General features: G+C 63.4%; 51 protein-coding genes and 2 pseudogenes (1 of these 53 running past the window's edge). 24 read left to right on the top strand and 29 right to left on the bottom strand.

Annotated elements, in window-relative coordinates:
• Positions 1-575: the 3' portion of a hypothetical protein gene (locus SJI00_RS08275; protein WP_322461242.1), read on the top strand. The gene continues 469 nt to the left of window position 1, outside the view; the window shows 575 of its 1,044 coding nt (coding positions 470-1,044); its start codon lies off the left edge, out of view; the stop codon is at positions 573-575.
• A 261-nt stretch (positions 576-836) separates the two neighbouring features.
• Here the strand turns inward: SJI00_RS08275 and bla are convergent, their stop codons facing one another.
• Positions 837-1,709, bottom strand: a complete 873-nt coding sequence (gene bla / locus SJI00_RS08270; RefSeq protein ID WP_322461241.1) for a class A beta-lactamase — start codon at positions 1,707-1,709, stop codon at positions 837-839.
• Between the two features lie 388 nt (positions 1,710-2,097).
• Positions 2,098-2,283, bottom strand: coding sequence for a DUF1289 domain-containing protein (locus SJI00_RS08265; RefSeq protein WP_322461240.1), 186 nt, complete (start codon positions 2,281-2,283; stop codon positions 2,098-2,100).
• 219 nt (positions 2,284-2,502) lie between these two features.
• Here SJI00_RS08265 and SJI00_RS08260 point away from each other — a divergent pair, with 219 nt between their 5' ends.
• Positions 2,503-3,381, top strand: coding sequence for a LysR family transcriptional regulator (locus SJI00_RS08260; protein ID WP_322461239.1), 879 nt, complete (start codon positions 2,503-2,505; stop codon positions 3,379-3,381).
• 142 nt (positions 3,382-3,523) lie between these two features.
• Complete coding sequence (locus SJI00_RS08255) at positions 3,524-4,450, top strand: AEC family transporter (RefSeq protein WP_322461238.1); 927 nt, start codon at positions 3,524-3,526, stop codon at positions 4,448-4,450.
• Between the two features lie 21 nt (positions 4,451-4,471).
• Here SJI00_RS08255 and SJI00_RS08250 read toward each other — a convergent pair whose 3' ends face one another.
• A complete protein-coding gene (locus tag SJI00_RS08250) occupies positions 4,472-4,726 on the bottom strand; it encodes a DUF3077 domain-containing protein (RefSeq protein ID WP_322461237.1) in 255 nt (84 codons plus the stop codon).
• Between the two features lie 1,115 nt (positions 4,727-5,841).
• Between SJI00_RS08250 and SJI00_RS08245 the strand changes: the two genes are divergently transcribed.
• The 3 genes from SJI00_RS08245 to SJI00_RS08235 all read left to right on the top strand — a co-directional run bounded on the left by SJI00_RS08245 (position 5,842) and on the right by SJI00_RS08235 (position 11,334).
• Positions 5,842-9,144, top strand: coding sequence for a toxin VasX (locus SJI00_RS08245; RefSeq protein WP_322461236.1), 3,303 nt, complete (start codon positions 5,842-5,844; stop codon positions 9,142-9,144).
• Positions 9,141-10,082, top strand: a complete 942-nt coding sequence (locus SJI00_RS08240; protein ID WP_322461235.1) for a hypothetical protein — start codon at positions 9,141-9,143, stop codon at positions 10,080-10,082. The genes SJI00_RS08245 and SJI00_RS08240 overlap by 4 nt, the downstream gene beginning before the upstream one ends.
• 310 nt (positions 10,083-10,392) lie before the next feature.
• Positions 10,393-11,334, top strand: coding sequence for a hypothetical protein (locus tag SJI00_RS08235; RefSeq protein ID WP_322461234.1), 942 nt, complete (start codon positions 10,393-10,395; stop codon positions 11,332-11,334).
• 411 nt (positions 11,335-11,745) lie between these two features.
• Here the strand turns inward: SJI00_RS08235 and SJI00_RS08230 are convergent.
• The 3 genes and pseudogenes from SJI00_RS08230 to SJI00_RS08220 form a co-directional block, all read right to left on the bottom strand.
• Positions 11,746-12,594, bottom strand: a pseudogene (locus tag SJI00_RS08230) (IS5 family transposase).
• A 111-nt stretch (positions 12,595-12,705) separates the two neighbouring features.
• On the bottom strand, positions 12,706-13,584 hold the full coding sequence (locus tag SJI00_RS08225; RefSeq protein WP_322461233.1) for a DMT family transporter: 879 nt from the start codon (positions 13,582-13,584) through the stop codon (positions 12,706-12,708).
• Between the two features lie 157 nt (positions 13,585-13,741).
• Positions 13,742-14,161 (bottom strand): hypothetical protein, encoded by a 420-nt coding sequence (locus tag SJI00_RS08220; protein WP_322461232.1) that lies wholly within the window; start codon positions 14,159-14,161, stop codon positions 13,742-13,744.
• A gap of 82 nt (positions 14,162-14,243) precedes the next feature.
• On the opposite strand from SJI00_RS08220, the gene SJI00_RS08215 reads away from it, so the two are divergent.
• Positions 14,244-14,660 (top strand): MerR family transcriptional regulator, encoded by a 417-nt coding sequence (locus tag SJI00_RS08215; protein WP_322461231.1) that lies wholly within the window; start codon positions 14,244-14,246, stop codon positions 14,658-14,660.
• Here the strand turns inward: SJI00_RS08215 and SJI00_RS08210 are convergent.
• Complete coding sequence (locus SJI00_RS08210) at positions 14,636-15,823, bottom strand: MFS transporter (RefSeq protein WP_322461230.1); 1,188 nt, start codon at positions 15,821-15,823, stop codon at positions 14,636-14,638. The genes SJI00_RS08215 and SJI00_RS08210 overlap by 25 nt on opposite strands.
• A gap of 96 nt (positions 15,824-15,919) precedes the next feature.
• Between SJI00_RS08210 and SJI00_RS08205 the strand changes: the two genes are divergently transcribed.
• Complete coding sequence (locus tag SJI00_RS08205) at positions 15,920-16,846, top strand: LysR family transcriptional regulator (protein ID WP_322461229.1); 927 nt, start codon at positions 15,920-15,922, stop codon at positions 16,844-16,846.
• Positions 16,847-16,931: 85 nt separating this feature from the next.
• On the opposite strand, the gene SJI00_RS08200 is transcribed toward SJI00_RS08205, so the two are convergent.
• Positions 16,932-17,855: a LysR substrate-binding domain-containing protein gene (locus tag SJI00_RS08200; RefSeq protein WP_322461228.1), complete on the bottom strand. Its 924-nt coding sequence runs from the start codon at positions 17,853-17,855 to the stop codon at positions 16,932-16,934.
• Between the two features lie 229 nt (positions 17,856-18,084).
• Between SJI00_RS08200 and SJI00_RS08195 the strand changes: the two genes are divergently transcribed.
• The 6 genes from SJI00_RS08195 to SJI00_RS08170 are packed head-to-tail and all read left to right on the top strand — an operon-like array spanning position 18,085 to position 23,327.
• Positions 18,085-18,930 carry a transporter substrate-binding domain-containing protein gene (locus SJI00_RS08195; protein WP_322461227.1) on the top strand — a complete coding sequence of 282 codons (846 nt, stop codon included), beginning with the start codon at positions 18,085-18,087 and terminating at the stop codon, positions 18,928-18,930.
• Between the two features lie 12 nt (positions 18,931-18,942).
• The gene (locus SJI00_RS08190; RefSeq protein WP_322461226.1) at positions 18,943-19,605 is read left to right on the top strand and encodes an amino acid ABC transporter permease; all 663 of its coding nucleotides are present in this window, start codon (positions 18,943-18,945) and stop codon (positions 19,603-19,605) included.
• Positions 19,606-19,612: 7 nt separating this feature from the next.
• Positions 19,613-20,332 carry an amino acid ABC transporter permease gene (locus SJI00_RS08185; protein WP_322461225.1) on the top strand — a complete coding sequence of 240 codons (720 nt, stop codon included), beginning with the start codon at positions 19,613-19,615 and terminating at the stop codon, positions 20,330-20,332.
• Positions 20,302-21,804 (top strand): argininosuccinate lyase, encoded by a 1,503-nt coding sequence (gene argH / locus SJI00_RS08180; RefSeq protein ID WP_322461224.1) that lies wholly within the window; start codon positions 20,302-20,304, stop codon positions 21,802-21,804. Before SJI00_RS08185 ends, argH begins: the two co-directional genes overlap by 31 nt.
• Positions 21,801-22,541 (top strand): amino acid ABC transporter ATP-binding protein, encoded by a 741-nt coding sequence (locus tag SJI00_RS08175; RefSeq protein WP_322461223.1) that lies wholly within the window; start codon positions 21,801-21,803, stop codon positions 22,539-22,541. Before argH ends, SJI00_RS08175 begins: the two co-directional genes overlap by 4 nt.
• A gap of 21 nt (positions 22,542-22,562) precedes the next feature.
• The gene (locus SJI00_RS08170) at positions 22,563-23,327 is read left to right on the top strand and encodes an amino acid ABC transporter ATP-binding protein (protein WP_322461222.1); all 765 of its coding nucleotides are present in this window, start codon (positions 22,563-22,565) and stop codon (positions 23,325-23,327) included.
• 94 nt (positions 23,328-23,421) lie between these two features.
• Here SJI00_RS08170 and SJI00_RS08165 read toward each other — a convergent pair whose 3' ends face one another.
• The gene (locus SJI00_RS08165; RefSeq protein ID WP_322461221.1) at positions 23,422-24,186 is read right to left on the bottom strand and encodes a hypothetical protein; all 765 of its coding nucleotides are present in this window, start codon (positions 24,184-24,186) and stop codon (positions 23,422-23,424) included.
• A gap of 152 nt (positions 24,187-24,338) precedes the next feature.
• Between SJI00_RS08165 and SJI00_RS08160 the strand changes: the two genes are divergently transcribed.
• Positions 24,339-25,109 (top strand): SDR family NAD(P)-dependent oxidoreductase, encoded by a 771-nt coding sequence (locus tag SJI00_RS08160; protein WP_322461220.1) that lies wholly within the window; start codon positions 24,339-24,341, stop codon positions 25,107-25,109.
• A gap of 98 nt (positions 25,110-25,207) precedes the next feature.
• Here SJI00_RS08160 and SJI00_RS22550 read toward each other — a convergent pair whose 3' ends face one another.
• The 8 genes and pseudogenes from SJI00_RS22550 to SJI00_RS08125 form a co-directional block, all read right to left on the bottom strand.
• A complete protein-coding gene (locus tag SJI00_RS22550; protein ID WP_416221015.1) occupies positions 25,208-26,071 on the bottom strand; it encodes a methyl-accepting chemotaxis protein in 864 nt (287 codons plus the stop codon).
• Positions 26,063-26,833: pseudogene (locus SJI00_RS22545) on the bottom strand (MCP four helix bundle domain-containing protein); the annotation flags it as partial. The pseudogene SJI00_RS22545 and the gene SJI00_RS22550, both read right to left, overlap by 9 nt.
• Before the next feature lie 323 nt (positions 26,834-27,156).
• Entirely contained in the window at positions 27,157-27,918 is a 762-nt protein-coding gene (locus SJI00_RS08150) for an amino acid ABC transporter ATP-binding protein (protein ID WP_322461218.1), read from the bottom strand.
• Positions 27,915-28,817, bottom strand: a complete 903-nt coding sequence (locus SJI00_RS08145; protein ID WP_322461217.1) for an amino acid ABC transporter permease — start codon at positions 28,815-28,817, stop codon at positions 27,915-27,917. Before SJI00_RS08145 ends, SJI00_RS08150 begins: the two co-directional genes overlap by 4 nt.
• Positions 28,814-29,716, bottom strand: coding sequence for an ABC transporter substrate-binding protein (locus tag SJI00_RS08140; protein ID WP_322461216.1), 903 nt, complete (start codon positions 29,714-29,716; stop codon positions 28,814-28,816). Before SJI00_RS08140 ends, SJI00_RS08145 begins: the two co-directional genes overlap by 4 nt.
• Positions 29,717-29,719: 3 nt before the next feature.
• Positions 29,720-31,069 carry an LLM class flavin-dependent oxidoreductase gene (locus SJI00_RS08135; protein ID WP_322461215.1) on the bottom strand — a complete coding sequence of 450 codons (1,350 nt, stop codon included), beginning with the start codon at positions 31,067-31,069 and terminating at the stop codon, positions 29,720-29,722.
• Positions 31,070-31,078: 9 nt separating this feature from the next.
• Complete coding sequence (locus SJI00_RS08130; RefSeq protein ID WP_322461214.1) at positions 31,079-32,389, bottom strand: MmgE/PrpD family protein; 1,311 nt, start codon at positions 32,387-32,389, stop codon at positions 31,079-31,081.
• A 181-nt stretch (positions 32,390-32,570) separates the two neighbouring features.
• The gene (locus tag SJI00_RS08125; protein WP_322461213.1) at positions 32,571-33,212 is read right to left on the bottom strand and encodes a LysE family translocator; all 642 of its coding nucleotides are present in this window, start codon (positions 33,210-33,212) and stop codon (positions 32,571-32,573) included.
• A gap of 129 nt (positions 33,213-33,341) precedes the next feature.
• On the opposite strand from SJI00_RS08125, the gene SJI00_RS08120 reads away from it, so the two are divergent.
• The 4 genes from SJI00_RS08120 to SJI00_RS08105 all read left to right on the top strand — a co-directional run bounded on the left by SJI00_RS08120 (position 33,342) and on the right by SJI00_RS08105 (position 37,843).
• Entirely contained in the window at positions 33,342-33,884 is a 543-nt protein-coding gene (locus SJI00_RS08120) for a sigma-70 family RNA polymerase sigma factor (RefSeq protein WP_322461212.1), read from the top strand.
• A gap of 4 nt (positions 33,885-33,888) precedes the next feature.
• Positions 33,889-34,848: a FecR domain-containing protein gene (locus SJI00_RS08115; RefSeq protein WP_322461211.1), complete on the top strand. Its 960-nt coding sequence runs from the start codon at positions 33,889-33,891 to the stop codon at positions 34,846-34,848.
• Between the two features lie 100 nt (positions 34,849-34,948).
• Positions 34,949-37,384 carry a TonB-dependent siderophore receptor gene (locus tag SJI00_RS08110; RefSeq protein ID WP_322461210.1) on the top strand — a complete coding sequence of 812 codons (2,436 nt, stop codon included), beginning with the start codon at positions 34,949-34,951 and terminating at the stop codon, positions 37,382-37,384.
• A 93-nt stretch (positions 37,385-37,477) separates the two neighbouring features.
• Positions 37,478-37,843 (top strand): hypothetical protein, encoded by a 366-nt coding sequence (locus SJI00_RS08105; protein WP_322461209.1) that lies wholly within the window; start codon positions 37,478-37,480, stop codon positions 37,841-37,843.
• Here SJI00_RS08105 and SJI00_RS08100 read toward each other — a convergent pair.
• On the bottom strand, positions 37,829-39,082 hold the full coding sequence (locus SJI00_RS08100; protein ID WP_322461208.1) for an arsenic transporter: 1,254 nt from the start codon (positions 39,080-39,082) through the stop codon (positions 37,829-37,831). The genes SJI00_RS08105 and SJI00_RS08100 overlap by 15 nt on opposite strands.
• Positions 39,083-39,537: 455 nt before the next feature.
• Here SJI00_RS08100 and SJI00_RS08095 point away from each other — a divergent pair, with 455 nt between their 5' ends.
• From SJI00_RS08095 to SJI00_RS08085, 3 genes are all read left to right on the top strand, one after another.
• Positions 39,538-40,071: a DUF3455 domain-containing protein gene (locus SJI00_RS08095; protein WP_322461207.1), complete on the top strand. Its 534-nt coding sequence runs from the start codon at positions 39,538-39,540 to the stop codon at positions 40,069-40,071.
• Between the two features lie 433 nt (positions 40,072-40,504).
• Positions 40,505-41,053 (top strand): sigma-70 family RNA polymerase sigma factor, encoded by a 549-nt coding sequence (locus SJI00_RS08090; protein WP_322461206.1) that lies wholly within the window; start codon positions 40,505-40,507, stop codon positions 41,051-41,053.
• On the top strand, positions 41,050-41,754 hold the full coding sequence (locus SJI00_RS08085; protein ID WP_322461205.1) for an anti-sigma factor: 705 nt from the start codon (positions 41,050-41,052) through the stop codon (positions 41,752-41,754). The genes SJI00_RS08090 and SJI00_RS08085 overlap by 4 nt, the downstream gene beginning before the upstream one ends.
• Before the next feature lie 261 nt (positions 41,755-42,015).
• Here SJI00_RS08085 and SJI00_RS08080 read toward each other — a convergent pair whose 3' ends face one another.
• From SJI00_RS08080 to SJI00_RS08055, 6 genes are all read right to left on the bottom strand, one after another.
• The gene (locus SJI00_RS08080; protein ID WP_322461204.1) at positions 42,016-44,541 is read right to left on the bottom strand and encodes a TonB-dependent siderophore receptor; all 2,526 of its coding nucleotides are present in this window, start codon (positions 44,539-44,541) and stop codon (positions 42,016-42,018) included.
• 100 nt (positions 44,542-44,641) lie between these two features.
• The gene (locus tag SJI00_RS08075; RefSeq protein WP_322461203.1) at positions 44,642-45,583 is read right to left on the bottom strand and encodes a FecR domain-containing protein; all 942 of its coding nucleotides are present in this window, start codon (positions 45,581-45,583) and stop codon (positions 44,642-44,644) included.
• A complete protein-coding gene (locus tag SJI00_RS08070; protein WP_322461202.1) occupies positions 45,580-46,107 on the bottom strand; it encodes a sigma-70 family RNA polymerase sigma factor in 528 nt (175 codons plus the stop codon). The genes SJI00_RS08075 and SJI00_RS08070 overlap by 4 nt, the downstream gene beginning before the upstream one ends.
• A gap of 361 nt (positions 46,108-46,468) precedes the next feature.
• Positions 46,469-47,683, bottom strand: a complete 1,215-nt coding sequence (locus SJI00_RS08065) for an aldose 1-epimerase family protein (protein WP_322461201.1) — start codon at positions 47,681-47,683, stop codon at positions 46,469-46,471.
• A 223-nt stretch (positions 47,684-47,906) separates the two neighbouring features.
• Positions 47,907-48,461 (bottom strand): hypothetical protein, encoded by a 555-nt coding sequence (locus SJI00_RS08060; protein WP_322461200.1) that lies wholly within the window; start codon positions 48,459-48,461, stop codon positions 47,907-47,909.
• A 125-nt stretch (positions 48,462-48,586) separates the two neighbouring features.
• Positions 48,587-49,402 (bottom strand): helix-turn-helix domain-containing protein, encoded by an 816-nt coding sequence (locus SJI00_RS08055; RefSeq protein WP_322461199.1) that lies wholly within the window; start codon positions 49,400-49,402, stop codon positions 48,587-48,589.
• Positions 49,403-49,505: 103 nt separating this feature from the next.
• Here SJI00_RS08055 and SJI00_RS08050 point away from each other — a divergent pair, with 103 nt between their 5' ends.
• Positions 49,506-49,820, top strand: a complete 315-nt coding sequence (locus SJI00_RS08050) for a DUF2834 domain-containing protein (RefSeq protein WP_322461198.1) — start codon at positions 49,506-49,508, stop codon at positions 49,818-49,820.
• Between the two features lie 348 nt (positions 49,821-50,168).
• Here SJI00_RS08050 and SJI00_RS08045 read toward each other — a convergent pair whose 3' ends face one another.
• From SJI00_RS08045 to pedF, 5 genes are all read right to left on the bottom strand, one after another.
• Entirely contained in the window at positions 50,169-50,483 is a 315-nt protein-coding gene (locus SJI00_RS08045; RefSeq protein WP_322461197.1) for a response regulator, read from the bottom strand.
• A gap of 31 nt (positions 50,484-50,514) precedes the next feature.
• Positions 50,515-52,341: a PAS domain-containing protein gene (locus SJI00_RS08040; protein WP_322461196.1), complete on the bottom strand. Its 1,827-nt coding sequence runs from the start codon at positions 52,339-52,341 to the stop codon at positions 50,515-50,517.
• Complete coding sequence (locus tag SJI00_RS08035) at positions 52,277-52,771, bottom strand: GAF domain-containing protein (RefSeq protein WP_322461195.1); 495 nt, start codon at positions 52,769-52,771, stop codon at positions 52,277-52,279. Before SJI00_RS08035 ends, SJI00_RS08040 begins: the two co-directional genes overlap by 65 nt.
• A 446-nt stretch (positions 52,772-53,217) precedes the next feature.
• Positions 53,218-53,811 (bottom strand): hypothetical protein, encoded by a 594-nt coding sequence (locus SJI00_RS08030; RefSeq protein ID WP_322461194.1) that lies wholly within the window; start codon positions 53,809-53,811, stop codon positions 53,218-53,220.
• Positions 53,812-53,907: 96 nt separating this feature from the next.
• Positions 53,908-54,345 carry a cytochrome c-550 PedF gene (gene pedF, locus SJI00_RS08025; RefSeq protein ID WP_322461193.1) on the bottom strand — a complete coding sequence of 146 codons (438 nt, stop codon included), beginning with the start codon at positions 54,343-54,345 and terminating at the stop codon, positions 53,908-53,910.
• A 318-nt stretch (positions 54,346-54,663) separates the two neighbouring features.
• Between pedF and exaA the strand changes: the two genes are divergently transcribed.
• A complete protein-coding gene (gene exaA / locus SJI00_RS08020) occupies positions 54,664-56,472 on the top strand; it encodes a quinoprotein ethanol dehydrogenase (protein ID WP_322461374.1) in 1,809 nt (602 codons plus the stop codon).
• Positions 56,473-56,826: the final 354 nt, after the last annotated feature.

Raw genomic sequence — 56,826 nt, 5'->3', positions numbered from 1 at the left:
GTACACCCCTTGTGGTGGCGAACAAAGGGCTACCGAGTTGCGCCGGCAGCAATCCTTATTTCAAGGCTACTGCACCTCAAGCGCCCGCGCAGTCTGCCGAACGCTCAGCGTTGATTGCGCAGATCATAGACACCAGCCTGACTGCGCAGATGAAACCGGATGCCAGCGATGCCCTGGCGGGTCATCAGGCCGTGGCCAAACGCAGTGTCGAAGAACGCAAACAGCGCATCGGTTTTGCGCTGCCCGAGCACTATTGGGCCGAATACCTGCGCAACCTCGAGGCATTTGCCAACGATACGATCGCCATCAAGCCTCGCTTGCTGAAGCAGTACACCGAGCACTACCGTAATCAGCTGGCACTGTTCGATACCCCAGCGCTCGAACAACTGGTACCCGACAGCCCTACGGCCAATCGCAGCAGCATCGCGTCGAACAACAGTGCCATGCTCGAGTTCTACCACCAGCAGCGCGATGCCTTGGTCAGGGAAACCATGAGCGCGCATCAGGCGCGTATGGCGGATCTGGATCGTCGGTTCGACGTGTGTGAACGTTTCGCCGGCTGTTGGCGGAACTGATCAGGGGTTGCCGTTTGGCGTCTTGGGCGTCACCCCAGCGGCGCCTTGGCGCCCAGGCGCCTGACGCCGGCGGTTGGTTGGCTCGAACCAGGTGCTGAGACGGCCAATGTTTAGCGCCCTGCCCTGCCCTGCGTGGCAACCACCCTCGCGCCGGTGGCTGCCCCGCACACGTTGCCGGTACTGGCAGGCGCCCAGTGCTCATGAGCCGCTAGCAACGTGTCAACCCGAACAGGCGCCTGCGCGGCCCACCGTGCAGTGCCTTCAACCCAGCGCGGCAACCACCACTGCACTGGCCTGGGCCACTGCGGCATCACGCCAGGGCGATTTCGCGTCGGTGCCGCGCGTGTACACCGCCAGCACCCAGGGTGCGCGGCCCGGCGGCCAGAGCACGGCCACATCGTTGGCCACGCCGTAATCGCCCGAGCCGGTCTTGTCACCCACCTGCCACGCGTCCGGCACGCCGGCGCGAATGCGTTTGGCGCCGGTGGTATTGCCCTTGAGCCACGTGTGCAGCTGCTGCTGCGCAGGCCGCTCGAGACCGTCGTCCAGCGCCAGGCGGCGGATGCTCATGGCCATGGCCTGCGGTGTGCTGGTGTCACGCGGGTCGTTGGGCAGCGCGGTGTTCAGGCTGGGCTCGTTGCGATCGAGACGGAACACCGAATCGCCCTGGCGGCGGGCGAAGGCCGTGAGTTCGCTGGGGCCGCCGAGCAGGTCGAGCAAGAGGTTGGCAGCGGTGTTGTCGCTGTATTGCAGGGCCGCGGCGCACAGATCGGCGACGCTCATGCCGCTGTCAATGTGCCGTTCGGTCACCGGCGAGTACACCACCAGCGCGGTGGCGTCATAGTCGATGTGCCGGGCCAGCAGGCCAGGCTCGCCCTGGCTGCGCTGCAGCACGGCGCCGGCCAGCATCACCTTGAACGTGCTGCAGAGCGCAAAGCGCTGCTCGGCGCGGTAGGCCAGATGGCGGCCGCTGCCGGTGTCCAGCCCATACACGCCGAGGGTGATGCCATGGGTTCGCTCGATTTTCTTAAGTTCAGACACAGCGGAGTTGACCGCCCAGGCCGGCAAAGCCAGCAGGGCCGAACCGGCCAGCGCGCCTTGAAGCACGTCGCGCCGGGTAAGTGACAGGGGCATGGCAAACCTTCCACGGAAAGACAGAGGGTGATAGAGGCTAGAGGGTTTTGCTGCACAAACCAAGAATGTGCGAGTCGCGTGCTGCCGGCCGCTCCTCCCAGTTTGCGCAGCACCTGAAATTCACACGGTCGCGCCTACCCGACCGCACAGGTGTCATAGATCACGCTATTTTTTGGTACGAGCGGCCGGTCCGGCGCTCCGGATTGCCGCGATGGGCGGCATCGCCGACCAGGCAAAAACTGCGACGTATCGACTTCGCGGGCACCGCCCGTTCAGGGCTGTCAATCAGCGTCAGCTGCCAGACACCGGGCTGTCAGAAACAGGGCGCGAGCGTCAGCCACGAAGGCTATGCCGCGGCCCCATGCGCTCAACTGAACGGCTTCGAGCTTCAATCCTTCTTTTTCTTCTTGAGCTTCTTCATGCGCGCGGCCGCGTTCTCCACCGTGGCCTTTTTTTCAGACCGCTTCATGCCGCGCCAGCCGCGAATTTCTTCCTTGCTGCGGCCGCAGCCCACGCACACTTCATGCTTCAGCTGGCAGCGCGATACGCAGGGGTTTTCGATCTCTTTGGCCATTGCACGGTTCCAGATGAGTAGAAAGGCGGCGCGCAGTGCGCTGGTCGAGGCCATCGATGCCATGGCAGCACGAGGCGGGCAAGGTTTGGACATCCAAGGCCCGCAGTTGATCGCACCGATCATTGCGGCATGCAGGCCTACAACGGTTGTGCTTGGCGGGGCGAGTGCGAGCCCGCCAACCGCTATACACTGGCGCCACTTCATCAAGAGGCCCTCGCCATGTCGCTGCGTGCTCTGCGAACGCTCCTCGCCATCGCTCAACACGGCTCTTTCGTGCGTGCCGCCGAGGCCGTGCACCTCACCCAGTCGGCCGTGAGCCTGCAGGTGAAATCGCTGGAAGATGACTTCAACACCCGGCTGTTCGATCGCACCCGGCGTGTGCCAATGCTGACCGATGCGGGGCATGTAGCGGTCGAGCGCGCGCGGGAAATCATCGCCCTGTACGACGGCATCGCCGCCGAGATTGGGGGCGACAGCGAGCTGCGCGGGCGCCTCAAGATCGGCGCGATCCACACCGCGCTCGCGGGTTGCCTGCCGGCGGCCTTGGCTGCACTGGGCGCCGAACACCCGCACCTGCGCCTCACCATCGCCTCGGGCATGTCGGCGGAACTGGCCGCACGCGTTGAGACGGGCGAGCTGGACGTGGCCATCACCACCGAGCTGGTCAAGCCCCATCCGTATGGCCTGGTGAGCACTACCTTGTACGAGGAAGGTTTCTGGATCGTGGCGCCGCAGGCCTGCGCCGGCCAGGACCTGCACGCGCTGCTGCCGCAGCAACCGTTCATACGCTTTGACCGCCGCGCCTGGGCCGGGCGCACCATTGAACGTGAACTGCGCCGGATGCGTCTGCGGGTGCAGACCAGCATGGAGCTCGACAGCCAGGAAGCCATCATTCAGATGGTTGCCGGTGGCCTGGGCATGTCGGTCATTCCTCTGGCAACGGCGCAGGTACAGCGGCTGACTGCGCTGGTCTGCGCGCCCTTCGGTACGCCGCAAACCACGCGCCGCGTGGTGCTGCTGGAACGCGAGGATCGAGCGTTGGGCAGACTCGCCGCAGCACTGGCCCACGCAGTGAGCGCGCATGCACCGGCAGGGTGATCCATGAGAATTACTCGTTGGTTGCAGGTTTTTTAATCGTTTTTATTTCAGCGACAAGCTTTCTATCGTAGTGCCTTCCACTACCTTGAAGGCAGCACCATGAACCGAATAAATCCCCAGCCCTGCCCAACGGCGCCCAGCCATGACCGTTGAGCTGCTGGTCGCCCTGGCGCCGATTGCCCTGCTGATTATGTTCGGTGCCTGGCTCAAGCATCGGCAGTTGCTCGCAGATAGCTTCTGGGCGCAGGCCGAGCGCCTCAGCTATTACGTGCTGCTGCCGTCGCTGCTTTTCCATGGCCTGGCCACGGCCAGGCTCGACGGTTTGCCGGTGTTAGAAATGATTGCCGCCTTGGTGCTGTCGACCGCTGTGGTGGCGTTGCTGCTGGTAGTTTCACGCAGGTTTATCGACAGCGACGGCGCGGCGTTCACCTCGGTGTTCCAAGGCGGCGTGCGCTTCAACAACTATGTAGGGGTTTCAGCCGCGGCCGGGCTGTTCGGGGCACAAGGCATCGCGCTGGCAGCGGTCGCCAATGCCGCCATCGTGCCGACCGTGAACATCCTCTGCGTGCTGGTGTTCGCTCGTTATGGGGCTGCCGGAAAGATGCCCGCTGGCAAGGTGATGAAGCATCTGGCGCTGAACCCGCTGGTGCTCGCGTGCTTCGGCGGCATCGCCGTGCAGTTCACCGGCCTGGGGCTGCCGGTGGTCATCGAACCAGTACTCAAGGCTTTGGGGCAGGCGTCGCTGCCGCTGGGGCTGCTGTGTGTGGGCGCTGCGCTGGAGCTGGGCAGCGTACGGCGTTGGGTGCGGCCCATGGCGAAGGCTTCAGGAGTGAAATTCCTGGTGATGCCGCTGGTCACCGTGGGGGCGTGTCACCTGTTTGGGTTGAGCGGCAAGGCGGCCATCGCCGCGCTGCTGTTCCAATCGCTGCCGACGGCGTCGTCTTCCTACATCATGGCGCGCCAGCTGGGCGGCGACGCCCCGCTGATGGCCGGAATCATTGCTTGCCAGACGTTGATCGCCGCAGTGGCGTTGCCGCTGAGTGTGATCGTGTTGAGCCCCTGGGTTTGAGTAACGCCTTGGCCGGTGCTTTCAGCTTGCCGAGGGCTGCGACACTTCCATTTCGTCCATGATTGCCTTGGCGAACGCGCTCAGGTAGCCGGCTGCGCCGAGTAGCTTGTGGTCATCTTCGAGGTCACCCTGTTCGACGAGATGGTTGATGAAGCCCAGGAGGATGGAAACGTGTTCCAACGTTTCGGCAGTTGGGGCGCGGGTCGTGATCCGGAAAAGGCTAGATCTGGTGCGGGAAGCAACGCACGCAGTACCAGACTCTGTATCAGCCTTCATGGCAACACCCAGCACCGGGGTCGCGCAACTTCAGTTCGCCGATGCTCAATGTACTGATGAAACGAAGAGATAGCGGGTGGATCTGGTAGGGGCTTTTTCGTGTGGATTACCTGAATGCAGAAATAGGCTGCACCTTTCGTTTCCACACGTTGGGTGGCAGCTGGACGCGGGGTGGAAAACCGAGCGTATTCAGGAGACTCGGCAGGCACAAGGCCTCCCACGTACAGCCGCCATTGACGACAACTTCTGAATACTTGCGCGGGTTTCCACACCCGGCCGCTGAGCGTTTCAGCGACCGGGAAAGCCTAGAGGGCAAGGATTCCCAGGGCAATCAGACGGGAGTCGGCAGGCTGCGTAGGGTATTTCTCAGGATCGACGATGCACAGGGAATTCTTGTAGGAATACGCCTAAGTAAGTGTAGGAGTTATTTCGCTCATCAAGTCTATTGCACTCACCCTGCTGAGGTTTGGCAAGTGGCCAGTTTCAACATTGTTGGTGCTAGCGTTTTGGCGAAATCACGCCCTCCTCCACCATTTTGCAACTGTGCAACTTGTTGCGCAACCATTTACAAGAAACCTTGTGGATAGTTCGCCACAGGCCTTGTATTCATTGGCGTCCAGCCGAGTGCGCAAGAACTTGCACAGCACTGCGCAAGTTCTTGCGCACTTTTAACGAGTTTTCGCGATAAATGCCCGGTAATTAATCCTGCAAAAATCGTATATCCATGATTTATATAATAAATATGTAAGCTGGCATGATGCTTGATAAGCAAGTTTACTCACCGGCAATTTCCTCACCGGGTCACGCTTACTTATCAACAGGAAACATCACCATGGCGACTCACGCGTATAGGTCGATTATCCCCACATCGAGCGGCAGCACCGAGCAGTCCTGTATCGCTGAAGGGCCGCAGGTCACCGGTACCCCGTGTTCAACGAAGTGGCGCGCGGGTCAGCATTGGTAGCCGCACACGACACGATATCCCCACACGTCCCCGACCAGCAGGCCTAGTGCCAGATGTTTCAACAGCCAATGCTCAACTCCGCACAACGCCTGGATGCCCCGTTGCCGGAGCTGCGCTGCCTTCGTCTGCTGATTCAACACGAGCCCTTCGCATGACCACTGAAGCACTTAAGAAAATCCGCAATCTAGCCGCCGCCGACCACGCCGCAAAAACCCAGTTCGGCAGCGAAGCGTTGTCGAGCCCGATCGCCACCTGCCCCGCACGCCAACCGGACATCTTCGTGGTGCCGAGCCGCTACGCGATGGCAGAACAAGGCGCCGAACACGCCGACTTTGCACCGCCCTGCCCGACTCGAAGTCATCCGATGGCGCTGCGCCGTTTGCGCGCAGGCTATGTGTATCTGTGGCATGCCGAAGGGCCGCTGCAACGCTACGCGGTGGCGGAGGATGGTCTGTTGCTCGAGCAACCTGTCAAGCAACCCCACGCAGTGCTTACCAGGGGTGAACTGGCCGGCATCGCGCTGAAAAAGAACACCGACGCCTGGATGCTGTACAGCGAAAGACCCTTGAGCGAAGACGCTTGCGAGCGTCTGAAAAAGGATGGCCAACGGCGTCTGCGCATGCGTCACGTCGGCTTGACTGAAATTGCCAAGACCCTCTGCGCCAAGCACTGCCCGCCCCTCAGTGAAGCGCCGGAGTTGGTCGCCGAGCTGATGCCCAGCGTGCGCGACCGAGCCTTGGCCCATGACTATCAAGAGAATGGTGCGAGTTACCGTGAAGGCATCAACGCCTTGGGTAAGGTCGCGCACGCCTCGCCTACACCGGACAACATCAATGCCTACATCGCCAGCACCCAATGGCTGGACGAGTTTCAAAGCGCGGCTGAAAGACAACCTCCGGGCAAACCGGTAGAAGCGCCTGGCACCTGGAGTGCAACCCCCTGGGCGCTGAAACCTGCCCAAGCCTGGCTCGACACCGCCCATCAACAATCGGGGCCGCTGTATGCAGTGTTTGCTGCGCTTGATGATGATTTGGGCGTGTTGCAAGACATTAACCATGAGCAAGAATCGGTGGAAGTGGAGCATGAACAGTGGGTCGCCGATAACAATCTGCGTCTGAGCGTCGGAGGATTCATTCGCAGCTTGATCACCGAGGACTGGGCCGAACTCGCGAGCGCACTCAGCTACCGCTACAAGGACCGCAACATCACCTTTACCCCTGATCAGGGCCGAATCATCCTTGATGCACAGCATCAGCTGGATGATGAGCTCAGGGCTGAAACCAGAGCCCGCCAGTACGGCGGACGGCCTGGCCACGCTGAAGCCGCTGTGCGTGATGCGCGTATTGCCAGAATCCTTGCGCCAGTGCGGGCCTTCATTCCGGCAGATTTATACAGTGAAGCCGAGTGCCTGGTACGTGAATACCGTGCGGAAAAACAAGCCAACCTCGACAACAAGTTTTTAAGTGCCAAGGTGGATGAATACATCGATCTCGAAGCGATGAATACCTGGCTGGAAACAACAGCGCCCCTGCACTTTGAGCAAATAGAACAACGCCATCAAACGCTGTTTACTGACCGCGAGGCCTACCTCAAGCGTTCAAGCAACGGCACCTGGTTTGTCGATTACAACGACCTGGACACCCGCCACTGGCTGACCGAGATGGCCACCGGGTGCCTGACCGCCCAGTGCATTCGTACCCAAGGCGCCGAGCAATACGCCGACTATGTACGGGCAGCAGATGGCGGCGCACTGACACACCTGTTCCGCGCCTGGACACCCTCGATTGATGCCGGCATCAACACCACCACGCGCCTGGGCGAGTTGATGGCAGCGCTAGCGTCGGAAAATATCGCCGCAACCCAGCAGGCGCTTGCGCCACTGACCGCCCCGATTCTGGATGACCTGGCGAGCATGGCCCGAGATGCCGATAACCTCTGGAGCATTCTGGTCAACCGGCTGGCGGCTAGCTTGTTGTTGCTCAAAGGCGACAAGACCTTCAGCAGTTCCTGGTTTGGCGTGTTCATTACCGCTCGCTTGGGCAGCGATGCGCGTTTACAGGCAGTTACAGAGAGTGGTCGACAGGTTTGGAAGTTGCTGGGGCAAAAAGCCGAAGGGATCAGTCACTGGGCTAGTGCTACCGGGAAAGCGATCGGGGCTGGGCATGTGGCAGGTATCTTGAACTCCCCTGCTGTGGTCAACAGCGGGGGTGTTGTACCACTGGCGGCGTTGTTGCTGAATACGTTGAATGCGAGCAACTATTCAGAGCAGGCTGCGGCAGTGGAGAGGATGGACGAGCAGCGAGTCATGGATGCGGCTTCAGCTTCTTTGTATGCCGCTGCTGCGTTGGTGGCCGTGGTGGATGTTCAGGTGCGAAAAGGGCGTGGAATTGAAACCCTTATCTACACAGAGCGTGATGGGCGAATTATTAAAGCACCAACACTTACCTTGTTTGGAGCGGTTATCGGTGCGCTCTCAGGTGGCGCAGCGCTCGCGGAATTTAAATCTCTGCAAATACAGCTTGAAGCATCACAAACGCACACTGATCCGTGGCTGTCGATGCGCAAGACGGTAGTAACTGCTCAAATCGCCGCCTATGGCGCCCATGCGCTAATGGGCTTCAGTCTGACGGTAAGAGTTCTGGCCAGCCGAATAACAGTCCAAACTGCCATCATGTTTTATACACTATGGGCGGGGCCATTGAACTGGATAATTGCGATATTGGGCGTGCTGTACCTCATCACCTGGTATTTTCAACAGACCCCGATGCAAAATTTTCTTAACTTCTGCTGCTGGTCAAAGGCGCGGGCTGGAAATCTCGGCCCTATCGCAGCCACTGCCCAGGAACGGGAACTCGACGCGCTGTACCGCATTTTGTACACACCGCGAGTCAGCATGGTAAGCAGTTCGGTAACTGTCGGTTCCGCCGGTCCTTCTGGAGTGGCCTTTGAGAGCGCCATCAATGCCCTGACCATTGATTTGCCAGGCGCCGAACCTAGCAGTGTTTACCTCCAACTGAGCATGGCCGGCGATCCAATCGACACTCAGGCGTCTCGAGACCTGATCAAAAACAGCCCGCACTCCGACTATAAGCCACCGCGCCCATGGCGCGATCTAGCGCCTTATTGGCTGAAAACAAGCGCCTGCTCTTGGATCCCGTTCCAAGAAGGTCAAGGCTTGCGCCTGAGTGGCGCCTTCAAGCCCTTGGCGAACGTGTTCAATACCACGCCGAGTACGCTGTTCCTGCGATTACGCTATCGCACGCCACTGATTGCAATGTTGGGCGGCGATAATTTTGTGGGCGGAGCACGTGGGGTGGCCTTTACCCTAAATGATAACGCCGGGGTAATTCAACTGCGGGACGATCCCACACCTGAACTGGATCGTGTGAAAATTTATCCGCTCGGCAATGGGCAGCCAGGCTCAATCTACCTGCAACTCAAGGAGAAGAAATGAGTACGCCATCTGCAGGTACCACAGTAAAACGGCTGTTTTCAAGCAATGATTATTTAGCACCACTGCCTATCCCAACCGGGCAAAAGCCGTCTGATGTACTAAACACCGTCTGGCGCAAGAACGAGGTATTTATCGACATTGGGAACTACAGCATTGGCTCGGCCGTGATGGTGCTTTGGCCGACGACCATGCTGTTGTTTGGACTAGCTTACGCATTCAATGACATTGAGTGGTGGATATTCGCAGCCTCCATTACCGGCATCCCCATCCTCATTATAATCCAGAGCTTATTCCAAAAAGCGCCCCCCCCAGTACGCTTCAATCGACAACGCCGTGAAGTGTGTGTGCCGCGCGAGAATGGTGAATACTGGATTGTGCCTTGGGAAAGCGTCACTGCAGCAACCACACAACACTCGTCGGTGAACCAAGCGGGTAAAATGACCACAGGACTGTTATTCATAGGTTTTGAGAACCCAGACCCGCAGGCCAAAGAAGATGACAAACATTTTTCACTCGGTTTCTACTGCGGCGGTGGCACCACGGCCATGGCGCTCTGGGAATGCATGCGCAGCTTTATGGAGATAGGGCCAGAAGCGTTACCGATCACAAATGATTATGAGAGTAGCCGGGAGACGCTGTATGGCAACAATGTATTTCTGGACGCTATTTGTGACCCCATAATCGGCATATTTCGGTATACGCGCGACTTGGAAATTGGAAAACTGATAGGGCTTATTATGGGCATCGTATTTTTGGGTGGACCACTCGCAGCCATGTTACAAATATGGAAGCTGTCACCACCCCCTGACCTGCTCTATCCTGAGATCATCGAGTGGTCCAAACCGATACCCCCCGACCAGTGGGCCAAACGTTCCCCTGAGTTAGAAGAGGCTATCGCCAAGCGTGAGGCCGAATTGGCTGCGCAGGCAGCGGATTGATGGGGCGTGATAAAGCTCAGAAGTCTAGCGCTTTGAAGCTTAAGGAAAAAGCATGACTTTTTACCCACCCCGCAGCGGCTAAAAACTGTTCCAACGATAGGGCTATCTCGCCCCGCCGGCCACACCGACGGGGCACGTGCCTGGAGATGTACTGAGCACCACATGGCGCAACAATCAATACTCTCTATTAATACCGATTTACGCAGTGTGGATACTGCTGCCAACACCATTAGGCCGGCATTGATGATCGGTGTGGTCTCCGCACAGTACCCAGGCACTTTTTTAAATACCACCTTGGAACGATTAAGAAATGAGCACACCCCCTGCAGGGACTACAGTAAAACGGCTGTTTCCAAGCAATGATCATTTGGCACCACTGCCTATCCCAACCGGGCAAAAGCCGTGTGATGTACTAAATACCGTCTGGCGCAAGAACGAGGTATTTATCGACATTGGGAACTACAGTATTGGCTCGGCCGTGATGGTGCTTTGGCCGACGACCATGCTGTTGTTTGGACTAGCTTACGCATTCAATGACATTGAGTGGTGGATATTCGCAGCCTCCATTACCGGCATCCCCATCCTCATTATAATCCAGAGCTTATTCCAAAAAGCGCCCCCCCCAGTACGCTTCAATCGACAACGCCGTGAAGTGTGTGTGCCGCGCGAGAATGGTGAATACTGGATTGTGCCTTGGGAAAGCGTCACTGCAGCAACCACACAACACTCGTCGGTGAACCAAGCGGGTAAAATGACCACAGGACTGTTATTCATAGGTTTTGAGAACCCAGACCCGCAGGCCAAAGAAGATGACAAACATTTTTCACTCGGTTTCTACTGCGGCGGTGGCACCACGGCCATGGCGCTCTGGGAATGCATGCGCAGCTTTATGGAGATAGGGCCAGAAGCGTTACCGATCACAAATGATTATGAGAGTAGCCGGGAGACGCTGTATGGCAACAATGTATTTCTGGACGCTATTTGTGACCCCATAATCGGCATATTTCGGTATACGCGCGACTTGGAAATTGGAAAACTGATAGGGCTTATTATGGGCATCGTATTTTTGGGTGGACCACTCGCAGCCATGTTACAAATATGGAAGCTGTCACCACCCCCTGACCTGCTCTATCCTGAGATCATCGAGTGGTCCAAACCGATACCCCCCGACCAGTGGGCCAAACGTTCCCCTGAGTTAGAAGAGGCTATCGCCAAGCGTGAGGCCGAATTGGCTGCGCAGGCAGCGGATTGATGGGGCGTGATAAAGCTCAGAAGTCTAGCGCTTTGAAGCTTAAGGAAAAAGCATGACTTTTTACCCACCCCGCAGCGGCTAAAAACTGTTCCAACGATAGGGCTATCTCGCCCCGCCGGCCACACCGCCGGGGCACGTGCCTGGAGATGTACTGAGCACCACATGGCGCAACAATCAATACTCTCTATTAATACCGATTTACGCAGTGTGGATACTGCTGCCAACACCATAAGGCCGGCATCGATGATCGGTGTGGTCTCCGCACAGTACCGAGGCATTTTTCAAATACCACTTTGGAACGATTAAGAAATGAGCACACCCCCTGCAGGGACTACAGTAAAACGGCTATTTTCAAGCAATGATTATTTGTCACCACTGCCTATCCCAACCGGGCAAAAGCCGTGTGATGTACTAGGCTCTGTCTGAAAAAAACCGTCGCATACACCGCATGGCACAAGCCAGCGAGACCATCGCGGCATAACTTTTTGCGAGGTTGTCGAAGCGCGTGACGATCCGGCGGTTCTCTTTCAGCCAGCCAAACATGCGTTCGATGATGTTGCGCTGTCGGTATTTGGGCCGGTCGAACAGCCTGGGTAAGCCAGGCTTGGGCTTGCGCTTCATAGAGCGCAGCGGGATGACGGGTTGCATTCGATATTGGTCGCAGTAGCGGCGTAGCGCTTCGGCGTCGTAGCCTTTGTCGGCAAGCAGCCATCTGCAGCGCTTGCGCGGGCGGCCACGTTGGCTCGATGGAATGCCGACCTCGTCCAACAATGGTTGTGCGTAGCTGATGTCACTGGCTTGACCGCCAGAGAGAAGGAAGCGCAACGGTACCCCGTTGGCGTCGCAGAGCATGTGGATTTTGGTTGTCAGGCCGCCACGACTGCGGCCTAGAGCGTGATCGGCAGGCTCGTCAGCCCCCTTTTTTCCGCGCTCCAGATGAAACACGGGTTGCTCGAACAGCGGTCGAATCGATCATCCAGGTGTGGGGATCGATCAAGCCTTTGTCATTGAGTCTGAGGTGCAATCGTCTGAGCATCTGATCGAAAGTTCCGCGGTTTCGCCAGACCCGGAAGCGGTGATAGACCGTCGCCCAAGACCCGAAACCCTCGGGCATATCTCGCCAGGCTGCTCCTGAGCAAAGTACCCAGAGCACACCATCAATCGATCGCTGCTGCGTGGCCGGCCCCTGACGTGTGCTGCCGTAAAGAGATCGGCGACCACCGCCCATGCTTCCTCCGAGAGTTCATAACGCTTTGCCATCACAGAATTCCTTTCCGTAGATGGCCGACGACTGTACGGAATCCAGGCTGTTCCGGAGTCATATTTCAGTTTCTTGGAATTTCAGACAGAGCCTAGTTTCCCTTGGCGAGCTCACTGTCGACGCCAATAAAAATAAGCCAAACGCCCGATCCGAAGCTCTGTAACGGCAAGCCCCAGCAAAATCAAAACCGCCCCCGCCAGCCGTTCAGGAGGCAAGCGATCGCCAGCGAGAAAATAACCGAACACCCCGCTGAAGACCGGCTCGCAGATAAGGATCAGCGCCACCTTCTCCGGCGCCAACACTGCCTGGGCGCGGTTTTGAATCGCGTACGCCAGGGCAGTCGCCACCAGCGCCAGGGTCAGGACTGTGAGCGTCGAAGGCAGCGTACTGGGCAAGGAAAACTGGTGGGTGCCCAGGCTCCAGGCCAAGGAAGCCACACCGACGACACCCAGCTGAATAGCAGCCGAGGCTATTGCAACGCCAGGGGTGGTGAAGGTCGAAACAATCACGATATGGATCGCGAAACAGGCGGCACAGCCCAGAATCAGCAGATCACCCTGGTGCACGGCAAACCCGTCCAGGCTCAGTAGACCCAAGCCGACCATGGCGATGGCCGTTCCCACCGCTTGCTTGAGACTGGGCCGCCCCCTGCCGATGAGAAAAACGAACAGCGGCGTGAAGACAGTGCACAAGCCCGTGATGAACCCAGCGTTCAAAGGCGTGGTAAGGGCGGTTCCTGAGGTTTGCAACGAAAATGCAGCGAAGAGCACCACACCGGCAAATCCCGCGCCTAGCCAGTCGCGGCGTCGCAAGTTGCGCAATGAGCGGATTGAAAACGGCAGAAGCGCCAACGCCGCCAAGGCGAACATCCAGGCGTTCAGCGTGGAGGCGGCCATGCTGGCCAATAGATCATGCTTGGCCACGAAGCTCCAACCCCAGATGGCCGTGACCGCCAACAGCGCGATTGACCAGAACGTGCGATGCGACATAGCGAAGCCTCCGGCGGGCATTTATACCGAATGCCTCACCAAAAACGTATGTCAGCGGTACCCAGGGGGGCGCACGATAATTGAGCGTATGGCCATTGGCAACTCTCCACACCTCACCTGGGAAACTTCCGCAAAACCGAAACGCCGCGCCCCACTATCAGACCATGGCCCCAGCCCCGGCACTCTGTTTCACCGGCCACCACTGCAATACCGCCCACAGCACTTCCAGCACCAACACCCCCCACACCAGCTCCGTCACCCCCTGCCCCAGCGCATACCCCTGCCAGCACGCGAACAACACCCGCCCCGCCGCGTCGTAGCGCCCGAACCGCCGTTGCGGATGACGGATGCGCAACCACGCCCACACGCAAACGATCGACCCCATCAGGTTCGCCATCATCATCTGCAACGGTCCGAACGCCGGCAGCTCGCCCACCAGCCCCATCGCCCGGTGCAGCTCGGCCAATTGCCCGTGCAGGAGCATGAAGCTCCACGGCGTGGCGAACGCCGCCGTCACCAGCAGATCGTAAACCCCACTGGCCCGCACCAACCTCCGATAACCCTGTTCGCTCCACATATCCACGCCTCCTAGATCAATGAAGCCGGCAGGCTAAAGCCTGGGGTATGCTCCAAGGTCAACCCCCTACAAGGATGTTTCGATGCGTATCGGCGAACTGGCGCAGGCCTGTGGCGTAAGCCGGGATACCTTGCGGTTCTACGAAGAGCGCGGGCTGATCCGCTCGCAGCGGTTGGCCAACGGCTACCGCGACTATCCCGCGCAAACGGTGCAGTTGCTGGACTTCATCCGCAACGCCCAGCGCTTGGGCTTCAGCCTGGGCGAGATCGGCAGCAATGTCGGCCACCTGTGGCAGGCCGACGACCCTGATCGGGCCGTGGCGCTGCTGTTGGAAGAAAAGCTGGGGGTGATCGAAGAACGTCTGGCGGCGCTCGGGCAACTACGCGATGCCCTGCGCCACAGCCTCAGCCTGGCCTGCCCACTGCGCAGCGCAGCGGCTGGCGCGGCGTCGGGCCTGGCGCAAGCGCCTCATCATCAGGCAGAGGCATCCAACGCCTGAGCCCCGCGCAGCGCGCGCCCCCGTTGCCGCCGCGCAAAGCCCAGCACCATCAGCAAGCCGATGCCGGCCATCGCCGCGCCAGCCGCCGGCAGCGCGGCATACCCAAAGCCTGCCTGAATCACCCCGCCACCCACGGCAGCGCCCACGGCATTGCCCAGGTTGAACGCACCGATGTTCACGGCCGAAGCCAGGTTGGGGGCATCCTTGGCCGCTTCCATCACCCGCATCTGCAACGGCGGCACCAGGGCGAAGCTGGCTGCGCCCCACACCACCACGGCGATGGCAGTCGGCACCGACCAGTCCAGCAGCGCCGGCAGTACCAGCAATACGCCGATCAATACCAGCAGCGAAACGATCAGAGTGCGGTCGATGGAACGGTCCGCGGCCTTGCCGCCCCACAGGTTGCCCAGGGTCAGACCGACACCGAACAGCACCAGCATCGCCGTGACGAAGGCCGTCGACGCGCCCGCCTCGATGTGCAGGATCGGCGCGATGTAGGTGAACACCGTGAACATCGCGCTCGAACCCACCACGGTCAGGGCCAGGGCGGCCAACACCTCGGGCTTGCACAGCACACGCAACTCCGTCTTGACCCCGACGCTGGCCGACGCCGGCAGTGACGGCAGTGCGAACCACAAGGCGCTCATCGCCACCAGGCCCAGCCCGGCGATGCCCCAGAAGGAAGCGCGCCAGCCCAGCAGTTCAGCGAACCAGGTGGCCAGCGGCACCCCGCCGATGGTCGCCACGGTCAGGCCCATGAACATCGCCGAGACAGCACCGGCGCGTTTATCCGCTGGTACTACGCTGGCGGCGACGATGGCGCCGATGCCGAAGAACGCGCCGTGGTTCAACGACGTGACCAGCCGGGCGATCAGCAGCGCGAGGTAATTGTCGGCCAGCGCCGCCATCAGGTTGCCCAAGGTGAAGATCGCCATCAGCCCGATCAGCAACTGGCGCCGGCCCAGGCGCGCGGTGGCCAACGTCATCAAAGGCGCGGCGATCAGCACACCCAGTGCATAGGCGCTGACCAGCATGCCGGCGGCCGGGATGGTGACGCCCAGGTCGGTGGCGATGCCGGGCAACATACCCATGGGGGCGAATTCGCTGACGCCGATGCCGAAGGCACCCAGGGCCAGGGCGAGTAAAGGGGGATTGATACGCATGGAAATAGCTCCTGATCTTTGCTGCGAATGCTACGATCCCTCGCCGCGCCGCACTAGACGGCGCCTTGGCCAAAGACTTTTGCGTGGGAGGCACAGATGGAGGTCAACGGACGTTCGGGTGAGATGGAAGTGTTCGCGCGCGTGGCCGAAGCGGGGAGTTTTTCTGCCGCTGCGCGGGCATTGGGCCTCACCCCGTCGGCGGTCAGCCGCATCGTGGCGCGCACCGAACAGCGCTTGGGTGCGCGGCTGCTGTTGCGCACCACACGGGCCATCACACTGACGCCTGAAGGCGAGGCTTACTTGCGCGGCGCGCGGCGCATTCTGGCGGATCTGTCGGAAGTCGAAGAGGCCATCACCGACCAAGGCGTACCACGCGGTCGCCTGCGGGTCAGCGCGGCGCTCGGGCATGGCCGCCTGAGCGTGGTGCCGCTGGTCGCGGCGTTCAGCGCCCGTTACCCAGAGGTGACGGTGGATCTGGCCTTGGGCGACGAAGTGGTCGACATTCTCGGGGGCCAGGCCGACGTGGCGATACGCTTCGGCGTGCTGCCCGACAGTTCGCTGAGCGCCCGGCAAATCGGCGCCACTGGCCAGGTCATCGTCGCCTCGCCCGATTACCTGGCACGCTGTGGCACACCTCAGCAGCCTGAGGATCTGGGCGCGCACAATTGCCTGCGCTTCAACTTCCGCCGCGCCGCGCCCGACTGGCCGTTTCGCCGCGACGGCCAGGCCTTCAGCCTGAAGATCGCCGGCAACATCGCGTGCAGCAGCGGCGAGGCGCTGGCGCAGTTCGCCCGGCTGGGTGCAGGCATAGCGCGCATCGGCCGGTTCTCGGTGGCCGACGATCTGGCCAGTGGGCGCTTATTGCCGCTGCTGGAAGACTTCAATCCTGGCGACCTGGAACCGATCCACGCGGTGTTCGTCGGCGGCGCGGCGATGCCCGCCAGGGTGCGGGTGTTCGTGGACTTTCTGATCGAGCACCACCAGCCGTACCACTGGTGCCAACCTACGGTACCGGCCGCTTGAAGCCCTTAGCCCTCGAGAGGCAGGCACGCCTCGTTTTCCAATGCTCGGCGTTAGGTGCCTAGCCTCCTGTGGAACGCGTTCGACCTCAGCCCCTACCCTGCTCCAATGGCGCCACCTGCGCCGCCTCCCTCAGCATCGCCTCCGCCAACACACGAAACCGCTGGGTCAGCACGTTCTCGGGCCGGTCGGAAGGCAGCAGCAAGTACGTGTAGAAGCGCAACTGCGGCGCGAACGGCCGCAGGTCGATAGCGGTGTGCAAGTACTCGGCAGCCACCAGCGGGCTGACCACGCTCACCCCCAAACCAAGCCCGACCAGCGAGCAAACGGTCGCGGCATGGGTCGCGTCCAGGTTGAGCACGCGTGGGTCTTCGTCGGCGAACAGCCGATCGAGCCGCGTGCGGGCGCCGTCGGTGTGCGAGAGCGAGATGAATGCCTCGCCCTTCAAATCCGCAGGCGTCACGACTTGCAGGGCGCCTAGCCGGTGGCCCTTGGGGAAAATGCACACGCCCGGCACGTCACAGATGATCTGCGAATGAACGCCTGCCATGTCCTCGGCCACATAGGACACCAGGCAGACATCGCAGAACCGCGTGGCCGCCCAGTGCGCCACGTTCGGCGAGTCATTGGTATGGATGGAAATGTGCACGTGCGGGTTCTGTTGGCGGAAGCGCTGGATGATCGCCGGCAACAGGCCGTGGGTCAGCGAGGGTACTGCGCCGATGCGCAAGCGCCCCGTGCCGTCGCGTTTGAGGTGCTGGGCAGAGGTTTCCAGGCTGTGCAGCCCGATGAAGGCGCGCTCCACGTCGGCGAAGAACTGCGCACCCTCGTCGGTAGGCAGCAGGCGCCCGCCTACCCGTTCGAACAGCTTGAAGCCGTTGGCCCGTTCGAGCTGCGCGATCAGCCGGCTGACGTTGGGCTGCGAGGTGTGCAGCGCCTGCGCCGCTGCCGTCATCGAGCCGCTGAGCATCACCGCACGAAAGGTTTCGATCTGCTTGAAATTGATGGCCATATCATTTCTGCATGATGGGTTGATGTATTGTCATTTGATTGCATGGCACGAAGATTTTATAACTACACCTACATCGACGTCTGCCCCGACGCAGCGCGATACCCTCGAGCGCATACCGGCAACAAACACGAACAACAACCGGTGCTCCAGCTTCATTTCAGCTCTGCCCTTGTACTCACGCCTCGCCCCAACCCGTTGGAGCGGTGCAGACCGGTAATCAGGAGGCATCATGTCGTTCTCGTATAAAAAACTAAGCGCTGCATTGACCCTGTCGTGCGTGTCGTTGGCCGCGGTGTATCCCGTGCAAGCCGCCGACCTGCCGCCCGTTCCCGCAGCCATCAAAGAGGCAGGCCAGATACGGGCCGGCGTGCGCTGCGACCAACCTCCCTATGGCTATCAAGACACCAAGGGCGAATTCGCTGGCGTGGAAGTGGAAATGGCCAAGCAGATTTCCCTGTGGGCCCTGGGCTCCAAAGACAAGGTCAGCTTCACCTGCGTGACCGCCGAAAACCGCGTGCCGCAACTGCTGGGCCGCAAGGTGGACTTCCTGATCGCCACCCTGGGCGTCACCCCGGAACGCCAGCGGGTGATCGACTTCACCACGCCCTACCGCTGGGGCGCCAGCGACGTGGTGGTGAAGAAGGACAGCCCGGCCAAGAAGATCGCCGACCTCAAAGGCAAGACCCTCGCCACCCTCAAGGGCTCGGTGCAAGCCAAGTGGTTCGAGGACCACATGCCCGACGTCAAGACCCTGCGCATGAACAGCGCCGCCGACGCGCTGCAGGCCTTCCGCCAGGGCCGCGCCGACGCCTACACCCATGACGCCGCCACCTTGGTGGTGGTCGCCGACAATGACAAGGATGCGCGACTGATCGGCGAGCCGTTCCAGATCTCCGATGCGGCCATTGGGGTGCGCAAGAACGAAGCGCAGTGGCGCGACTTCCTCAGCGCGGCGGTGCTGCGCATGCGCCAAGAGCACCTGTATCGGGGCTGGGTCGAGCAGTTCGTGCCCGCGAACATCCAGGGTTACTACATCAGTGTGTTCGAGCAGGCCAAACCTGCCGAAACGCTCTGACCGGCCGCCGCCATGGAGTTCGACATTCATTACCTGATCGAGCAGTGGCCGGCCCTGCTCGACGGCGTGCTCATGACCCTGCGCGTCACGGCGCTGGCTATCCTCTGTTCGCTGTTGATCGGCGTGTTGGGCGGCGCGGTGCGCGTCATGCGAATCCCGGTGCTGTCGCAGGTCGTGGCGCTGTATGTGGAGTTGATCCGCAACACGCCGATCCTGGTGCAGCTGTTCTTCATCTTCTACGGCCTGCCGGCCATCGGCTGGGGGTTGTCGCTGTTCTGGTCGGGGGTGGTCTGCCTGTCGCTGTGGGCCGGGGCCTACCAGATCGAGAACATCCGCGGCGGGCTGGCCACCGTGGAGCGCGGCATGCGCGAGGCGAGCCTGGCGCTGAGCCTCAAGCCGCTGCAGTACTTCGCCCTGATCGCCCTGCCGATCGCGTTCCGCACCAGCCTGCCGGCCATGCTCAACACCGCGATCTCGCTGTTGAAGAACTCGTCCTACCTGCAGGCCATCGGCTTGGCGGAGCTGACCTTCGTCGCCGTGGACCGCATCGCCACGGATTTCCGCGCCATCGAGATGTTCACCGCCATCTGCGTCATGTACCTGGTGCTGGTGGGAGCATTGGCGCTGTTGACCGCGCGGCTGTCCGCCCACCTGCAACGTCCTTTCAGGCAGTGAGGCACCTATGAACTTCATCCTCGAAAACTGGAGCTTCGTGTGCAAAGGCTTGCTGATGACCCTGTATCTGGCGCTGGTGGTGCTGTTGTTCACCACGCTGATCTCGGCCGTGCTCGGCGTGCTGGCCACGGTCAAGCACCGACTGCTGGGGTGGGCGATCCATGCCTATGTGGAGCTGTTCCGCTCCATCCCGCTGATCGTCAACGTGTTCTTCATCTTCTTCGGCGCGCCGATGTTCGGCGTGGACCTGAGCCCTTTCGCCGCCGTCGCCGTGGGCCTGACCCTGTGGGGCAGCGCCAACGGTATCGAAATCGTCCGCGGCGGGCTGGAATCGGTGTCTGTGCACCAGTGGAAAAGCGCCTGGGCGCTGGGCCTGCGCCCTCGGCAGATCTACCTGCACGTGATCGTGCCGCAGTCGATGAAAGCCATTCTGCCGGCCTACACCGGGCTGCTGACGATCCTGGTGCAAGCCACCTCCTTGGGCGCACTGGTAGGCGTGGGGGAATTCCTCAAAGTCGGGCAGATCATCATCGAACGCGAAACCGTCATGACCGGCGTCAGCCCAGCCTTCGCCGTCTACGGCGTGGTGTTGTTGGTGTACTTCGTCATCTGCTCCGCACTGACCTGGCTCAGCCGTTATCTCGAACGCCGTCTGGGTCGCCCGGCGGCACGTCCTTCCCTTGGAGAGGTTCCAGAATGCAAGCATCCAAAGTCAGTCGGCGCCTGAAAGAAAGCACTGCGCCCGAGGTGAACGAGTACATCTACCGCCCACGCCTGGAAGGATTCGCCAGTGGCTTTGCGAACCTGGGCAACGTCAACAAGGCGCACATCCTGATGCTCGCCGAACAGGGGCTGATCCGTGGCGAACATGCCAGCGTGCTGGCTAAAGGTGTGCTGGACATGGAGCAGGCCGGACCGGAGGCGGTCGAGCTCGACCCTTCCCGCGAAGATGCCTATTTCAACTACGAGGCGCACCTGATCGAGCACATCGGCGCCGACATCGGCGGGCGTCTGCACACTGGCCGTAGCCGCAACGATATCCTCGCCACTCTCGACCGCTTGCGCTGCCGCGAGCTGTTGATGGACCTGATCGACGAACTGGCGACAGTGCGCGCCACGGCCCTGGGCGGCGCCAAGACCTACGCCGAGGTGGTGATGCCCGGCTACACCCACCTGCAACCGGCGCAACCGATCACCTACGGCTATTACCTGAGCGCGGTGGAACAGGCGCTGGAGCGTGACAGCAAGCGCCTGATCCAGACGCTCGAATCGATGAACCAATGCCCGCTCGGCGCCGCCGCGTTCGCCGGCACACCATTCGACATCGACCGCGCACGCACCGCCGAACTGCTGGGCTTCGACGGCTACCTAGACAATGCCCTGGACGCCATCGGCTCGCGCGACTTCCTGCTCGAGAGCCTGTCGCACCTGAGCAACCTGGCGGTGTTCTGGAGCCGCGTCGCGCAGGACTACTTCGTCTGGAGCACCCACGAGTTCAACCTCATCGACTTCCCTGACAGCGTCGCCGCCACCTCCAGCATCATGCCGCAAAAGAAGAACCCCACCGTGCTGGAATACCTCAAAGGCCGCAGCGGGCACATCGTCGGCCTGTTGATGGGCGCGAGCGTGACCATCAAGGGCACCCACTTCTCTCACACCGGCGACGGCAACCGCGAAGGCACCCGCGGCTTCTGGGAGGCTGCCGAAGAGAGCCTGCGCTGCTTGAAACTACTGGACTTGGTGCTGCGAACCGCCACCCCCAACGTCGACCTGGCAGCCCGCCGCGCCGGTGAAGACTTCTCCACCGCCACCGGCTTGGCCGACCTGATGGTGCGCGACGTCGACCTGTCGTTTCGCGAGGCCCACCACGTGGTTGGTGGCGTGGTGCGCATGGCCATGGACCAAGGCCTGCCGGCCAACCGGATCACCACGCAGATGGTCGATGCCTGCGCCTTCGAGCAACTGGGCCATGCCTTGAACCTGCCGGAGCAGCACGTGCGCGAGTGCCTGGACCCGGTCTGCAACGTACAGGGCCGCAGCTCCGTAGGCGGCCCCTCGCTCGGCGCCCTGCTGCCAAGCCTGGCGCGCGCCAGCGAGCGCCTGGATGCCGAGCGCACGGCCAACCGGCAACGCCGCGAGCGCATGAGCGCGGCCGACCTCAACCTGCAAGCCCTGACCCGGGCTCGGGCGGGCCTATGAGCACGATCCTGACGGTTCGCGACCTGCATAAGCAGTTCGGCGCGCACGAGGTGGTCAAGGGCGTGGACATGGACGTTCGCCAAGGCGAGGTAGTGGTCATCATCGGCCCCAGCGGCTCGGGCAAGTCCACCTTCATCCGCTGCCTGAACAGCCTGGACCCGCCCTCCAAAGGCAGCGTGGTGATCGGCGATGGCGTCCAGGCCTGTGCGGGTGACCGCAAGGCCCTGGCCAGGCTGCGCGAGGACGTGGGCATGGTATTCCAGGACTACACTTTGTTTCCGCACATGACGGTGCTGGGCAACATGACGCTGGCCCCGGTCAAGCTCAAGCGCGCGACCCAGGCGCAAGCCCAGGCCCATGCCCTTGCCCTGCTCGAGCGCGTCGGCCTGCGGCACAAGGCCGAACACTATCCGGCAGAGCTGTCGGGCGGCCAGCAACAGCGTGTGGCGATCGTGCGCGCCTTGGCGATGAGGCCAAAGCTTATGCTGTTCGACGAGCCCACCTCCGCCCTCGACCCAGAGACCGTCGGCGACGTGCTGAACGTGATGAAGGGCCTGGCGGCCGAAGGCATGACCATGATCGTCGTCACCCACGAGATGGGTTTCGCCCGTGATGTGGCCGACCGCGTGGTGTTCTTCGACGCCGGCAGGATCATCGAAACCGGCCCGCCGTCCGAGATCTTCGACGCACCCAAGCAGCCCCGCACCCGGCAGTTCCTGGACAGCGTCCTGCACTGAGCGAACGGCAAGGAGTTCGAAATGAGCGAAGCGATCCGCAACCCTCTGCATCCACGACCCATGATCCAAATGGAGAACGTCAACAAGTGGTATGGCGACTTCCAGGTGCTCAAGAACATCAACCTCAGCGTGCAGCAAGGCGAGCGCATCGTGCTGTGCGGCCCTTCCGGCTCAGGCAAATCGACCACCATCCGCTGCTTGAACCGTCTTGAGGAGCACCAGGAAGGCCGCATCGTCGTCGACGGCGTCGAACTCACCCACAACGCCAGGCAGGTCGAAGCCATCCGCCGCGAAATCGGCATGGTGTTCCAGCATTTCAACCTGTTCCCGCACCTGACCATCCTGCAGAACTGCACCCTCGCCCCGGTCTGGGCCCGCAAGATGCCGCGCCGGGAAGCGCAAGCCTTGGCGATGCATTACCTGGAACGGGTGCGCATTCCAGAACAGGCCCACAAATACCCCGGCCAACTGTCGGGTGGCCAGCAGCAACGCGTGGCCATCGCCCGGGCGTTGTGCATGCAGCCCAAGATCATGCTGTTCGACGAACCGACGTCGGCGCTGGACCCGGAAATGGTCAAAGAAGTGCTCGACACCATGGTCGGCCTGGCCGAAGACGGCATGACCATGGTCTGCGTGACCCACGAGATGGGCTTTGCCCGGACCGTAGCGCATCGGGTGGTGTTCATGGACCAGGGCGAGGTGATCGAGCAGGCGACGCCCAAGGCGTTCTTCGAGCGCCCGCAGAGTGAGCGGGGGCGATTGTTCTTGAGTCAGGTACTGCATTGAACCGGCGCTGTGCGAGGCGTAGACCGGCACGGGCAAGCGGGCGCGCCGCGAGGTCTGCCCTGCACGAGCCGCTGCTACGGGGCCTCGAGGCCAGTCAACGCCGATTCACCACGCGCGCCAACCCAAAGGTACTCACCACCGCCAACACCACCGCAGCCGCAACCGCTGGCCCTGTGCCCCACGCCATGATCGTGGCATGCATCGCTAGATAGAAACCGATCACTCCCACCGCGCCGATGGCATTGCCGCGCACGATGGTCGCCAGCTCGAACCGCCCGCCCTGCACATGGGCGAATACCATCAATGGCCAGGCGATCACCGGAATCGGCGCCAGCACGCCACTGGCCACCGGCCCCAGCCGCTCGGCGCTGGTAGTGATGGCGAGCAGCAACAACGTAGCGGTAGCCATGCGCATGGGGATCACCCAGCGTGGCGTCGGAACGAGTCGCGCGCTGCCCAGGTCGGAATGGGGCCGGGTGGCGATCAGGTTGGCGACCAGCATCGCTACGGTAACCGCCACGGGCAACACCAAGCCGCCCAGTTGGCTCATGCACCAAGCCCCGACACCATAGAACAGCAATGACACGCAGCACGCCAGCCAGGCCGGGCAGCGCCGGGTGATGAGGAAATAACACAGATACGTCGCCTGTACCGCCGCCAATCCCGCCAACGCGCCGGGCACCGCTTGCAGGGCGAAGGCCGGGCCTTGTTCCAGGCCGATGAACAGCATCACCAGCGCCGAGGTCAGTGGCAGGCCGGACAGCAGGCCGCCCAGTTGCGTACCCCAGCGTTTGCCGGCAAGGGAAATACCCAGCATCAGCATGGGCGTGATCAACAGCTTGAGATAGAAAAGGGACATGGATGTGTGTCGAATCATGACAGGCGGGTGTGCAGCATGCCGGAAAGTGCGGCGCTTGGGGAATCCGGCGGGAACGATTGCAGGTTGCACGGGCCTCACGCTACACCGCCCCGGCACCGGCCAGCGGCACCGCTTTCGAGTGAGGACCGAGCATGAGCCTGATTCCCGACCTGAACGGTCCTGCCGAAGTGCTGATCGTCGGCGCCAGCCAGGGCATCGGCCTGGCGCTGTGCCGCGTCCTGCTCGGCCGCGACGATGTGCGGCGGGTGTGGGCGGTAGCGCGGACGGCGACCGGCAACACCGCGCTGGCCGAGCTCCATGCGCAGCACGGCACGCGGTTGCAGCGCATCGACTGCGATGCGCGCGACGAACGAGCACTCGCCGACTTGGCCGCCGCGCTGGGCGCCCAAGACGCGACGCCGAATCTGCTGGTGTGCACGCTGGGCATCCTGCACCAGCAAGGCGCGAGAGCGGAGAAATCCTTGGCACAGTTGGATCTGGCCGGGTTGCAGGCCAGTTTCGCCAGCAACGCGTTCGCGCCGATCCTGCTGCTCAAGCACCTGCTGCCCCTGCTACGCAAACAGCCGATGACCTTCGCGGCACTCTCGGCGCGGGTCGGCTCCATCGGCGACAACCGTCTGGGCGGCTGGTACAGCTATCGCGCTAGCAAAGCGGCGCTGAACCAGTTGCTGCGCAGCGCCAGCGTCGAGCTCAAGCGTTTGAACCCGCAAGCTACGGTGCTTTCATTGCATCCGGGGACGACCGACACGGAGCTGTCGAAGCCGTTCCAGGGGAACGTACCCGCCGAACGACTGTTCACCCCGACCTACACTGCAGACCGCCTGTTGCAGGTGATCGCCCGGCATGGGCCCGCCGACAGCGGTAGCTTCTGGGCCTGGAACGACACGCCGATCGAGTGGTGAGTGCGGCGACGTAATTGCCCGACATCGGCGTGGCCCCCTGCATCTGCATCAGGCGACAACACCGCCCTCGCGCTTCCCCCGTGCCCTCACCCACCCATTCACGTCCTGAACTTGCCCACCAGCCCATTCAAATCCACTGCCAGCCGCGACAGCTCTGCGCTGGCCATGGTGGTCTGGTGCGCGCCTGCAGCGCTCTGGATCGACAGGTCGTTGATGTTCACCAGGTTGCGGTCCACTTCGCGCGCCACCTGCGCCTGCTCTTCGGCGGCGCTGGCGATGACCAGGTTGCGTTCGTTGATCTGCGACACCGCACCGGCAATGGTGTCGAGTGCCAGGCCCGCGCCGCGGGCCATGTTCAGGGTCGACTCGGCGCGCTCGGTACTGGTGCGCATCGACTCCACGGCATGCTCGGTGCCGCCCTGGATACTGCCGATCATGCGTTCGATGTCGCTGGTCGACTGCTGGGTGCGGTGCGCCAGAGCGCGGACTTCATCGGCCACCACCGCGAACCCCCGGCCCGCCTCGCCGGCGCGCGCGGCTTCGATCGCCGCGTTGAGGGCCAGCAGGTTGGTCTGGTCGGCCAGGCCGCGAATCACGTCCAGCACCTTGCCGATGTCGCGCGATTGCCCAGCGAGGTCTTCGACCAGCTTGCCGGTGGCTTGCACATCACCGCTCATGCGCTCGATGGCGCTGACGGTTTCCAGCACCAGGTCACGACCGTCGCCGGCCGTGCGGCTGGCTTCGCCCGAGGCTTCAGAGGTGCTCACGGCATTGCGCGCCACTTCTTCTACCGCACTGGTCATTTCCGTCACGGCCGTGGCGGCTTGCTGGATTTCCGCGTTCTGCTGAGCCAGCCCGCGTGCGCCCTGATCGGTGACGCTGTTCAGCTCCTCGGCCGCCGAGGCCAGCTGCGTGGCAGAGCCGGCAATCTGCTGCACCGTGTCGCGCAGGCCGTTCTGCATTTTGGCCATGGCTTGCAACAGGCGCGCGGCCTCGTCGGTGCCGGAGGTGTCGATGGCATGGGTGAGGTCCCCGGCGGCGATCCACTCGGCGGTGCGCAGGGCATCGTCGACTGGCTTGACGATGCTGCGGGTCAGCAGGAACGCGAACAGGAACGTCAGCAACGTGGCGATCACCAGCAGTCCGATGACCCACTGAACGGCCGCTTCATAGCTGTTCTGCGCGGCGGCATTGCTCTTGCGCGACTGGTCGGTGTTGAACTGCACCAGCTCGCCCATCACGGTGTTGATGGCGTCGGAGTTGCGCAGCATGTCGCCGTTGAGCAGCGCGCGCAGGTCCTCGAGGCGGCCATCGCGGCTGAAGTCCCGAATACGCGCTTCAAACTGACGGTATTCACCGAGCAGTTGCCCGTAGTGATCGAAGATGACTTGTTCGTTCTGCGCTTCCACCAGGCTCTGGTAGGCCTGGCGGGCCTTGTCGATCTGTGCGTTGCGCTCATCCATGCGCTGCGCGGTTTCGCTGAGGACCTGCGGGTCGCGGTTGACCAGCAGGTTGTAGCCCAGGGTGCGCAAACGTTGGTTGGCAAGGGTCAGTTCGTTGAGGGTCTTGATGCTGGGCACCCCGACGGTCTCGATCTTGACGCCCGCTTCGCGGATGTCGCTCATCTGCATCAGGGAAAACACCCCAAGGCTGAGCATCAGCACACCGATCAAAGCGAACCCCAACAGCGCGCGCGGGGCAATGTTCAAACTGCGAAGAGACATGGATACGTTATCCGTAGTGGATCGCAGTCCATGCGAAAAATGAGAGGTCTGTCACACTATCGGACGTATTCGGTAACTCTTTAGGCAGCGCTGAAAAAATGATGGCCATGGGCCTGATGCCAGTCAGTGAGGGACTGGGGCCGCTTTACGGCCCATCGCGGCTGACGCCGCTCCGACACGAATGGAGGGGAGCTGGGCGAACCCATTTCTGCAGGAAAATCCTGCCGGCGCAGGCGCGTATCCAGCCTCGACGGGTTTGAACTCGGCGTACCGCATCGGCATCAGGCCCTGAGCCCTTGTTTCCAGCCCAGGACCTTCGCCGCTTACAGCACACTGGCCAGAAACTCCCGCAGGCGCGGGTGTTGCGGATGGTCCAGCAAGGTGCGCGCGTCCCCGCTTTCCACCACCTGGCCCTGGTCCATGAACACGATATTGTCGGCCACTTCCCGGGCAAAGCCGATTTCGTGGGTCACCACCACCATGGTGATGCCCGAGTGCGCCAGCTGCTTCATGACCTGCAACACCTCGCCCACCAGTTCCGGGTCGAGCGCCGAGGTCGGCTCATCGAACAGCATCACCTGTGGCTGCATGGCCAGGGCACGGGCGATGGCCACCCGTTGCTGCTGGCCACCCGACAGCTCGCGCGGCCAGGCATCGGCGCGGTGGGCCAGGCCGACCTGTTCGAGCAGGCCCATCGCGCGTGCCTGCACCTCCCCTTTGCGCTGGCCAAGAATGCGCAGCGGCGCATCGACGATGTTCTGCAACACCGTACGGTGCGGGAACAGGTTGAACTGCTGGAAGACCATGCCGATGCGCTGGCGCTGTTCGGCCACGTGCTTTTCCGGCAGCTCGTACAGCGCCTGGCCCTTGCGCTGGTAGCCGATCAGCGTGTCGCCCACGTGAATGGTGCCGCCGTCGAGCTTTTCCAGGTGATTGATGCAGCGCAGCAAGGTGGATTTGCCCGAGCCCGACGGCCCGAGGATCACCGTCACCGACCCCGCCGCGATGTCGAGATCGATGCCTTTGAGCACGGCGTTGCCGGAAAACTGCTTGTGCACGCCGCGCAGGCGAATGGGCTCACTCATGCTTCGGACTCCTGCCGCGCCACGCTGCGGCCCAGCCAGTTACGCCGGCCTTGGGTATTACCGCGGCTGAAGCGCACCTCGACGAAATGCTGCAGCACCGACAACAGCGAGGTCATCAGCAGGTACCAGGCGGTGGCCACCAACAGCAGCGGGATCACTTCATAGGTGCGCTGGTAGATGATCTGCGCCGAATACAGCACATCCTGCAGCGCGATGACCGAGACCACGGCCGTGGTTTTCAGCTGGCCGATCACCTCGTTGCCAGCCGGCGGCAGAATGGTGCGCATGGCCTGCGGCAATACGGTCTGGCGGAAGATCTGCCCTGGCCGATAACCGAGGGCCTTGGCCGCTTCCAGTTGCCCGGCGCCCACACTCTGAATGCCGGCGCGGATGATTTCGGCCGCGTAGGCCGACTGGTGAATGACCAGCGCCAGCACTGCCGCACTGAACGGGCTGATGACCTCATTGGTGGTCGCGCTCCACACCTCACCCACCCACGGCAGGCTCAAGACCAGACGCGGGTACAGCGCGGCAATGTTGTACCAGAGGAACAGTTGCACCAGCATCGGCACCGCGCGGAAAAACCAGGTGTAGGCCCAGCTGACGCCGACCAGCACCGGGTTCGACGACAGACGCATCAACGCCAGCACCGTACCGCCGGCAAAGCCGAACACCACCGAAATCAGTGTCAGCTTGATGGTCATCAGCACGCCGTTGAGGATCGATTCCTCGGTCAGGTTGGCGGCCACCACGTCCCACTCGAAACGCGGGTTTTCCAGCATCGAATGCAGCACCAGCGCCAGCACCGCGATCACCACGGCGGCACTGGCCCAACGGCCCCAGTGACGGTTGGCGACGATACGCAGGCCGGCGCTGTCAGGGTCGAGCGTTGGCTTCATCGGATGTTTTCTTCATTGAGGCCAGCCGATTTCACTGCACCGAAGCCGATTTCCCATTTGTCGAGAATCTGCTTGTAGGTGCCGTCCGCGATCAGCGAGTTCAGCGCTGCCTGGATGGGCTTGCCCAGCGGCGAGCCCTTAGGCAGGGCGATAGAGACGATGGTGTCTTCGATGGTGATTTCCCCGGCCATGGCCAGCGGTTTCACATGGCTGGCCTGGTAGCGCAGGCCCTCGAACGGGCCGAAGAACATCGGCACCCGGCCGCTGATCACCGCTTGCACGCCCGCCGGGCGGTCCGGAAAGATCGGCACATTGATGGCCTTGTTGCCAGCAGCCACGCACGCCTCGCTGGCTTGCTGCAGGCGCGTCACCTGAGAGGTGCCGGCACCGGCGCCCACCGTCTGCCCGCACAGTGCATCGAGGCGGTTGAACGGCCCCAGCGCAGCGTCGGCCCGGCCGATCAGGGCGAGCTTGGAGGCGTTGTAGTAGCCCACGAAATCGACCTGTTCCAGGCGTTTGGGGTTGGCATCGATGTTCGCCAGAGCTGCGTCATAACGGCCCGACTTGAGGCCCGGAATGATGTTGTCGAAACCGCCGGTGTCACGCAGTTGCAGTTGCACGCCGAGGCGGTCGGCCACGGCACTGATGATGTCGATTTCACGCCCGGCCAGGGTTTTGTTGTCGGCCTGGTAGAAGGTGGTGGGTGGGGTATTGGGGTTGGTGCCGGCAACGATGTAGCCACGTTTCTGGATCGCTTCGGGCAGGGTCGCGTGCAAGGCGGCGTCCACGGCAGGCGTGGCGGTGGCAGCGAACGGCACACTGCCTTGGGCAGGGGCGGCGAAAGCGCCGGGAACGGCCAGCAGCGCGGCGGCGGCGCTGATCAGTGCAGGTTTATTCATGGCTCATTCCTCAGGGGAGGTCGACGGGGCGACGGCGGCAAAGTTGTCGGTAACGCAGGGCAGCCCGAGGTTTTCACGCAGGGTGGGGTACTGGTAGTCAGTGCGGAACAGGCCACGGCGCTGCAATTCAGGAATCACCAGCTCGACGAACAACTGCAGTTGCTCAGGCAGCACAGCCGGCATGATGTTGAAACCATCCGCGCCTTCCTGTTCCAACCAATGCTGGAAATCATCGGCGATGTCTTCGGCAGTGCCGACGATCACTCGGTGGCCACGTGAGCCAGCCGCCACGGCGGCGAGCTGACGCAGGGTGAGGTTTTCCCGCGCGGCCAGCTCGGTGAGCAGTTTGACCCGGCTCTGGCTGCCCTCGGTGGGCTTGATTTCCGGCACTGGGCCGTCCAGCGGGTAGACGGTCATGTCGGTGCCGAAACGCGCCGACAGTTGCTCGATGCCGTTGTCGATGTCGACCAGTTCGTTGAGCTGGTCCCAGACGGCCTGGGCCTGTTCGCGCGTGCGCCCGACGATGGGCATCACGCCCGGCAGGATCAGCAGGTGGTCGGGATGGCGCCCGGCCTCGCGCACGAACTGCTTCTGGCTGCGGTAGAAGGCCTGGCCTTCTTCCAGCGAGGCGGCGGCGGTGAACACCACTTCGGCGGTTTGCGCGGCCAGCTGCTGGCCGGCAGGCGAAGAGCCTGCTTCGATGATCACCGGGCGCCCTTGCGGCGAGCGGGCGATGTTCAGCGGGCCCTGGACCTGGAAGTGCTTGCCCTTGTGGTTGGCGGCATGAATCTTGGCTTCGTCGCTGTACTGGCCGGTGGCTTTATCGCGGACGATGGCGCCCTCTTCCCAGCCGTCCCACAGCTGGAAGGCCACATCGAGGAACTCGCGCGCCACTTCATAGCGGTCGGCGTGCGATGGCAGGTCTTCGCGGCTGAAGTTGCGCGCGGCGTCTGCCGAGAACGAGGTCACCACGTTCCAGGCTGCGCGGCCGTGGCTGATATGGTCGACCGAGCACAGCGCACGGGCCAGGTGGAACGGCTCGTCGAAGGTGGTCGAGGCCGTGGCGGCCAGACCGATGTGCCGGGTTTGCACAGCCAGTGCCGAGAGCAGGGTCAGCGGCTCCAGGCGCGACATGGTCGAGGGCAGGCGGTGCACGCTGGTGGCCAAGGCATCACCGACGAAGAACATGTCGAACTTGCCCTGTTCGGCGGTCTTGGCGATCCAGGTGAACCAGTCGATGTCAGTGGGCGAGCCTTGCGCACCGTCGGCGCGCCAGCCGCTGACATGGTGGCCCAGGGCCTGGACGAACAGGCCCAGGCGCAGTTGACGGGAAGCGGGCTGTGGCGTGGACATGGCAGATCCTCAAGGGCAGCGAATGAGAGCGACCAGGCGCTGCAAGGCGGCATCGTCGGCAAGTTGAAGGTCGGTACACAGGGCGTCGAGACGCTCGGCGGGCAGCGCGTGCAGGTTGGCGCGCAGCTTGCCGCGCACATCGGTGGGCGTCGCGGCCGTCTGCTGACGGGTTACACAGTGGCTAAGGGTGCGGCCATCGGCAAGGTGCAGCGTGACGCGGTGAAAGCGCAGGTCCGGGTCTAGCTCATCGGCCGGTGCGCCGAGGTCGGGCACGCGGCGGACCTTGGCCGCCAGCTCGGCAATGTCGATGTCGACCGGCTGTTCGCCGTACCGTTCCAAGGCAATCGCTCCGTGCAGCAACGCGTCGGCAACGGTGTATTCGAGGCTGAAGCGCCCCTGTACGCCGGTCTGCGGCGCACGGATCGAAGGCGCGGTGTCGGCGCCGGGCGGGAAACTGACCTCGATGGCCTGCACGGCGTTCAGGTCAAAGCCTGCGCTGGCACGCAAGACGAACGCGGCCTCGATGGCGCTGTGCGTGCCGCCGCAGGTGGGGTAGCGCTTGAACTCCAGGCCAGGCGCGTCGATTCGCCACGGCGCGCCCCAACCGGCTAGCAGGTCATCGGGGCGGGCGGCGCCCAGGCCGAGAATGTCGAAGAAGGCCTCCAGCACCGTGTCGGGCTGGGCGACGAACCCACTGCCGGCCAACTGCACGCTGTTGACTGCCTGGCGCGCCGCGAAGCCCGCATGCAGCGCCTTGCCAGCGCTGCCGAACTGCGCGCGCAGGCCGGCGGCCTGGGTCGCCGCCAGGCCCAGGGCGATCTGGGTCTGCGCGCGGTTCAGTTGCAGCAGGCGGCACGCTGCACCCGCTGCGGCGATCACACCCAAGGTGGCCGTGCTGTGCAGGCCGGCTGCGTAGTGCCGGGTGCCGATGGCCCTGCCCAGGCGGCCAGCGAGCTCGACACCGATCACATAGGCGTCCAGCAACGCCGCGTGGCCCACTGGCGCGGCGCTGTCAGTGAGCGCCAGCAAGGTCGACAGCACCACCGTACTGGGGTGACCGCGCAAACTGGCGTGATAGTCGTCGAAGTCCAGCGCGTGGCTCAGGTAGCCGAGCTGCAAGGCGTGATTGTCGGCACTGTGCCGCGCGGGATAGACCCGGCGCACGGCGGCCAGGCCGGCGTCGTCGAGCAGGCCGAGCTGCACGGGCAGCAGGCAGGCGAAATAGTCGACCACGCCGTCGCGGGCGCGTTGGCGTTGTGCGCTCTGCGGTCGGGTGGAAATAAGCGCATCGGCCAGCAGCCCGCTCAGGGAATCACTCAAGAGGCACACCTTTGAATGCAAGACGTTGACTTGCATCAATAAAATCGGAAGAAGTGTGAGTGTCCTGTTCTATCAGCGCATTTGCCAATAACCAAAGGTTATGGATTATTCCATGTAGGTCTAACGCTATATCGATTGTAGGAAATCAGGCAGGCCTTTGCGGGCCTGCCGGCTGCCTGGGTCAGGTAGCCTGCCGGCGCATGGCCAGCACCGCCGCGCCAAAACCGATGAACGTCGTGCCCACCAGGCGATTGAGCCAGCGCGACCATTCAGGCTTGCTGAGCACGCCTTTGGCCCGCGCGGCCAGCGCGGCATAAAGGCTCAGCGACAGCAGCGACAAGCCGACGAAAATGCCAGTCAAGGTCAGGAACTGCGGCAGCAATGCCGCGCTTTGGTCGATGAACTGTGGAAACAGTGCGGTGAAGAACAGTGTGGCCTTGGGGTTGGTCAGCGCCGTGAGAAACGCCGAGCGGTACAGTTTGCCGGGGACGGGCTTGAGCGCCGCACCACCGTTTTGATCGTCTGCGGCCAGCAGCGGGGTCTTTTTCATCAGCTGTTTGACGCCGAGGTAGAACAGATACGCCGCACCGGCCAGCTTCACGCCGTTGAACAGCATTTCCGAACTGGCGAGCAGCGCCCCCAGGCCCAGCATCGCCGCCGCCGACAGGCAGAACAGCCCGCTGCCGTTGCCCAACGACGACCACACCGCGCTGCGCGGGCCGTGGGCCAAGCTGTTGTTGACCGCCATCAATGTGGCCGGGCCTGGGCTGGCGATGGCAATGGCGGCGACGGCGGTGAAGGCAAGCAGGGAATGGGCATCCATGGCACAAACTCTTACAAAGCTGGAGCCAGCATCTTACACAAACCTCCGTAGCTGACATCCGCAGTTGCACATTAATCGCAGCACCTCCTAAAATGAGAACAAATCCCAGTTGCATTTTCGAGCCGCGACATGTCGAGCCGTCCACCGTCGAGCCAGACCCTTCTCAACCAACAGGTGCAGGCCTGTTACCAGAGCCACCAACGCTGGCTGCTGGGCTGGCTGCGACCGCGTGTCGGCTGTACGGAGCTTGCCGCCGACCTGGTGCAGGACGTGTTCATCCGCGTGCTGACGGCCCGCGACGCGCAGGCCCGCTTGAGCGCAGTGCGCGAACCCAAAGGCTATCTGGCCACCATCGCCCGGCGGCTGATGATCGATCACCTGCGCCGCGTGCGTCTGGAACGGGCCTGGCTGCAGGCCCTGGCCGAACAGCCCGAGGCAGTGGCAGTCAGTGAGGAAACCCGAGCGATTCTGCTGGAAAGCTTGTACGAACTTGACCGCATGCTTGCCGGCCTGGGCCCGCAGGTGCGCCAGGCGTTTCTCTGGTCACAGCTCGATGGCATTACCTACAGCGTCATCGCCGAGCGTTTGCAGGTATCGGTGGTGACCGTGACGCGCTACATCGCCAAGGCCACCCAGCATTGCCTGCTGTTCAGCCTCGACGCGCTGGGCTGAAGCGGTGGCAACACTCACCGATGCACACAAAGCCGCCCTCGCCCATGCCGCCCACTGGTTCAGCGTGCTGGGCAGCGAACACGCCACACCCGCCGACCAGGCCGCCTGGCAGCAGTGGTGCGAGCACAGCCCGCACAACCGCTGGGCCTGGGAGCAGGTGCAGCGGTTGCAGCAGCGCCTGCAGGCCGCGCCCGCGCCGCTGACCCGGCGCACCTTGACGCTGGCCGAACACGCCACCATGGCCCCGCGCCGCAGCGTGCTCAAAGGCATCGCCGTAGCCCTGGGGGGCGGCCTGCTCGGGCTGGGCGGCTACCGTGAGGTGCAGCACGGCGGCTGGCTGGCTGACTACCACACGCGTACCGGCGAGCAGATCACACGGACCCTGGCCGACGGTTCGCAGGTGCGCCTGAATACCGCCAGCGCACTTGACGTGCAGTTCAGCGCCAGCCAACGGCAACTACTGCTGCGCAAAGGTGAGGTGCTGGTGAGCACCGCCGCCGACCCCGCCCGGCGCCCGTTCTGGGTGCAGACCGCGCACGGTCGGGTGCAGGCCCTGGGCACGCGATTTTCCGTGCGCACCGAGGGTGACGTGACCCGCGTGGCGGTGTTCGAGCATCAGGTACGGGTCAGCCCCAAGGGTGCCGCGCCCAGCCTGCTCGGCGTTGGCAGCCAGTGCCGCTTCCAGCCCGGGCGCAGCGCCGTGATCGAGGCACTGCCAGCGGGCCAGGACGCCTGGGCACATGGCGTGCTGTTGGCCAACGATCAACGCCTGGATGCGTTTCTCGCCGAGCTGTCGCGCTACCGCGCCGGTTGGCTGCGCTGCGATCCGGCCGTGGCGGGCCTGCGCATCAGTGGCACGTTTGCCATCCATGACACCGAGCAAGCGCTGCGCGCGGTGGCTTCGGCGTTGCCGGTGCGGATCGAGCAGACCACGCGGTATTGGGTGACGGTGACAGCGCGGTAAAATTTTTTCCAACGCGATTGATAGGTTTTCTCATTGCCGTTCGACTCATCCCCGAGGCCTTCACGCCCTCCTCTGCCGACAACGACAACGAGATCCGACCATGACACCCCCATTCCCCACCGGCCGCCTGGCCGCCCACCTGCGCCGCGCCCTGCTCTGCTCGACCCTGCTCGGCCTGGGCAACGTGCTGCCCGCCCAGGCGGCATCTGACAGCGCGCGCGCTTATCACATCGATGCTGGCGATCTGGGCCCGGCACTCACCCGCTTCGCCGCCCAGGCGGGCGTGGTGCTGTCGTTCGACCCCGCGCTTACCCGTGGCCAGCGCACCGCCGGGCTGGACGGCAACTACACCGCCGATCAGGGGCTGCAGCAGTTGCTCAGCAGCGCCGGTCTGCAGGCCCTGCGCGAAAGCGACGGGCGCTATAGCATCAGCGCCGGCGCACACGCCGCTGACGCTGGCGCGCTGGAGCTGGGCACCACCGAAATCGTCTCCAACCAGCTGGGCAGCATCACCGAGGGCAGCGGCTCGTACACGCCAGGCTCGATCGCCACCGCCACGCGCCTGGTGCTCACGCCCCGCGAAACGCCGCAGTCGATCACCGTGATGACCCGCCAGCACCTCAACGACTTCAACCTCAACAGTGTCGACGATGTGATGCGCCACACCCCAGGCATTACCGTCTCAGCCTACGACAGCGACCGCACCAATTATTATGCGCGCGGTTTCTCGATCAACAATTTCCAGTACGACGGCATTCCGTCCACGGCGCGCAACGTTGGCTACTCGGCGGGCAACACCCTCAGCGACATGGCCATCTACGACCGCGTCGAGGTGCTCAAAGGCGCCACCGGGCTGCTCACCGGCGCCGGCTCGCTGGGCGCGACCATCAACCTGGTGCGTAAAAAACCCACGGCCGATTTCCAGGGCCACGTCAGCCTGGGCGCGGGCTCCTGGGACAAATACCGCAGCGAGCTGGACCTCAGCGGCCCGCTGAACGAGGCGGGTACGGTGCGCGGACGCGCCGTGGCGGCCTATGAAGACAAGCACTCGTTCATGGACCGCTACAGCCGCAAGACCCCGGTGTACTACGGCATCCTTGAATTCGACCTGAGCCCCGACACGCTGTTGACCGTAGGGGGCGACTACCAGGACAGCCTGCCCAAGGCCTCCAGCTGGTCCGGCAGCTTTCCGCTGATCGACTCCCAGGGCAATCCCAACAAGGTGTCGCGCTCGTTCAACAACGCGGCCAACTGGAGCGCCTGGGAGCAGTACACGCGCACCGTGTTCGCCATGCTCGAACACGATTTCGGTAACGGCTGGGTGAGCAAGCTGCAGCTCGACCACAAGATCAATGGCTACCACGCCGCCATGGGGTCGATCCAGGGCGCCACCCCGAACCCCGACGGCACCTCGAAGATCACTGCCGGCAAGTACACCGGCGACACCGTCAGCAACTCGGCCGACCTCTACGTCAGCGGGCCCTTCGAGCTGTTCGGCCGCGAACATGAGCTGGTGCTCGGCGGCTCCATTGCCAACGCCCGCTGGCAGGGCAAAGGCTTCTGGGACTACACCACCTACGGCCCCAACGTGGTCGACTTCAACAATTGGCATGGCAACCTGCGCGAACCGAACTGGGGCGCGCAAACCCAGTTCCTCGACGACACCGTACGCCAGACCGGCGGCTACATGACCACCCGCCTGAACATGACCGACGACCTCAAGGTGATCCTCGGCGCACGCGTGGTGAATTACCAACTGACCGGCAACACGCCGACCTATCGCGAAACTGGTCGCGTGGTGCCGTACGTCGGCGCGATCTATGACCTAAACGACACCTATTCGCTGTACGCCAGCTACACCGACATCTTCATGCCGCAGGAGAACTACAACCGCGACCGCGACGACAAGCTGCTCGACCCGGACGAAGGCCAGAACTACGAGGTGGGCCTGAAGGCCGAGTTCTTCGAGGGCCGGCTCAACGCCAGCGCGGCGTATTTCGAGATCCACGAAGACAACCGTTCGGTATCCGACGACGAGTACAATAACCGCGACCCGCAACCGGGCAACTACGCCTTCAAAGGCACCCCGGCAGTGACCAAAGGCTATGAAATCGAGACCTCGGGCGAACTGGCCCCTGGCTGGCAGTTGCAGGCGGGCTACACCCACAAGATCGTGCGCGATCACAATCAAGAGAAGATCTCGACCTTCGAGCCGGAACACCAGGTCACCTTCAATACCACCTACAAGCTGCGCGGCGCCCTCGACAAGCTGACCATCGGCGGTGGCGCGCGCTGGCAGAGCCGCGCCTGGCAGGCAATCTGGAACGGCCCGCGCGAGCGCTACGAAGACTTCGAGCAGAAGCCGTACTGGCTGGTCGATGCCATGGCGCGCTACCAGTTCAACGAGCACCTGTCGGCCACGCTCAACGCCAACAACCTGTTCGACGAGCGCTACTACACCAACCTGGGCTTCTACACCGCAGGCGCCTACGGCGAGCCACGCAACTACATGCTGACCACGCGCTGGGATTTCTAGCCGCAGCATCCCGCGCATTTGAATGCGCGGGCCAGACAGGTAGAGTACCCGCCCCCGGAAATGGATCCGGGGGGTTTCAGCATGGAGTTACACGTGAATTTCTTCTCTAAAGCAGTGGCCGCCAGCCTGTTCACCCTGACCTTGGCAGGCTGCACCGGTGTGCCGATGGCTACACCGCACTACGACAGCAGCGAGTACACCGTGCTGGGCCGTGGTGAAGGTTCGGCCACTGGCCTGATGGTGATCGGTTTCATCCCTGTCCAGCAGAACAACCGCTTCGTGCGGGCGCAGACCGCGGCGATCAAGTCCAAGGGCGGCGATGCGCTGATCAACACCCAGGTCCAGGAAAAATGGTTCTGGGCCTACGTGCTGAACGGCTACACCACGACCGTGACCGGTGATGTCATCAAGCTGAAAAACCCGCCCGCTCCGCTGGTTCCGACTTCAAAGGTGAAGTAAGGCCAACGCGGCGACCAGCGCTGGCGGCATCACCAGGATGCCCAGGCGCAGGAAGTCCCAAGCCCCGACGTGTTCGCCCTCGCGGCGAATCGCCACCAGCCACAGCAAGGTGGCGAGCGATCCGGTGATCGACAGGTTGGGGCCAAGGTCTACGCCAACCAGCAGGGCCGCCGTGGTCTGCGCTGGCAGCTCGGCCAACTGGCCCATGGACCCTGCAATCAAGCCGGTCGGCAGGTTGTTCATCAGGTTGCCGGCAATGGCCGACAGCACCCCCGCCGCCCAACTGGCCTGTACCGGCGCGTGCTGCGCCAGCCCTTGCAACGCCAGCGCCAAACGCTCGATCACTCCGGTCTGCGCCACCGCCTCCACCAGCACGAACAGCCCCGCCACCAACGGCAACACGCCCCAGGCCACCTGCGTGAGCACCGGCATGGGCGAGCGACGCTGCATCAGGTGAATCAGCCCTGCTGTCGCGACGCCGGCGCAGAAGGTCGGCAAGCCCAATTCCCAGCCCAAGGCCGAGGCCGCCACCAGAATCAGCGCCGTCACACCAATGCCCCATGCACACAGTCGACCACCGCTGGACAACGGCTGCAGCGCGGTGGTGGTCGCCAGCGGCTGGGCGATCTGCTTGCGCACCGCCAGGCGCAACATCACGTAGGTCAGCACGATGGCAGCCAGTGATGGCAGGCCGAACAAGCGCAGCCAGTCGAGCAGCGGCGGCATGTTGCTGCCGAACACCACAAGGTTTGCCGGGTTGGAGATCGGCAGCACGAAGCTCGCGGCGTTGGCGATGAACGCGCAGATGAACAGGTACGGCAGCGCTTGCGCTTTGGCCGCTTTGCACGCAGCGTACACCGCCGGGGTCAGCACCACCGCGGTGGCGTCGTTGGACAGGAACACCGTGACCAGCGTGCCCACCAGAAACACCAGGTCAAACAGCCGCTGCCCCGAGCCTTTGGCGTGCTGCACGGCGTACATCGCCAGCCAGTCGAACACGCCCTGCTGGCGGGACAGTTCGGCCAATACCATCATGCCGATCAGGAACAGGTAGACATCGCGCCCTTGCGCCACCGCGCCCAGCGCCGCCTTGAGCGGAATCAAGCCGAACAGCGTCAGCAGCACGGCGCCGGTGACGGCCCAGATCCATTCCGGTACGCGCCACGGGCGCAGGATGACGGCCGCGGTAGCCACGGCGGCAAGGGTCCAGATAGCAATGGCAGGGTTGAATGCGGGCATAGGCAAGGCTCAGCACAGGGGCCAATGAAAGATCGCGCGGCAGAGGGTGGCGCAGAGGGCCACTGGCCGCCTTGAACGTTGCTGGATGAGACCGGGGCGATGCGGCGAATACTGCGTGGTGACGCAAATTTCATGCGGCGTGCAAGGCCTGCGCGCGTCACAAAGCGCTCGAACCGGTGAAGCAGGCGCCTGGGGCTGTTTGATTGGCAACGCTCCCAACAACGCTGCGGCGGGGCCTCGTGGCCCATCGCCCCCCTCCAGCACGTCTGCAGTCTGCCTGATCGGCAGGGGTCCAGAGCGCTCACCGACCTGCTGCAGCCACGGCTCGAGGATTTATTTTTAAACGGCTGCATCCAGATTCGCTCCTGGCGGGTAGTACGTGCAGGCAGCGAATCGCTGCCGGGACCTCAAACACTGGCGCACGCGCTGCCAGTCGACCTTTCAGGAGATTGACCATGACCTTCAAACCCGCCTCTACCCTGCTCGCCTGCGGCCTCATGCTGGGCCTGTCGTTGCAAGTTGCGCACGCTGGCATGGCGACGCCCGACGCGATCAAGGTGCCTGAGGGCAATGCGATCGTGCTGAAAACCACCGGCGTCGGCGAGATCACCTATGAGTGCCGCGACAAGGCCAATGCACCTGGCCAGACCGAGTGGTTCTTCGTCGGCCCCAAAGCCGAACTCAAGGACCGCAGCGGTAGTGTGGTCGGTGAATACTTCGGCCCACCTGCTACGTGGAAAGGCAAAGACGGTTCGAGCGTCACCGGCACGCAACTGGCCATCGCGCCGGCTGGCAAAGGCGACATTCCCTATCAACTGGTCAAGGCCAATCCGGCTGACGGCGAAGGCAAGATGAAGGGTGTGACGTACATCCAGCGCCTGGCCACGCAGGGCGGCGTAGCACCGTCGAGCACGTGCAGCACGCAGAACAAAGGTGAGCAGCAGGTGGTGAAGTACCAGGCCGATTATATTTTCTGGGCAGCCAAGTGACCGAGGTCGTCATCGCAGCGCAGAACGCCCCGCTCGCGCACTGAAGTACGGCGACGCGCGGCTACCCCGTTCTGGGCATCAGCGCGGCTAGACCGGGGCGGCAAAGCCGCTCCAGGGCTGCGACCTCTGTTTCCCTGCTGTTTCGCGGAGCTCAATCGGGTCGGCTATGCCGCCCACCGCGGCTATTGCCGCGATGGCCGGCTGCGCCGGTCCACTGACCCCACTGCAGGGTAGCGAACGGATCCGGGTCGTCGTCACCAGCGCACAGCCCTGCCCCGTCAACTCGATCGATCCGGTGCATGCCATGTGTCGAACCGACCGGCCTCAGGTGGCATTGCTGATGCGGCTACCAGGCATGTTGACCTGGCTGGTCTACGCTCATCCACAACCCCCCGTCGGGGGCCTTGCCCAGCCCCAACCCACTGAGCGTACCTTGACCGAACCCGCCGACCCCTTCGATTTCCAGCGCTGTGTGCACGCCTGTGCGGCCGGCGACCGACGTGCCCTGCACGCCCTCTATGACCACGAAGGCGCACGCCTGCTCGGCGTGGCCCGGCGCATCACCCGCGACACTGCCAGCGCCGAAGACGTGCTGCACGACGGCTTCGTGCGCATCTGGACCCGCGCCGCGAGTTTCGATGCCGCGCGCGGCTCGGCGCGCGGCTGGATCTACAGCATCATCCGCCACCTGGCGCTGAATCATGTGCGCGATGGCCTACGCGACCTGCCGCTGGATGAGGCGCAGCTCAGCGCCTTGCTCGCGAGCGCCGACCACGAGCAGGCGCTCGATGCTCACGCGGCCTCGGCACGCCTCTACCACTGCCTGGATGCACTGGAACCCGCACGCCGCGCGTGCGTGCTGCATGCCTATGTCGAAGGCTGCAGCCACGGACAGATCGCCCAGTTGCTCGGCGCACCGCTGGGCACCGTCAAAGCCTGGATCAAACGCAGCCTGGCTGCCTTGCGCGAGTGCATGGGATGAACAATGAAGTGGACGACGAACGCCCGGATGACATCGAACAACTGGCCGGCGAGTACGTACTGGGCACGTTGTCGAGCGCCGACCGCGCCTACGTCGCCAATCGCCTGGACCACGACCCAGCCTTGCGTGCGGCGGTCGAGGCATGGCAAACCCGTTTGCAGCCCCTCGCTGCGCTTGCCAAACCGGTCACACCGAGTGCGCCGTTGTGGGGGCGCATTACCCGCAGTCTGAATGCATTGGCCCCGGTTGCCGCTGCCACGCGCTGGTGGCAGCGCTTGCTGGTCTGGCAGGGCCTGGCCGGCGCCGGCGTGTTTACCAGCGCCCTGCTCGCCGTATTGCTGTGGTTCGCCGCCCCTGCCCCAACCACCTACATCGTGGTGCTCGCCGCACCTAGCGACCAGGCTGCAGGCTGGGTGGTGCAGGCCAGCAACACCCAAGCGCTGCAACTGATTCCTTTGGGCACGGTGCACGTGCCCAGTGGCAAGGTGCTGCAGTTCTGGACCAAGGCCGATCAGTGGAACGCGCCCGTTTCACTGGGCCTGGTCAAGCCCGGCGAACGGGTGCAAGTACCGGTCGAGCAACTGCCGCCGCTTGAGCCGAACCAGTTGTTCGAGCTGACGCTGGAGCAAACCGGCGGCTCGCCGACTGGCCGGCCTACCGGGCCGATTCAGTTCATCGGGCGGGCGGTGAAAGTGATTTGAGTGCTGACGTCGATGGGCTGTTCTGGACAGGTTGACGCCCGCCACCCAGCCGCGCAGGCGCAAACGCAGTGGGCCGTGGCTGCAGTGGGGGCTTACTCGTACCGCTGCACGCAGCCCAGCGGCGCCACAGGTGTTCACCTCACCGCGCCCAGCGCGCCCAAGCACAACGCAGTGCTGCCAGCCGTTGAGGGGCGATTGGGCCAAGCGCGAGCGCCTGTTCAGCGCAGCGCGCTCCGCGCGACAGAGCCGCTCGACAGTGCCTCAGAAGCTGTACTTCACATTGAACATCACGTTGCGTGGCGCCCCCCAGTACACCGTGCCGTAGTTGCCGATGCCGCTGTAGTAGTGCTTGTCGAACAGGTTGTTGACGTTGACGGTCGCCTTGATCTGCGGAGTGAAGTCGTAGCCACCGACCAGCCCGACCAGCGCGTACGACTTCTGCTCGAACTTGGCCGTAGGGTCATCGATGGCGTACCAGTCCTCATCGCTCGGTTTGAAGAAGGTCGAGCTCTGCCAATAGGCGTTGCCCCCGAGCGTAACCTTGTGCCAGGCGCCCGGCAGGCGGTAGAGCGTCGCCAGCTTGAGCAAGTGTTGCGGTTGGTTGGTCGCCACGCGGCGCTCGTCCGCGTCGTGGGACTCGGAGAAGGTGTAGCCCGCCATGACCTGCAGGTCATCGACCAGCTCGCCACTCAGCTCCAGCTCGACGCCACGGGTCGCCACGCCCTGCTCCGCGCGATAGGCACTGCCGCCGCTGGGCGTGGTGCCGCCGGTCAGCACCGCGAAGTTGTCCTGCTGTAGCGCGAACAGCGCCAGGCTGGCATTGAGGCGATCGTCGAGGTAGGCACCCTTGATCCCCACTTCATAGCTCTGCCCGGTCAGCGGATCGATAGGTTTGCCGTCTGCGCCCAGGCTGTAGGCCTGCGGCTTGAAGATGTCGGTGTAGCTCGCATAGACCGTATGGTGTGTGTCGAGGTCGTAGGTAATGCCCGTGTAGGGCACGATTTCGCTGGAGTTGCTGGCGCTGGCCGGCAGGCGACGGCCGATGGCGTTGAGGGTGTCGATGTCCCAGGTGTAATCGACGATGCGCGCGCCGAGGATCAAGGACAGCGCGTCGGTGGGCTTGAGCACGGTCGCGGCAAAGCCGACCTTCTGCCGGGCCTCGATATCGAAGGTCGACCACCACTCGAAGTCATGGGCGCGATCACCGTAGCCGTTCCACTGGAACACATCGTCAAGGATGCCGTTGGTGACGCCATCGTCGCGTTTGGAGGTGGATTCGGTGTGGGCAATGCTGTAGCCAAACACCGCCTCATGGGTGCGCCCGCCCAGCGAGAACGGGCCACGCGCGTACAGGTCCAGGCCTTTTTCCTTGCTGGTGGTGTTGAATTTGCTGGCCGTGCCGTTGGTGTTCAGGTAGTCGTTGGCCGGGTCGATATTGCCACCGATGAAGCCGTGGGAAATGCTGCCGTCCGCCTGGATGGCCTCGCTGCTGATGCCTGAGATCAACTCACGCGAGCGGTAGTCCCGGCTGCTGGCCACGCCCTTGAGCACCCACTCATTGTCAAAGGTGTGCGCCAGTTCGACGAAAGCGCGCTGGGTTTCCTGGTTACGCCAGGTCCAGCGGTCTGCGGCGTTGGTATGGCGGTCGAACGAGACCGTGCGCCCATCCATGAAGAACGCCGGCAACGCGCCGGTGGTGCTGCCGTCGTCATGGTTCTTCTGTACGTCGTAACCGACGGTGAGCAAGGTGCTGTCGCCGAGGTCGGCTTCGAGCACACCGTAGACGGTATGCTGCTCGCCGGTCAGGTAGTCGACGTAACTGTGCTGCGACTGGCTGCCGGCGACCATGCGGCCACGTACCTTGCCGCTTGCGACCACAGGGCCGGAGAGGTCCACATCGGCCTGGTACTTGTCCCAGGATCCAGCGCCGGCACCGATATGCCCCTGCAGTTCACCTGTCGGACGTTTGCGCACCAGGTTGATCACCCCTGAAGGGTTGCCCGAACCGTTGACCAGCCCGGTAGCGCCCTTGAGCACCTCGACGCGGTCGTAGACCAGGCTGTTGCCGATGCTGTAGTTGTCGCGCAGCGAGCCCCCGTCCGAAGACAAGCTTGGCACGCCATCGAACTGAAAGTTATCCAGCTTGAAGCCGCGGGCAAAGAACGTGAAGGCTTCGGAGCTTTCCTGGTTGACGGTCACCCCGGGCGTCTGTTTCAGCACCTCGGACACGCTTTGCAGGTTCTGGTCGTCCATCTGTTGCCGGGTGACCACGCTGATCGACTGTGGCGTCTTGCGCAGGCTCAGGTCCAGGCGCGTGGCGGCGGCGGTCGCGCCAGTGGTGTACGAGCCGCTGCCTTCGGTCGTCATCCCGAGGTTCTCAGCGTTGATGCTGATGGCGCCCAGTTGCAGCGTGCCACGGGCGTCGGCCTGCGGGGCGAGCACCCAGTTGTTACCCCTGGGCAGCGCCTGGAGGCCGCTGCCGGCCAGTAACTGCGCGAAGCCCTGTTCGATGCTCAAGCGCCCGTGCAGCCGGGGGCTGTACTGCCCTTGCGTCAGCGCAGCGTCGAACGACAGCACCACGCCGGCCTCACGGGCAAAGCGGTTCAAGGTGGTGACCAAGGCGCCCGCGGGAATGTCGTAGTCGCGGCTGACCTGCTCGGCGCGGGCCTGGGCGGCGGGGAACAACAGGGGTGCCACCAGCCCTGTGTGCAGTAAAAGGGCGCTGCCCAGCAGCAGAGGGGTAACGCGTTTACGGTGCGGATAGGGGCAGGTTGTTGGGGTGGGCATGCGGGCTCCTTCAAATGCCGATGTGGACGGTTTGCAGGAGAACTCGTACGAAGGTGACCAATCCGACAATGCGATTGCGACTATTTTTCACTTCGAGCCACTACCGAGCGGGTGCGAGCCTGATCCACAGGCCGGTCCAGCGCGTGAGTTTGAGCTGCAGCGCGTCGGCGATCGCGGTCAGGGCGCGGTCGGTGTCATTCAGGGGGTAGACCCCGGCGACGCGCAGCTGCGCCACCTCGTCGCTGCAGCTGAGCACACCTGGACGGTAGCGCTGCAGTTCGGCCAAGGCTTGGCGCAGCGGCCAACCGTCGAGTACCAGCAGCCCGGCGCGCCACTCGGTGCGCGCAAGATCGGCTGGATACGGCGCAGGTAGCGGGCCGCTGCCGAAGCTCAGGGCCATGCCGGCGTTGACCAGCACCTCGCCGGGGCTGGCAGCATTGTGCACCGCGACGGCATGTTGCATGACGATCAGTTCGGTCTGCGCAGGCTGCAGGCGCACGGTGAACTGGGTACCCAACGCGCGCAGGCTGCCGTGGGCAGTGCGCACTCGCAGAGGGCGGGGATCGCTCGCGGTGTGCACGGCGATCTCGCCTTCGAGCAGGACGATCAGGCGTTGCTCGGCGCTGTAGCGAATATCGACGGCCGAGCCCGTATTGAGGGTCAATCGCGTGCCGTCTGCGAGGGTCATCTGACGGCGCTCGCCGGTGGCCGTGCGTGCATCGGCCATCCAGATCGGCGCATTGCGGTATCCCGACCAGGCCACACCGGCCACGCCGATGCCGAGCGCCAGGCCCTTGAGCAGCGTGCGCCGGCCCGTTTCAACCTGGCCTGCAGCGAGGGTGTGGCGGGCCAGCGACCCGGGCACTGCGGCCAGTTCTGCCTGCAAATGCTCCAGCCGCGTCCAGGCCCACGCATTGACCGACGACTGCTCGATCCAGGCGTGCCACCGCTCACGCTGCTGTGGGTTGTCGGGCGCAGCGTGCAGCCGTGCGTGCCACTGCGCTGCCTCGCGCAGGGCCTGGCGTTGGTCTGCGGGATTCACAGTTGCGCGTCGAAGGCGAACAGCAGGCAGCGCTCGGTGGCTTTGGCCATGTATTTGGTCACCGAGCTGACCGAGACACCGAGGCGCTGCGCGACCTGCGGGTAGCTCAGGCCGTCGAGTTGCACGTACAGGAAGGCATCGCGCGCTTTGTGCCCCAGGCCGTCGAGCATGGCGCTGAGCTGCATCAGGGTTTCCAGCATCAGCAAGCGCTGTTCTGGCGAGCATTCGACGAGCACCGGCTGGCTGGCCAGGTACTCCAGATAGGCCTGTTCCAGGCTGCGTCGGCGCAGTTGGTCGATCATCACGCGCCGGGCCACAGTGGCCAGAAAGCTGCGCGGTTCGGTCAATGGCTGGCGCAGCGCACTGCTGATCAGGCGCACGAAGGTGTCTTGGGTGATATCGGCGGCGCGGTCCGCATTGCCCAGGCGCCTGCGAACCCAGCCCCGCAGCCACTGGCTGTGGTCGCGGTAGAGCGCGTGCAGGGCGTCATGCTGGGAGGAAGCGGGCGGTGGGAGGTAGGACACCTGGATCTTCCTGCTGGCGAGGTGCGGATAAGAATTGATCGCAATTATAAGCAGGCAAGCCTGCTTTGCAATGCAGTTCGATCCGCGACTGACGAATCTCGCCCGATAGCGCGTGCAGCAGCACATGGGCGGTTCAAGGCAGGCATCCAGGGCGGCGGCGCCCGAACCAGCGCCGTAGCCTCTGCCTGAATAAAGCAGAGACGCAGCGGGGCTGCGTTGAACAGCGTCCAGAGGCGCCCAGTCGGGCGGCGCCTCGCCTGGGCATGCTCATTGACGCCCGTAAACCCCGCGTCGGTGGCGCACCCGACGGGTTGCGCCGTGCCTGAGCTGCGCTGAAGGCTTTTCAGCAGCGCCTATGACCTCATGGCTTCGTCAGATCAACCAGCGGCGTCTGCCGCACCTCGGTCTCACGCCCTGCCTGAATAGCGTTCACCTGCTTCACGGCCTGGTCCACCGCTGTTTTATCAGCCAACAGGCTGTAGCTGATGCGGAACTGTCTCTGCGCTTTCGGCTCGAGGGTCGGCACCAGGTTCAGCGGGCGCTGATAATGACGGTTATAGGAAAAGCTGGTGCCCGGCTCCAACCCGGTGACATAGCCCTGGCCCTGGGTATCGGTGTTTTTCCACAGTGAAAACACCGGCAGCGTGTGCGTGTTGAAGCCTACAGCCACGCCCAGGCTACCCGCCGCGTTATGCAGCACGGTCAGGGTGTCGCCATTGGCATCGGCATAGGGCACCACGTTGTAGACCGTTTCGTCATAGTCCCTGGTGGGTGCGCGGTAGGTCTGCCAGTCCGGCAGGTCGGCCTTGGCCTTGTCGTTGAACGGTGACACTTGTTTGACCGGCGCGACAAAACGCGCACCCTGCTCCAGCACTGGCGTGCTGAAGTTGCTGTGGTACAGCGCCTGGTACTCTTTCGGGTAATCGCCGTTGTTGGTCAATGTGTCATTGATCGCGAACTTCACGCTGCCGGGGTCGGTGACCACTTCAGTGGCCACGGAGAAGTCGACCTTCTTGAAGGCCTGTTCTTTCAGCTCGCCACGCAAGGTGATGGCGTACGGCGGTTTTTCATCGATGTGCAGGGTCACTTTACTGGCCGGAATGTTGGCCGCCCGACCGTGCAAGGTCAGCAGCTCGCCGTTGTCCAGACCAGGGTGCCCGACCCACTCGAAGCCGCAGCGGGCCACCAGCTCATTGAAACCTTCCAGCCAGCCCAGGCCATTACGGCCATTGAGTTCGATGAAGGCTGGATTGACCACGTCCTTGACCGGCGAATCCCAGCCCAGGCGCACATCGCCCACCGAAGCCTGCAGGATGTTCATGCCGCGTGTGGGCACCACGGACAGTTTCATCGCGCCGTTGTCGATGTCGACGATGCTGACACCCTCCTGGCGCCCACCATGCAGCGTGCGCAACGTGACACTGAAAGGCTTGTCGGTCTTGACCCCGAGCTGCTCGCTGGTGATCTGCCAGTTCTGCGCGGCTTTGTCGGTATCGAGCAAGACATAGTCCCAGGCCATGGCCTGGGAGGCGGCGGTCAGGGCGCCAAGGGTGATGCAGAGTTTAAGCGGGGTCATGGCAGTCGCCTTTCTTGGAGTTGTGCCTTTTTATAAACTCGAAGAAACGTTTCAGCAAGCCTGCGGCTGTAAATGGCCCCGGTTCAACGAAAGGTGACCGAACGCGTCAACAGGAACCGCCCAGCGCCGAACGTCCAGGCAGGCCCGGTGCCCTCGCGCCACTCCCGCCCGCTGCGACGACCCTCCAGCACAGTGTGGTGGGCGATCCGTGGGCGGACCTCGGTCAATCCGCCCCGAACAGCACGATGAGCGACATCACGAACCCGCCTATCGCCATGAACGATGAGGCAATCGTGGCCAGCACCAGCGCAAACAGTGTCAACACCGGCACATGCGGTGCAACCTCCAGTTCATAGTCCGCCCTGATCGATTCAGGGTTCAGGCAGGTCACCTGGAGTTCGCCTGGCTCCCCACACTGGAACTCGCCCAGTGGCAGCGACTGTTTGCCGGACATATCGCTGCGCTGAACGCGAAACAGCGAGCGTCCATAAGATCGGTAATTCAGTGAAGTGCCGTCTGATGTGCGCGTGACTGAAAACCTGGCAGAGAAGTGAGCGACGCCTGTGATGAAGGTCAGAGGCGGTATCAGAACACTGATCACATAACGGCCTGCCTGCGGCAGGGCCAGGGTGTAGGGAGTCGCACTGGCCGGGAAGCGAACCCGTATGGCTGGAAAGATCAGCCGCTTCAACCGGGCGATGCAGCGGATCAGCAGATAGATGCCGACCACCATTACCAGTGGGATGACGACGCGCAACAGCGGGTTTGATAGGTTCACCTGGGTTCTCTGGACATGATGATTTCAAAGGCCGTTTGAAGCGGCATGCGCAACGACCCTACAGCCGCCTGGCAGGCCCCGCAAGGTGCGCTGCGTGATCGTCTGCAGTGTTTCAAGTGCGGCGCTTATGCTGCAGCGTTCCACTGTGCGTAAGCCGCCGTCATCTTTGCCTGGGTTTGCGCATCGGCCGGCACCAGGTGCTCGATGCGCAGCGACGCTACCGTAATGTCCGCCGGCATGCCAAACGTCGTGAAGGTGGACAGAAAGCGCAACTCACCCTCAGGCGTGCTCATGCGCGTCAGCAACACCGGGCTGGCGGGGGCAGCCGGCACAGCGAGTGCCGGCGCCGCGATCCCCTGCAGGCGCTGGGCCAATGCGCGATTGCTCGCCGCCTCTCGGCAGGCCCGCTGCCAGGTGACGGTGCGGACTTCCTGCGCGTTGGCCAGACGATCCCCCAGGCCACCGGGGCGCAGCAGGGTGTCCAGCAAGTTCAAGCCTGCCGGCAGGCCTGCAGGCACACCGGCCATCGTCAGCAGCAGCCCGGTACTGACGTTGGCCGCGACGATGTTCCACTGGCTGTCGATGACGATGGCAGGCGCGGGGTTGCTGGCCAGCAGGATCTGCTCGAGGGCGGCGTGGATCACAGCCATGTCGGGTGCATCGAGCGGTGTCGCGGCGTAGCGCGGGGCGTAACCGGCGGCCAGGAACACGGCATTGCAGTGCTCCAGCGGTATGTCCAGTGCTGACAACAGCGCATGCAAGGTACTGGGGCTGGCCTTGGCCCGGCCTGTTTCGACACAGCTGAGGTGACGCTGCGAGACCCCGGCGATGAGCGCCAGGTCGAGCTGGCTCAAGCCGGCCTGCTGACGCCAGTGGCGCACCTGCAGGCCGGCTGCGATGGCCGGTTCGGCGTGGCTTGGGTTCAACCTGTGATGGCGCATCCTTGGCACTTCCCTGAAGGTGGATCTCAATGACCTCACAGGTCATTGAGTGCCCGCCACCCTATCACTACCGTGCCAGGGAAACCTTACCGAGGACAGGCCCATGAAACTTCGCTGTATCGCACTGGTGGCGCTGGTGCTTTTTTCGCTCTACACCGGTTGGACGATGCTGATCGCCGAGCAGTCGTTGCTGGCCTTCGGCATGGCGCTGATCGCCAGCCCGGACACCGCGCAGGTGGTGCTCGACCTGTATCTCATGGCGGCGCTGGCGGGTATCTGGATGGTGAGAAACAATCATCGACGGGGCAGGCCATGGCTGGCAGTGCTGCCGTACCTGGCACTGACGGCCGTGTTCGTGTGCATAGGGCCGTTGCTGTATATCGTGTTGAACGGGGTGCAGGAGGGGCGTGACCACTGAAGGCTGCGCAGGCGCACTGCCCGCAGCGATGAAGTGGGCCTACGCAAAAAATGCAGGCAAAGAAAAGCCCGCTGGGGAATGCGGGCTAAGTGTTTCACGGATGTGGCTCTACCTTGCCAAAGCGCCGGTGAAAATGTCGTGAAGAGAATGTCGGCAATCCGTGACATTTTGCAGGTAATGCCTGACGGCGACGGATCCAGCCGGCCGGCCGATGCCCGTCGATCAGCGGTGCTGCCAAGGGTCATCACGTCGGCAGCATCATCGAACCGGGCGCACGGATGCACCCACTGGAGAAGTCCCACGGGATCAAAAGCCCGCACTACTGGCCTACCCCCTCATCTCGACGATTCATCTCTCTGCCTCGGGCTCACATTGCTCTGCGCCCAGCTGCGCCAGGCTCGCTGCCAGCTCATGCTTGCGAAACGGCTTGCTGAGGCGGGGCAGATCAGCGTCGAGCCCCTCGTGCTCGGCGTAGCCGGACACCAGCAGGATCGCGGTGCCAGGCCGGGAGCTGCGCACCACCTTTGCCAGGTCGGTGCCGTTGATGCCCGGCATGAGGTGGTCGGTGATGAGCAGGTCGAACGGCTCGCCGCAGGCCATCAACTGCATGGCCTCCTCGCCTGAGGCCGCTTCGATCACGCGGTAGCCCAGTTCTGCAAGCATGTACGCGGTGCTGGCGCGGACCAGTTCCTCGTCATCGACCAATAGCGCGACCCCGCGCCTGACGGCCGGCTCCAACGGCTCGACGATGCGCAACCCTGGCACCGGTTCGGTGGGGCTGCGCGGCAGCCACAGCTCCACATTCGTGCCCAGCCCCGGCGAGCTTTGCAGTGTGAGGGCGCCGTTGAGCTGCGAGGCCATGCACCATCGACAGGCCCAGCCCGGTGCCCTTGCCGACACCTTTGGTGGAAAAGAACGGCTCGACGGCGCGAGCCAGGGTGGCCGCGTCCATGCCGGTGCCGGTGTCTGCTACCGACAAGCACAGGTATTCGCCGCTCGGCAGCTTGGACCGGTGCCCCTGCCCGACTCCCTCAAGGCTGGCGGAGATGCGCATGGTGCCGCCTTCGAGCATCGCATCGCGGGCATTCACAGAGAGGTTGAGCAGCGCCATCTCCAGCTGGTTCTGATCGGCGATGGCCGCCGGCAGGTGCGTGGGCGTATCGACCACCACCTTGATTTGCGGGCCGGTGGTACTGGCCACCAGATCAGCCATGTCGCTCACCAGCCGTGCCACATCCACCGGCGCGGTTTGCAGCGGTTGCCGCCGTGCGAAAGCCAGCAGGCGCTGTACGAGGGTCTTGGCACGTTCTGCCGACTGCATGGCGCCGGCGATCAGGCGCTGCTCACGCTCGCCGCCCACACCGCGGCGCTGAAGCATGTCGAGCGTGCCAACGATGGGGGTCAGCAGGTTGTTGAAGTCATGGGCCACGCCACCCGTGAGCTGGCCCATGGCTTCCATCTTCTGGCTCTGGCGCAGTGCCTTCTGGGCCTCTTCACGTTCGGCGATGGCTTGCGCGATGCGCCCTTCGAGGGTGGCATTGAGTTCGCGCAGTTTCTCTTCGGCGGCCTTGCGTGCGCTGATTTCTACCGCAGTGCCGGCCACGCGCAGGCAGTGGCCCGCGCTGTCGAACACGCCCCGGCCCTTGGCCGCCACCCAGCGCACGATGCCGTCTTCACGGCCAATCGTGCGGTAGTCCACCTCGTACAGTGCGCGGCGTTCGGGGTCGATGGCTGCTGCAAAGGCGTCGATCGTGGCGCTTCGATCATCGGGATGCAGGCCATCGTAGAAATCTTGCAAGGTGACGGTGACATGCGCCGAGATACCGAACATCGCCTTGGTCTGCGCCGGCCAGACCAGGGTGTTGTGCACGAAATCCACGTCCCAGAAACCGACATCGGCATGGTCCACGGCAAGGCGCAGCCTGCCCTCGCTGGCACGGATCGCCGAGTCCGTGCGCGCGCGCTGCACCACCAGCGCGACCGTTTGCACCACGAAGTCGATGATCTCGGTATCGGCAGGCAATGGCTCGCGCGGCTCAGGGTGATACAACACCAACGCGCCAAGCAGGTCGGCCTGCGCCGAGTGAATCGGGATCGATGCGCAGACGTGCAGAGCGTGACGCCTGGCCAGCGCCCGGAACTCGGCCCAGCACACGGCGGTGGGGATTTCGGCCATGGCCTGTGCGGTGTTCTGCGGGCGCACGGCAAGGCCCACGACGGCGGCTCGGTAGGCCTCGGCAAGACCCGGGGCCAGGCAATGCTCGACCTGTGGCCTACCCTCGTCGAGCAGCACAATGGCGCTCAGGAACGCGGACGGCGACAGCGCCTGTATCTCGCCAACGATGGCATTCAGCGTCACCTCCAGCGGCCTGTCCTGCACGGCCAGTTCGAGGATGCGGTTGTGCGTTGCCCCCAGCGCCGCCACGCGATTGCGCGCCTGGGTCAGGCGGGCGTTCTCAAGGGCGATGGTGGCCGCGCGCCAGGCTTTCCAGCTGCTTGATCGTATCGCAGTGCTGCTCACCCACCTCGGCCCAATAGGCGCCCAACGCAGCGAACGCCTGGGGCTTGCCGATGGGTACCATCACCAGGCTGCGGACGAAGGTCGAGGCGTAGGCACCTTGTGGGATGCGTGGATCGAGGCGTACGTCTGCGATCGAAACCGTTTCACCCTGATGCATCGCCCAGCCTGAAACGCATTGCTCAGCGAGGAAGCTCTGGCCCTGCCACAAGGGCGAAAGCGCATCTTCGGCCACATAGGCGCAGCGCCCTTCATCCTTGATGACAACCGTGATGCCATCAGCGCCGACAGCCCTGCGCGCCATGTCGCGCAACACCGTGACTACATCGTCTATCGACGTGGCAGCGGCCAACCGCTCGCTGGCTTCCAGCACCTGGGAGAGGCGCTCGGCAGCGGTGGGGTTCATCGAAACGTTGAGCAAGGTGTCTCCCATCCGCCGCACGGTCGTATGCGGCAGCCAGTCAGATGAAGCGGTGAGAAAAGAAGCGGTTCAGCCCGACGCTAAGGGGCTGGCGGGGGTGGGGCGGCAGTGTCGCAGAAAAGCGGCGCTGCATCACGCCTCGCAGGGGCATGCGCAGGCGGGCGATGGGTGTTGCGTCGCAGGTTAAGAATCGCGGGCAAAGAAAAGCCCGCCGGGGAAAGCGGGCCAATGTCTAACGGATGTGGCTCTACCTTGCCACCCGATAGGTAAAAATAACGTGAAGAACCTGTCGTCATTGTCTGAAGTCGAAAATAGTGGGTTTGAGTTCAAACCCTGCCTTCGCTGCTCGAAGAGCGTGAGTCCACCGTCGTTGGCTGCCGTGGGGTGACCCACGCCGACCAGCCTGTCCAGGCGCCCACAGCACTGGCGCGGTATCCGCGAGCAACGCGACCAGCCCGTTACGGATACCCTGCCGGCTGACCGCGTTTGTAGTCAGGATTGCGGTACATCTCATTGCCATACACCGTGGTGCCGGTGTTGCTCCCTTGCGGGTAGCTGACATCAGGGTTGGGGATCAGGCGCCAGTCACCGGCGCTGCCATCGCGTTCAATCAGTGTCGGCGACAGCCTGCACGTCCCTGTGCTCGACGCCGAGGTCAGCACAAACTGATAGTAGCGCCCAGCCTGCGGGGTGAATTTGGCGGTCACGTGGCAGAACTCGGTACGGCTGCCCTTCCAGTTCATGTACACGTCGGTCTCCAGACCGGGACGGACCGTGGTTTCGTAGTAATCGAACGTCAGGTCCTGGCCGGCCTTGGGCATGCCGATGTCCTGGGTGTGCACGAACGGCAACTCGCCCCGGCGGATCACCCCACCCGTTTTGACGCCGCCGTCGTATTGGTAGAGGGCGGCGTGCTGGGTGAAGTTGACGATGCGCACCCAGGCCGGGTTCGGTTCATGCTCCGGGGCCTTGAAGAACGTGCTGTGGGGCAGGTACTGGCAGCCGTTGAGCAACGGCAAGGTGAGCAGCCAGAGGTAGCGCGTGATACGCATGGTCGGGTCGTCCTTTACTGAGATGCGGCAACAGACCACGAAAAAAGCGATCCATTCCCCCCCTCCATGAACGTAGCGCCGTTGCCGCGCCCGGCGTCACTCCGTCACATGCACGCTGTCGAGGTAGCTGCGCACGGCCCACAGGGCTTCCTGGCTGAGAAAGTCCGCCATCTTCGGCATGTACACCCGGCCGTCACGCACGGCGCCATGGCGTACCCGCTCCACGAACCACTCATCCCCCAGCGCGCCTTCATCGAGCATGCGCAGGTCCGGTGCGATGCCACCGGACTTGGCCTCCAGCCCATGACAGGCCGCGCAGTTCTGGTTGTACGCCGAGGCGCCGATTTCCACCGCCTTGTCGTGATCCTTGCTCGTGCGATAGGGGTTTTCCGCACGCCATTCGCTGCCCAGAGGCTCCAGCCCGTCGGTATCGACGGCGGTCGGGGTGACGTTGCCGTGGGCCAGGACGGCGCCGGCCGCACACAGGCCAAGGGCCAGCAGGGTGCCGCTCAGGGCAGGTTTAAGGAGTGTCATTATTGTTGTCCTCGGCTTCTCAAGTGGCACGCTGCGCCCTCACAGCAAGGGCTGCGACAGAGCCTAGGAAGCCCGGCGGGCCGGCCCCATGCTGCCTTGGTGGCCGGCCGCTCGTGCTTTGGTCGTAGTGCGTGCGCAGCAATGCCAAATCAGGGTCGGGCTGGGAAGTTTTCCTGCAAGAAGCGGGAGCTTTTCCCTATCTCGGCGCCAGCTCCCGGTTCCAGGCTATGCAGGCACAACAGGCATAACCTCACTGGGAACCCCACCATGACAACAAGAACATCACCCGCCCTGCCCTCGCGCCTTTCTACTGCCCTGATGCTGGCCGGCCTGTCCTTCGGCGCTACCGCCCAGGCCGCCCCGGTCACCTGGGAAGACATCGCCGACGACCACAAGACCACCCAGAATGTGCTGCAGTACGGTATGGGCACCAATGCCCAGCGCTGGAGCCCGCTGGCGCAGGTGAACGACCAGAACGTGTTCAAGCTGACGCCGGCCTGGTCGTTTTCGTTCGGTGATGAAAAGCAGCGCGGCCAGGAATCCCAGGCCATCGTCAACGATGGCGTGATCTACGTCACCGGCTCCTATTCGCGCGTCTTCGCGCTGGACGCCAAGACCGGCAAGCGTCTCTGGACCTACAACCACCGCCTGCCCGACGACATCCGCCCCTGCTGCGATGTGGTCAACCGCGGCGCGGCGATCTACGGCGACAAGATCTTCTTCGGCACCCTCGACGCCCGCCTGGTGGCGCTGAACAAAGACACCGGCAAGGTGGTGTGGAACAAGAAGTTCGGCGACCACAGCGCCGGTTACACCCTGACAGGCGCTCCGACCCTGATCAAAGACCAGAAAACCGGCAAGGTGCTGCTGATCCACGGCAGTTCCGGGGATGAGTTCGGTGTGGTCGGGCAGCTCTACGCGCGTGACCCGGACACCGGTGAGGAGGTGTGGATGCGGCCTTTCGTCGAGGGCCACATGGGCCGCCTGAACGGCAAGGACAGCACTGCCACGGGCGATGTAAAAGCGCCGTCCTGGCCCGACGATCCGAACAGTCCGACCGGCAAGGTCGAGGCCTGGAGCCATGGCGGCGGCGCGCCGTGGCAGAGCGCAAGCTTCGATGCCGAAACCAACACCCTCATCGTCGGCGCCGGCAATCCCGGCCCGTGGAATACCTGGGCACGCACCTCCAAGGATGGCAACCCGCACGACTTCGACAGCCTCTACACCTCCGGCCAGGTCGGCGTCGACCCCAGCACCGGTGAGGTGAAGTGGTTCTACCAGCACACCCCGAACGATGCCTGGGACTTCTCCGGCAACAACGAGCTGGTACTGTTCGACTACAAAGACAAGGACGGCAAACAGGTCAAGGCCACTGCCCACGCCGACCGCAACGGCTTTTTCTATGTGGTCGACCGCACCAACGGCAAGCTGCAGAACGCCTTCCCGTTCGTTGACAACATTACCTGGGCCGACCACATCGACCTGAAGACCGGGCGCCCGGTAGAGAACCCCGGTCAGCGCCCAGCCAAGCCCGAGCCAGGGCAGACCAAGGGCAAGCCGGTGGAAGTGTCGCCGCCCTTCCTCGGTGGCAAGAACTGGAACCCGATGGCTTACAGCCAGGATACCGGCCTGTTCTACGTCCCGGCGAACCACTGGAAAGAGGAATACTGGACCGAAGAGGTCAATTACAAGAAAGGCTCGGCCTACCTGGGCATGGGTTTTCGCATCAAGCGCATGTACGAGGACCACGTCGGCTCGCTGCGCGCCATGGACCCGACCACCGGCAAAGTGGTGTGGGAGCACCAGGAAAAACTGCCGTTGTGGGCAGGGGTGTTGGCGACCCAGGGCAATCTGGTGTTCACCGGCACCGGCGATGGCTTCTTCAAGGCCTTCGACGCCAAGACGGGCAAGGAGCTGTGGAAGTTCCAGACCGGCAGCGGCATCGTCTCGCCGCCCATCACCTGGGAGCAGGATGGCGAGCAGTATGTCGGCGTCACGGTCGGCTACGGCGGCGCGGTGCCCCTGTGGGGCGGCGACATGGCCGAGCTGACCAAGCCAGTGGCGCAAGGTGGGTCGTTCTGGGTGTTCAAGATCCCGGCCTGGGACAGCAACACTGCACAGCGTTGAGCTGAGCGGGCCGTGGGTGCCTGGGTTCGGCCGCAACAGGGTTGCGACGCAGCCCAGGCAGGGCGCATACCTTTTGGGTTGCGCGGGAGGCATCTGACAGGGAGTGTGTGGCGAGTGGGCTGAACCTGGGCCTGCCAGCCGAGGCTGGGCGCGCTCGGTTGAACGCCCTCGACCAGGCATTCGCCGCTGGGCGCCTGGCTAGGCATTCTCAATCAGGCGCCCTGAGCCACGCAGCCCGCGCTCACGCTTACCACGGCCCCACCCACGATCCGATCGATCATCGGGCGCTTTTCGGCCGGAGGCTGATGCGCCTGCGGTTTTTCTGCCGTTAACGGGGGTCAGGCCCTCGTCTGG

Origin of the sequence: Pseudomonas gebzensis (assembly GCF_034427815.1) — a bacterium.
Taxonomy (GTDB): Bacteria; Pseudomonadota; Gammaproteobacteria; order Pseudomonadales; family Pseudomonadaceae; genus Aquipseudomonas.
The sequence above is the reverse complement of the archived record's forward strand: the minus strand, read 5'-3'. Positions and strand labels throughout refer to the sequence as shown.

What these genes read in the sequence shown, in the direction of transcription:
- bla (WP_322461241.1), bottom strand. Translation starts at nt 1,709, where the DNA reads ATGCCCCTGTCACTTACCCGGCGCGACGTGCTTCAAGGCGCGCTGGCC.
- SJI00_RS08265 (WP_322461240.1), bottom strand. Translation starts at nt 2,283, where the DNA reads ATGGCCAAAGAGATCGAAAACCCCTGCGTATCGCGCTGCCAGCTGAAG.
- SJI00_RS08260 (WP_322461239.1), top strand. Translation starts at nt 2,503, where the DNA reads ATGTCGCTGCGTGCTCTGCGAACGCTCCTCGCCATCGCTCAACACGGC.
- SJI00_RS08255 (WP_322461238.1), top strand. Translation starts at nt 3,524, where the DNA reads ATGACCGTTGAGCTGCTGGTCGCCCTGGCGCCGATTGCCCTGCTGATT.
- SJI00_RS08250 (WP_322461237.1), bottom strand. Translation starts at nt 4,726, where the DNA reads ATGAAGGCTGATACAGAGTCTGGTACTGCGTGCGTTGCTTCCCGCACC.
- SJI00_RS08245 (WP_322461236.1), top strand. Translation starts at nt 5,842, where the DNA reads ATGACCACTGAAGCACTTAAGAAAATCCGCAATCTAGCCGCCGCCGAC.
- SJI00_RS08240 (WP_322461235.1), top strand. Translation starts at nt 9,141, where the DNA reads ATGAGTACGCCATCTGCAGGTACCACAGTAAAACGGCTGTTTTCAAGC.
- SJI00_RS08235 (WP_322461234.1), top strand. Translation starts at nt 10,393, where the DNA reads ATGAGCACACCCCCTGCAGGGACTACAGTAAAACGGCTGTTTCCAAGC.
- SJI00_RS08225 (WP_322461233.1), bottom strand. Translation starts at nt 13,584, where the DNA reads ATGTCGCATCGCACGTTCTGGTCAATCGCGCTGTTGGCGGTCACGGCC.
- SJI00_RS08220 (WP_322461232.1), bottom strand. Translation starts at nt 14,161, where the DNA reads ATGTGGAGCGAACAGGGTTATCGGAGGTTGGTGCGGGCCAGTGGGGTT.
- SJI00_RS08215 (WP_322461231.1), top strand. Translation starts at nt 14,244, where the DNA reads ATGCGTATCGGCGAACTGGCGCAGGCCTGTGGCGTAAGCCGGGATACC.
- SJI00_RS08210 (WP_322461230.1), bottom strand. Translation starts at nt 15,823, where the DNA reads ATGCGTATCAATCCCCCTTTACTCGCCCTGGCCCTGGGTGCCTTCGGC.
- SJI00_RS08205 (WP_322461229.1), top strand. Translation starts at nt 15,920, where the DNA reads ATGGAGGTCAACGGACGTTCGGGTGAGATGGAAGTGTTCGCGCGCGTG.
- SJI00_RS08200 (WP_322461228.1), bottom strand. Translation starts at nt 17,855, where the DNA reads ATGGCCATCAATTTCAAGCAGATCGAAACCTTTCGTGCGGTGATGCTC.
- SJI00_RS08195 (WP_322461227.1), top strand. Translation starts at nt 18,085, where the DNA reads ATGTCGTTCTCGTATAAAAAACTAAGCGCTGCATTGACCCTGTCGTGC.
- SJI00_RS08190 (WP_322461226.1), top strand. Translation starts at nt 18,943, where the DNA reads ATGGAGTTCGACATTCATTACCTGATCGAGCAGTGGCCGGCCCTGCTC.
- SJI00_RS08185 (WP_322461225.1), top strand. Translation starts at nt 19,613, where the DNA reads ATGAACTTCATCCTCGAAAACTGGAGCTTCGTGTGCAAAGGCTTGCTG.
- argH (WP_322461224.1), top strand. Translation starts at nt 20,302, where the DNA reads ATGCAAGCATCCAAAGTCAGTCGGCGCCTGAAAGAAAGCACTGCGCCC.
- SJI00_RS08175 (WP_322461223.1), top strand. Translation starts at nt 21,801, where the DNA reads ATGAGCACGATCCTGACGGTTCGCGACCTGCATAAGCAGTTCGGCGCG.
- SJI00_RS08170 (WP_322461222.1), top strand. Translation starts at nt 22,563, where the DNA reads ATGAGCGAAGCGATCCGCAACCCTCTGCATCCACGACCCATGATCCAA.
- SJI00_RS08165 (WP_322461221.1), bottom strand. Translation starts at nt 24,186, where the DNA reads ATGTCCCTTTTCTATCTCAAGCTGTTGATCACGCCCATGCTGATGCTG.
- SJI00_RS08160 (WP_322461220.1), top strand. Translation starts at nt 24,339, where the DNA reads ATGAGCCTGATTCCCGACCTGAACGGTCCTGCCGAAGTGCTGATCGTC.
- SJI00_RS22550 (WP_416221015.1), bottom strand. Translation starts at nt 26,071, where the DNA reads ATGCAGAACGGCCTGCGCGACACGGTGCAGCAGATTGCCGGCTCTGCC.
- SJI00_RS08150 (WP_322461218.1), bottom strand. Translation starts at nt 27,918, where the DNA reads ATGAGTGAGCCCATTCGCCTGCGCGGCGTGCACAAGCAGTTTTCCGGC.
- SJI00_RS08145 (WP_322461217.1), bottom strand. Translation starts at nt 28,817, where the DNA reads ATGAAGCCAACGCTCGACCCTGACAGCGCCGGCCTGCGTATCGTCGCC.
- SJI00_RS08140 (WP_322461216.1), bottom strand. Translation starts at nt 29,716, where the DNA reads ATGAATAAACCTGCACTGATCAGCGCCGCCGCCGCGCTGCTGGCCGTT.
- SJI00_RS08135 (WP_322461215.1), bottom strand. Translation starts at nt 31,069, where the DNA reads ATGTCCACGCCACAGCCCGCTTCCCGTCAACTGCGCCTGGGCCTGTTC.
- SJI00_RS08125 (WP_322461213.1), bottom strand. Translation starts at nt 33,212, where the DNA reads ATGGATGCCCATTCCCTGCTTGCCTTCACCGCCGTCGCCGCCATTGCC.
- SJI00_RS08120 (WP_322461212.1), top strand. Translation starts at nt 33,342, where the DNA reads ATGTCGAGCCGTCCACCGTCGAGCCAGACCCTTCTCAACCAACAGGTG.
- SJI00_RS08110 (WP_322461210.1), top strand. Translation starts at nt 34,949, where the DNA reads ATGACACCCCCATTCCCCACCGGCCGCCTGGCCGCCCACCTGCGCCGC.
- SJI00_RS08100 (WP_322461208.1), bottom strand. Translation starts at nt 39,082, where the DNA reads ATGCCCGCATTCAACCCTGCCATTGCTATCTGGACCCTTGCCGCCGTG.
- SJI00_RS08095 (WP_322461207.1), top strand. Translation starts at nt 39,538, where the DNA reads ATGACCTTCAAACCCGCCTCTACCCTGCTCGCCTGCGGCCTCATGCTG.
- SJI00_RS08085 (WP_322461205.1), top strand. Translation starts at nt 41,050, where the DNA reads ATGAACAATGAAGTGGACGACGAACGCCCGGATGACATCGAACAACTG.
- SJI00_RS08080 (WP_322461204.1), bottom strand. Translation starts at nt 44,541, where the DNA reads ATGCCCACCCCAACAACCTGCCCCTATCCGCACCGTAAACGCGTTACC.
- SJI00_RS08065 (WP_322461201.1), bottom strand. Translation starts at nt 47,683, where the DNA reads ATGACCCCGCTTAAACTCTGCATCACCCTTGGCGCCCTGACCGCCGCC.
- SJI00_RS08055 (WP_322461199.1), bottom strand. Translation starts at nt 49,402, where the DNA reads ATGCGCCATCACAGGTTGAACCCAAGCCACGCCGAACCGGCCATCGCA.
- SJI00_RS08050 (WP_322461198.1), top strand. Translation starts at nt 49,506, where the DNA reads ATGAAACTTCGCTGTATCGCACTGGTGGCGCTGGTGCTTTTTTCGCTC.
- SJI00_RS08045 (WP_322461197.1), bottom strand. Translation starts at nt 50,483, where the DNA reads ATGCTTGCAGAACTGGGCTACCGCGTGATCGAAGCGGCCTCAGGCGAG.
- SJI00_RS08035 (WP_322461195.1), bottom strand. Translation starts at nt 52,771, where the DNA reads ATGGGAGACACCTTGCTCAACGTTTCGATGAACCCCACCGCTGCCGAG.
- SJI00_RS08030 (WP_322461194.1), bottom strand. Translation starts at nt 53,811, where the DNA reads ATGCGTATCACGCGCTACCTCTGGCTGCTCACCTTGCCGTTGCTCAAC.
- pedF (WP_322461193.1), bottom strand. Translation starts at nt 54,345, where the DNA reads ATGACACTCCTTAAACCTGCCCTGAGCGGCACCCTGCTGGCCCTTGGC.
- exaA (WP_322461374.1), top strand. Translation starts at nt 54,664, where the DNA reads ATGCTGGCCGGCCTGTCCTTCGGCGCTACCGCCCAGGCCGCCCCGGTC.